55 protein-coding genes and 3 tRNA genes (1 of these 58 cut by a window edge) are annotated in these 54,694 nt (G+C 67.8%); 34 read left to right on the forward strand and 24 right to left on the reverse strand.

Translation table 11 applies throughout. The features are described 5' to 3' along the window. From BMY22_RS08215 to BMY22_RS08235, 5 genes are all read left to right on the forward strand, one after another. Positions 1-418: electron transfer flavoprotein subunit beta/FixA family protein (locus tag BMY22_RS08215; RefSeq protein ID WP_143068472.1), on the forward strand; the 418-nt coding region annotated here is incomplete at its 5' end. Position 419: 1 nt separating this feature from the next. Beyond that, positions 420-1,349: an electron transfer flavoprotein subunit alpha/FixB family protein gene (locus BMY22_RS08220; RefSeq protein ID WP_090621068.1), complete on the forward strand. Its 930-nt coding sequence runs from the start codon at positions 420-422 to the stop codon at positions 1,347-1,349. 93 nt (positions 1,350-1,442) lie between these two features. Continuing rightward, on the forward strand, positions 1,443-2,255 hold the full coding sequence (locus tag BMY22_RS08225; RefSeq protein WP_090621069.1) for a substrate-binding periplasmic protein: 813 nt from the start codon (positions 1,443-1,445) through the stop codon (positions 2,253-2,255). Between the two features lie 10 nt (positions 2,256-2,265). Beyond that, complete coding sequence (locus tag BMY22_RS08230; protein ID WP_090621071.1) at positions 2,266-2,616, forward strand: DUF4398 domain-containing protein; 351 nt, start codon at positions 2,266-2,268, stop codon at positions 2,614-2,616. After that, complete coding sequence (locus tag BMY22_RS08235) at positions 2,616-3,428, forward strand: OmpA family protein (protein ID WP_090621072.1); 813 nt, start codon at positions 2,616-2,618, stop codon at positions 3,426-3,428. The genes BMY22_RS08230 and BMY22_RS08235 overlap by 1 nt, the downstream gene beginning before the upstream one ends. Positions 3,429-3,453: 25 nt before the next feature. Here BMY22_RS08235 and BMY22_RS08240 read toward each other — a convergent pair whose 3' ends face one another. Next, a complete protein-coding gene (locus BMY22_RS08240) occupies positions 3,454-3,624 on the reverse strand; it encodes a DUF2897 family protein (RefSeq protein WP_090621074.1) in 171 nt (56 codons plus the stop codon). Between the two features lie 150 nt (positions 3,625-3,774). On the opposite strand from BMY22_RS08240, the gene BMY22_RS08245 reads away from it, so the two are divergent. The 3 genes from BMY22_RS08245 to pyrF all read left to right on the forward strand — a co-directional run bounded on the left by BMY22_RS08245 (position 3,775) and on the right by pyrF (position 6,848). Continuing rightward, positions 3,775-5,076, forward strand: a complete 1,302-nt coding sequence (locus BMY22_RS08245; protein WP_090621076.1) for an ATP-binding protein — start codon at positions 3,775-3,777, stop codon at positions 5,074-5,076. Between the two features lies 1 nt (position 5,077). After that, positions 5,078-5,992, forward strand: coding sequence for a response regulator (locus BMY22_RS08250; RefSeq protein WP_090621077.1), 915 nt, complete (start codon positions 5,078-5,080; stop codon positions 5,990-5,992). A gap of 160 nt (positions 5,993-6,152) precedes the next feature. After that, positions 6,153-6,848, forward strand: coding sequence for an orotidine-5'-phosphate decarboxylase (gene pyrF, locus BMY22_RS08255; RefSeq protein ID WP_090621079.1), 696 nt, complete (start codon positions 6,153-6,155; stop codon positions 6,846-6,848). Here the strand turns inward: pyrF and BMY22_RS08260 are convergent. Beyond that, on the reverse strand, positions 6,790-8,052 hold the full coding sequence (locus BMY22_RS08260) for a benzoate/H(+) symporter BenE family transporter (protein ID WP_244158825.1): 1,263 nt from the start codon (positions 8,050-8,052) through the stop codon (positions 6,790-6,792). The genes pyrF and BMY22_RS08260 overlap by 59 nt on opposite strands. Before the next feature lie 98 nt (positions 8,053-8,150). On the opposite strand from BMY22_RS08260, the gene BMY22_RS08265 reads away from it, so the two are divergent. The 4 genes from BMY22_RS08265 to efp all read left to right on the forward strand — a co-directional run bounded on the left by BMY22_RS08265 (position 8,151) and on the right by efp (position 11,274). Further along, on the forward strand, positions 8,151-8,789 hold the full coding sequence (locus BMY22_RS08265; protein WP_244158826.1) for a hypothetical protein: 639 nt from the start codon (positions 8,151-8,153) through the stop codon (positions 8,787-8,789). Between the two features lie 124 nt (positions 8,790-8,913). Then, positions 8,914-9,387, forward strand: a complete 474-nt coding sequence (locus BMY22_RS08270; protein ID WP_090621082.1) for a bacteriohemerythrin — start codon at positions 8,914-8,916, stop codon at positions 9,385-9,387. 143 nt (positions 9,388-9,530) lie between these two features. Next, on the forward strand, positions 9,531-10,664 hold the full coding sequence (gene earP / locus BMY22_RS08275) for an elongation factor P maturation arginine rhamnosyltransferase EarP (RefSeq protein WP_090621083.1): 1,134 nt from the start codon (positions 9,531-9,533) through the stop codon (positions 10,662-10,664). A 43-nt stretch (positions 10,665-10,707) separates the two neighbouring features. Further along, positions 10,708-11,274 carry an elongation factor P gene (efp, locus tag BMY22_RS08280; RefSeq protein WP_090621085.1) on the forward strand — a complete coding sequence of 189 codons (567 nt, stop codon included), beginning with the start codon at positions 10,708-10,710 and terminating at the stop codon, positions 11,272-11,274. A gap of 68 nt (positions 11,275-11,342) precedes the next feature. On the opposite strand, the gene BMY22_RS08285 is transcribed toward efp, so the two are convergent. The 3 genes from BMY22_RS08285 to BMY22_RS08295 form a co-directional block, all read right to left on the reverse strand. Continuing rightward, positions 11,343-11,771 (reverse strand): organic hydroperoxide resistance protein, encoded by a 429-nt coding sequence (locus tag BMY22_RS08285; protein ID WP_090621086.1) that lies wholly within the window; start codon positions 11,769-11,771, stop codon positions 11,343-11,345. Positions 11,772-11,920: 149 nt separating this feature from the next. Further along, positions 11,921-12,370: a MarR family winged helix-turn-helix transcriptional regulator gene (locus BMY22_RS08290; protein ID WP_170849427.1), complete on the reverse strand. Its 450-nt coding sequence runs from the start codon at positions 12,368-12,370 to the stop codon at positions 11,921-11,923. An 81-nt stretch (positions 12,371-12,451) separates the two neighbouring features. Continuing rightward, entirely contained in the window at positions 12,452-13,408 is a 957-nt protein-coding gene (locus BMY22_RS08295) for a LysR family transcriptional regulator (RefSeq protein ID WP_090621090.1), read from the reverse strand. Positions 13,409-13,506: 98 nt separating this feature from the next. Between BMY22_RS08295 and BMY22_RS08300 the strand changes: the two genes are divergently transcribed. Then, entirely contained in the window at positions 13,507-14,256 is a 750-nt protein-coding gene (locus tag BMY22_RS08300; protein ID WP_090621091.1) for a sulfite exporter TauE/SafE family protein, read from the forward strand. A gap of 71 nt (positions 14,257-14,327) precedes the next feature. Here BMY22_RS08300 and BMY22_RS08305 read toward each other — a convergent pair whose 3' ends face one another. Further along, complete coding sequence (locus tag BMY22_RS08305) at positions 14,328-14,576, reverse strand: DUF2790 domain-containing protein (protein ID WP_244158827.1); 249 nt, start codon at positions 14,574-14,576, stop codon at positions 14,328-14,330. 225 nt (positions 14,577-14,801) lie between these two features. After that, positions 14,802-16,145 carry a class II 3-deoxy-7-phosphoheptulonate synthase gene (locus BMY22_RS08310; RefSeq protein ID WP_090621239.1) on the reverse strand — a complete coding sequence of 448 codons (1,344 nt, stop codon included), beginning with the start codon at positions 16,143-16,145 and terminating at the stop codon, positions 14,802-14,804. 94 nt (positions 16,146-16,239) lie between these two features. Between BMY22_RS08310 and BMY22_RS08315 the strand changes: the two genes are divergently transcribed. The 12 genes from BMY22_RS08315 to BMY22_RS08370 all read left to right on the forward strand — a co-directional run bounded on the left by BMY22_RS08315 (position 16,240) and on the right by BMY22_RS08370 (position 29,812). Further along, a complete protein-coding gene (locus BMY22_RS08315) occupies positions 16,240-16,995 on the forward strand; it encodes a spermidine synthase (protein ID WP_090621094.1) in 756 nt (251 codons plus the stop codon). Positions 16,996-17,084: 89 nt separating this feature from the next. Then, the gene (locus tag BMY22_RS08320) at positions 17,085-17,996 is read left to right on the forward strand and encodes a LysR family transcriptional regulator (RefSeq protein ID WP_090621095.1); all 912 of its coding nucleotides are present in this window, start codon (positions 17,085-17,087) and stop codon (positions 17,994-17,996) included. A 112-nt stretch (positions 17,997-18,108) separates the two neighbouring features. Next, on the forward strand, positions 18,109-19,035 hold the full coding sequence (locus BMY22_RS08325) for a hydroxymethylglutaryl-CoA lyase (protein ID WP_090621096.1): 927 nt from the start codon (positions 18,109-18,111) through the stop codon (positions 19,033-19,035). Positions 19,036-19,121: 86 nt separating this feature from the next. Then, the gene (locus BMY22_RS08330) at positions 19,122-20,306 is read left to right on the forward strand and encodes a CaiB/BaiF CoA transferase family protein (protein ID WP_090621099.1); all 1,185 of its coding nucleotides are present in this window, start codon (positions 19,122-19,124) and stop codon (positions 20,304-20,306) included. 52 nt (positions 20,307-20,358) lie between these two features. Continuing rightward, positions 20,359-20,883: a gamma carbonic anhydrase family protein gene (locus BMY22_RS08335; protein ID WP_090621101.1), complete on the forward strand. Its 525-nt coding sequence runs from the start codon at positions 20,359-20,361 to the stop codon at positions 20,881-20,883. A 104-nt stretch (positions 20,884-20,987) separates the two neighbouring features. After that, positions 20,988-22,310, forward strand: a complete 1,323-nt coding sequence (locus BMY22_RS08340; RefSeq protein WP_090621105.1) for an MFS transporter — start codon at positions 20,988-20,990, stop codon at positions 22,308-22,310. Between the two features lie 284 nt (positions 22,311-22,594). Then, the gene (locus BMY22_RS08345) at positions 22,595-23,836 is read left to right on the forward strand and encodes an OprD family porin (RefSeq protein WP_090621107.1); all 1,242 of its coding nucleotides are present in this window, start codon (positions 22,595-22,597) and stop codon (positions 23,834-23,836) included. A 123-nt stretch (positions 23,837-23,959) separates the two neighbouring features. Beyond that, positions 23,960-24,949 (forward strand): TRAP transporter substrate-binding protein DctP, encoded by a 990-nt coding sequence (gene dctP, locus BMY22_RS08350; RefSeq protein ID WP_090621109.1) that lies wholly within the window; start codon positions 23,960-23,962, stop codon positions 24,947-24,949. A gap of 277 nt (positions 24,950-25,226) precedes the next feature. Beyond that, the gene (locus tag BMY22_RS08355) at positions 25,227-25,796 is read left to right on the forward strand and encodes a TRAP transporter small permease (protein ID WP_090621110.1); all 570 of its coding nucleotides are present in this window, start codon (positions 25,227-25,229) and stop codon (positions 25,794-25,796) included. Next, a complete protein-coding gene (locus BMY22_RS08360) occupies positions 25,796-27,085 on the forward strand; it encodes a TRAP transporter large permease (RefSeq protein ID WP_208599251.1) in 1,290 nt (429 codons plus the stop codon). The genes BMY22_RS08355 and BMY22_RS08360 overlap by 1 nt, the downstream gene beginning before the upstream one ends. Before the next feature lie 225 nt (positions 27,086-27,310). Further along, positions 27,311-28,528 (forward strand): Bcr/CflA family multidrug efflux MFS transporter, encoded by a 1,218-nt coding sequence (locus tag BMY22_RS08365; RefSeq protein WP_090621113.1) that lies wholly within the window; start codon positions 27,311-27,313, stop codon positions 28,526-28,528. Between the two features lie 186 nt (positions 28,529-28,714). Beyond that, complete coding sequence (locus tag BMY22_RS08370; RefSeq protein ID WP_090621114.1) at positions 28,715-29,812, forward strand: AbrB family transcriptional regulator; 1,098 nt, start codon at positions 28,715-28,717, stop codon at positions 29,810-29,812. A gap of 270 nt (positions 29,813-30,082) precedes the next feature. Here the strand turns inward: BMY22_RS08370 and BMY22_RS08375 are convergent, their stop codons facing one another. The 10 genes from BMY22_RS08375 to hppD form a co-directional block, all read right to left on the reverse strand. Further along, entirely contained in the window at positions 30,083-30,970 is an 888-nt protein-coding gene (locus BMY22_RS08375) for a substrate-binding domain-containing protein (RefSeq protein WP_244158828.1), read from the reverse strand. A 203-nt stretch (positions 30,971-31,173) separates the two neighbouring features. Further along, a complete protein-coding gene (locus tag BMY22_RS08380; protein ID WP_090621115.1) occupies positions 31,174-31,785 on the reverse strand; it encodes a YitT family protein in 612 nt (203 codons plus the stop codon). Between the two features lie 74 nt (positions 31,786-31,859). Next, complete coding sequence (locus tag BMY22_RS08385; protein WP_090621116.1) at positions 31,860-33,038, reverse strand: acetyl-CoA C-acetyltransferase; 1,179 nt, start codon at positions 33,036-33,038, stop codon at positions 31,860-31,862. A gap of 234 nt (positions 33,039-33,272) precedes the next feature. After that, on the reverse strand, positions 33,273-33,902 hold the full coding sequence (locus BMY22_RS08390) for a CoA transferase subunit B (protein ID WP_090621118.1): 630 nt from the start codon (positions 33,900-33,902) through the stop codon (positions 33,273-33,275). A 2-nt stretch (positions 33,903-33,904) separates the two neighbouring features. Then, complete coding sequence (locus BMY22_RS08395) at positions 33,905-34,603, reverse strand: CoA transferase subunit A (RefSeq protein WP_090621119.1); 699 nt, start codon at positions 34,601-34,603, stop codon at positions 33,905-33,907. Positions 34,604-34,678: 75 nt separating this feature from the next. Beyond that, the gene (gene hmgA / locus BMY22_RS08400) at positions 34,679-35,980 is read right to left on the reverse strand and encodes a homogentisate 1,2-dioxygenase (RefSeq protein WP_090621120.1); all 1,302 of its coding nucleotides are present in this window, start codon (positions 35,978-35,980) and stop codon (positions 34,679-34,681) included. Between the two features lie 54 nt (positions 35,981-36,034). Then, on the reverse strand, positions 36,035-36,679 hold the full coding sequence (maiA, locus tag BMY22_RS08405; RefSeq protein WP_090621122.1) for a maleylacetoacetate isomerase: 645 nt from the start codon (positions 36,677-36,679) through the stop codon (positions 36,035-36,037). After that, positions 36,676-38,010 (reverse strand): fumarylacetoacetase, encoded by a 1,335-nt coding sequence (gene fahA, locus BMY22_RS08410; protein WP_090621123.1) that lies wholly within the window; start codon positions 38,008-38,010, stop codon positions 36,676-36,678. The genes maiA and fahA overlap by 4 nt, the downstream gene beginning before the upstream one ends. 226 nt (positions 38,011-38,236) lie before the next feature. Further along, on the reverse strand, positions 38,237-38,782 hold the full coding sequence (locus tag BMY22_RS08415) for a VOC family protein (protein WP_090621125.1): 546 nt from the start codon (positions 38,780-38,782) through the stop codon (positions 38,237-38,239). Between the two features lie 22 nt (positions 38,783-38,804). After that, positions 38,805-39,839, reverse strand: coding sequence for a 4-hydroxyphenylpyruvate dioxygenase (gene hppD, locus BMY22_RS08420; protein ID WP_090621127.1), 1,035 nt, complete (start codon positions 39,837-39,839; stop codon positions 38,805-38,807). A 148-nt stretch (positions 39,840-39,987) separates the two neighbouring features. Here hppD and BMY22_RS08425 point away from each other — a divergent pair, with 148 nt between their 5' ends. The 3 genes from BMY22_RS08425 (at position 39,988) to BMY22_RS08435 (ending at position 43,652) form a co-directional block, all read left to right on the forward strand. Next, positions 39,988-40,890, forward strand: a complete 903-nt coding sequence (locus tag BMY22_RS08425; RefSeq protein WP_090621129.1) for a LysR family transcriptional regulator — start codon at positions 39,988-39,990, stop codon at positions 40,888-40,890. 298 nt (positions 40,891-41,188) lie between these two features. Continuing rightward, the gene (locus tag BMY22_RS08430) at positions 41,189-42,880 is read left to right on the forward strand and encodes a DEAD/DEAH box helicase (RefSeq protein ID WP_090621131.1); all 1,692 of its coding nucleotides are present in this window, start codon (positions 41,189-41,191) and stop codon (positions 42,878-42,880) included. A gap of 115 nt (positions 42,881-42,995) precedes the next feature. After that, positions 42,996-43,652 (forward strand): thiopurine S-methyltransferase, encoded by a 657-nt coding sequence (locus BMY22_RS08435; RefSeq protein WP_090621133.1) that lies wholly within the window; start codon positions 42,996-42,998, stop codon positions 43,650-43,652. Here BMY22_RS08435 and BMY22_RS08440 read toward each other — a convergent pair. From BMY22_RS08440 to BMY22_RS08455, 4 genes are all read right to left on the reverse strand, one after another. After that, the gene (locus tag BMY22_RS08440) at positions 43,649-44,296 is read right to left on the reverse strand and encodes a DUF2959 domain-containing protein (RefSeq protein WP_090621135.1); all 648 of its coding nucleotides are present in this window, start codon (positions 44,294-44,296) and stop codon (positions 43,649-43,651) included. The two genes, BMY22_RS08435 and BMY22_RS08440, sit on opposite strands and share 4 nt — an antisense overlap. A gap of 97 nt (positions 44,297-44,393) precedes the next feature. Further along, positions 44,394-45,266, reverse strand: coding sequence for a protease HtpX (htpX, locus tag BMY22_RS08445; protein WP_090621136.1), 873 nt, complete (start codon positions 45,264-45,266; stop codon positions 44,394-44,396). 91 nt (positions 45,267-45,357) lie between these two features. After that, positions 45,358-45,807: a hypothetical protein gene (locus tag BMY22_RS08450; RefSeq protein ID WP_090621138.1), complete on the reverse strand. Its 450-nt coding sequence runs from the start codon at positions 45,805-45,807 to the stop codon at positions 45,358-45,360. Positions 45,808-45,812: 5 nt separating this feature from the next. Then, entirely contained in the window at positions 45,813-47,024 is a 1,212-nt protein-coding gene (locus BMY22_RS08455; protein ID WP_090621140.1) for a pyridoxal phosphate-dependent aminotransferase, read from the reverse strand. A gap of 255 nt (positions 47,025-47,279) precedes the next feature. Here BMY22_RS08455 and msrB point away from each other — a divergent pair, with 255 nt between their 5' ends. Both msrB and BMY22_RS08465 read left to right on the forward strand, forming a co-directional pair. Further along, the gene (msrB, locus tag BMY22_RS08460; RefSeq protein WP_090621142.1) at positions 47,280-47,711 is read left to right on the forward strand and encodes a peptide-methionine (R)-S-oxide reductase MsrB; all 432 of its coding nucleotides are present in this window, start codon (positions 47,280-47,282) and stop codon (positions 47,709-47,711) included. Positions 47,712-47,787: 76 nt separating this feature from the next. Further along, the gene (locus tag BMY22_RS08465) at positions 47,788-48,273 is read left to right on the forward strand and encodes a glutathione peroxidase (protein WP_090621144.1); all 486 of its coding nucleotides are present in this window, start codon (positions 47,788-47,790) and stop codon (positions 48,271-48,273) included. Between the two features lie 89 nt (positions 48,274-48,362). Here the strand turns inward: BMY22_RS08465 and BMY22_RS08470 are convergent, their stop codons facing one another. Beyond that, positions 48,363-50,681 (reverse strand): hybrid sensor histidine kinase/response regulator, encoded by a 2,319-nt coding sequence (locus BMY22_RS08470; RefSeq protein WP_090621146.1) that lies wholly within the window; start codon positions 50,679-50,681, stop codon positions 48,363-48,365. A gap of 101 nt (positions 50,682-50,782) precedes the next feature. Here BMY22_RS08470 and BMY22_RS08475 point away from each other — a divergent pair, with 101 nt between their 5' ends. The 4 genes from BMY22_RS08475 to BMY22_RS08490 all read left to right on the forward strand — a co-directional run bounded on the left by BMY22_RS08475 (position 50,783) and on the right by BMY22_RS08490 (position 52,162). Further along, positions 50,783-51,664, forward strand: a complete 882-nt coding sequence (locus tag BMY22_RS08475) for an ATP-binding protein (RefSeq protein ID WP_090621147.1) — start codon at positions 50,783-50,785, stop codon at positions 51,662-51,664. A gap of 154 nt (positions 51,665-51,818) precedes the next feature. Further along, positions 51,819-51,894: transfer RNA gene (locus tag BMY22_RS08480), tRNA-Glu, on the forward strand. A gap of 2 nt (positions 51,895-51,896) precedes the next feature. Continuing rightward, a tRNA-Gly gene (locus BMY22_RS08485) sits at positions 51,897-51,972 on the forward strand. Between the two features lie 114 nt (positions 51,973-52,086). Next, positions 52,087-52,162, forward strand: a tRNA-Gly gene (locus BMY22_RS08490). A gap of 91 nt (positions 52,163-52,253) precedes the next feature. Here BMY22_RS08490 and BMY22_RS08495 read toward each other — a convergent pair. Continuing rightward, entirely contained in the window at positions 52,254-52,661 is a 408-nt protein-coding gene (locus tag BMY22_RS08495) for a PA2817 family protein (RefSeq protein ID WP_090621149.1), read from the reverse strand. Positions 52,662-52,722: 61 nt separating this feature from the next. Then, positions 52,723-54,694, reverse strand: partial view of an acyl-CoA dehydrogenase gene (locus BMY22_RS08500; protein WP_090621151.1) — the 3' portion only. Its footprint extends 476 nt past the window's final position; 1,972 of the gene's 2,448 nt are visible here — the last part of the coding sequence; the start codon falls outside the window, past its right edge; the stop codon is at positions 52,723-52,725.

Here is a 54,694-nt window from a genome sequence, read left to right on the forward strand (position 1 = left end):
GCTGGTGATCACCGGCAAGCAGGCCATCGACAGCGACAACAACCAGACCGGGCAGATGCTCGCCGCGCTGACCGGCTACGCCCAGGGCACCTTCGCCTCCAAGGTGGAAGTCGCCGGCGACAAACTCAAGGTCGTCCGCGAGATCGACGGCGGCCTGCAGACCCTGGAGCTGGCCCTGCCGGCCATCGTCACCACCGACCTGCGCCTCAACGAGCCGCGCTACGCCTCGTTGCCGAACATCATGAAGGCCAAGAAGAAGCCGCTGGAGACCGTCAAACCGGCGGATCTGGGCGTATCGGTCGCCTCGACCCTGAAGGTGCTCAAGGTCGAGGCCCCGACCGAGCGCCAGGCGGGGATCAAGGTGGGCTCGGTGGCCGAGCTGGTGGAGAAGCTGAAGAACGAGGCGAAGGTGATCTGAGATGGCAATCCTGGTAATAGCCGAACACGACAACGCGGTCCTGGCGGCCGCGACCCTGAACACCGTCGCCGCGGCCCGGGCCATCGGCGGGGAGATCCATGTGCTGGTGGCCGGCAGCGGCTGCAGTGCCGTCGCCGAGAGCGCCGCGAAGATCGCCGGGGTGGCCAAGGTGCTGGTCGCCGACGACGCGGCCTATGCCCATCGGCTGGCCGAGAACGTCGCGCCGCTGATCGCCAACCTGGCCAAGGGCTACGGCCACGTACTGGCGCCGGCCTCGACCAACGGCAAGAACTACCTGCCGCGCGTGGCGGCGCTGCTCGACGTCGAGCAGCTCTCCGAGATCGTCGCGGTGGAAAGCGCCGACACCTTCAAGCGGCCGATCTACGCCGGCAACGCCATCGCCACCGTGCAGTCCTCGGCGCCGATCAAGGTGATCAGCGTGCGCGCCACCGCCTTCGACGCGGCGGCGGGCGAGGGCGGCAGCGCGTCCATCGAGGCGGTGGCCGGCGCGGGCGAGGCGGGCACCTCGCGCTTCGTCGGCGAGGAACTGGCCAAGTCCGACCGTCCGGAGCTGACCTCGGCGAAGGTGGTGATCTCCGGCGGGCGCGGGATGCAGAGCGGGGAGAACTTCCAGCTGCTGTATGCCCTGGCGGACAAGCTGGGGGCGGCGGTGGGGGCCTCGCGCGCCGCGGTGGATGCGGGCTTCGCGCCCAACGACCTGCAGGTCGGCCAGACCGGCAAGATCGTCGCGCCGGACCTGTACATCGCGGTGGGGATTTCCGGGGCGATCCAGCACCTGGCGGGGATGAAGGACTCGAAGGTGATCGTGGCGATCAACAAGGACGCCGAGGCGCCGATCTTCCAGGTGGCCGACTACGGGCTGGTGGCGGATCTGTTCGAGGCGGTTCCGGAGCTGGAAAAACAGCTCTGAGCCATTCTCCGGCCGGACCCGAAGCCCGCTCACCGAGCGGGCTTCTTGCAACTGGACCCCGCCAGCCCCATCCACGCCTCCCGCGGAAATCCCATGCAGAATCGCCTCCTTCCCGCGCTGCTGGCGCTGGCCGGCTTGCTGTCGCCCCTGGCGGTCGCGGCCGGCACCTGCGAGCGGCTGGTCGCCACCGGCGATCCCGAGCAGCCCCCCTATCTCTGGCGCGATCCGCAGCATCCCGACCAACTGATCGGTGCCAGCGCCGACCTGCTCGAATTGCTGGCCAAGGCGCTGGGCATCCGGATCGACCTGGTCCGCGCCGGTTCCCGGCCGGGCGCCGAGGAAGAGGTGGCGAGCGGGCGCGTCGACCTGCTGCTCGGCAGTTTCCCCGGCGGTGCCCGCCTGGAGTCGATGGACTTCATCGAGCCGGCGCTCTTCGTGCAGTCCGCGGTGGTCTGGATGCACAGGGACCGGGTTTTTTCCTACGGCGGCTGGAGCGACCTGTACGGCCACCCGGGCGCGATCCTGGCCGATGGCCGCTTCGCCCGCGAATTCGACCCGCTGTCCAGCACCTCCCTGCCGCTCGAGGAGGTGCCGACCCTGGCCGAGGCCCTGCACAAGCTGCAGCGCGGCGAGGTCGCCTACCTGATCGAGGAGCCCCATGCCGTCCGGGCGGCCGCCGAGACGCTGGGCATGCTGGCGGAGATCCAGCCGCTGTCGCCGCTGCTCAGCGAGGGCCTGTACCTGGCCATGGGACGCGACTCCGCCTGCAACGAGCCGGAGCTGCGTGCGCGGCTGGCGGCCAAGCTGGCCGAGCTGCGCGCCGCCGGACTGGCGGAAGGCCTGCTGCAACGCAATGCCGAGCGCTGGAAGGCGCAGGGCTTGCCGTCTTCACCCGCTGCTCAGTAGGAGTTCATTCGTGAATAGCGCACGTTTTTCCATTGCCCTGCTTTTCGTCCTCCTGGCCGGCTGTGCCAGCGATCCCGCGCCGCACGAGCAACTGCGCCTGAGCGAGGTGGCGCTGGTGCAAGCCCGCGCCGTCGGCGCCGGCGAGGAGCAGGCCGAGCTGGCCTTGGCGCAGGGCAAGTACGAACAGGCCAGGGCCGCCTTGGCCGCCGGCCGTCACAAGGAGGCGCGCCTGCTGGCCGAGCAGGCCGAGCTGGATGCGCAACTGGCCGAGGCGCAACTGCTGATCCAGAAGAGCAACAAGCAGGTGGCCGCACTCGAGCAGCAGGTCGGCGCACTGCGTCAGCAACTGGAGGCACTCTGATGAGCGGACGGCATGCTTTTCCGTTCGCCCTGCTGGCCCTGGCGCTGCTGGGCGGTTGCGTCACTACTTCGCCGGAGGCCCGGCGAGTCCTGGACGAGGCCCAGGCCGAACTCCTGGCCATCCGCACCGAGCCGGCGGTACGGCTCAGCGCCGCCAAGGACCTGGAGCGGGCCGAAGAGTCCCTGGAGCGGGCCGAGCGTTTCTCCAGCTACCTGGGTAGCGAGGAGGATGTTCTCCACTACGCCTACCTGAGCCGGCGCTACAGCCAGATCGCCCGCGAACATGGCGCGCAGCGCCAGGCCGCCGAGCGCGTCGCCCAGCTGGAAAAGGAGCGCGAGCGCCTGCAGCTGGCGCTGAGCGAGGCCCGCCTGATCACGGCGGAGCAGCAGGGCGAGTGGCTCGAGGAACAGTTGCTCGGCCAGGCCACCACCGAAACCGAGCGCGGCCTGGTGATGACCCTGGGCGACGTGCTGTTCGACACCGGACGGGCGGAGCTGCGGGCGTCGGCGACGCGCACCGTGCTGCAGGTGGCGAAGTTCCTGCGCCTCAACCAGCGCCGGGTGGTACGCATCGAGGGCTACACCGACAGCCAGGGCGATGCCGCGCTGAACCTCGAGCTGTCCCGCGGTCGCGCCCAGTCGGTCCGCGACATGCTCGTGGACCTGGGGGTCGACGGCAAACGCATCCAGGTCGCCGGCTACGGCGAGGCCTACCCGGTCGCCGAGAACGCCTCCAACCAGGGCCGCGCGCGCAACCGCCGGGTGGAAATCGTCTTCTCCGACGAAGAGGGCACGCTGGGCGCGGAGCGCTGATTTCCACGCGTCGCCCCGGCGGGCGCTAGCCCTTCTCTTTCCGCTCCTTGGCATCCAGCTCGGCGTTGCGCTGGCGGATGCGCTCGAGCTGCTCCTTGGTCAGGGGCAGCTTCTTCGCCGCGTCGCGCAGCGCCAGCAGGCTGCCGAGCACCGAGCCAAACACCACTATCAGGAGTAGCCAGAAGTACCAGGGCATGTCGTGTTCTCTCGAGGGAGCCCCTGGGAGTCCGGGGGCGTCAGGTTGGCGTGAGGGCGGGACGGGCGGCGCGGAACGGACGTGATTGCTGTCACATAGTGGCAACTTGGTACTGCTTGAATGGCGCCTCCCGCAAACCGGAGCGTGCCGATGTCCTCCAGTGCCCTTGCCCGTCTGCTCAAGCCCGTCGCGGCGCTGCCCGCTGCCATGAGCATAAGCGATGTGGCGGACCGCCTGCTTACCGCCGAACACAAGGATTTCCTGTCCCTGCCGGTGGTCGATGACGACGGCCGGCCGCTCGGGCTGGTCAGCCGTTCCAAGCTGCAGGACATCTTCATGCAGCGTTTCGGCCGCGATCTCTGGGGGCGTCGCCCGGTCGTCGAGGTGATGAACCCGCAGCCCCTGATCGTCAGCCTGGAAACCGGCCTGGAGGAGGCCGCCCGGCAGATCACCGACCAGTTGCAGTATCCGATCGTCGAGGACTTCGTCCTGGTGGACGGGGAGGGTCGCTACCGGGGCCTGGGCACGGTGCTCGACCTGCTGAAGGCCATGGAGGACCGCATCGCCCAGCGCAACCGCGTGTTGCGCAAGGCCCTGATCGAACTCCGCGAGTCCCAGACCCAACTGGTGCAGGCGGAGAAGATGGCCTCGCTCGGGCAGATGGTCGCCGGCGTCGCCCACGAGCTGAACACTCCGCTGGGCTACGTGAAGAACAACGTGCAACTGCTGCGCGAGCTGATCGGGCCGCTGTTCGAGCTGGCCGAGGCCCAAGCCGCGCTGGGCGACTGCCTGAACGCCGCCGATGCCGACGAGCAGGCCCTCGCCAATGCCCTGGAGAACGCTGCCCTGGCCCGCGAGCGGGCCGCCCCGGAGATGCTCGCCGGCGACCTCGAGCAGCTGTTCGCCGATACCCAGTATGGCCTTGAGCAGATCGGCGAGCTGGTGGTCGGTCTGAAGGACTTCGCCCGCCTGGACCGCGCGATGAGCGAGGAGATCGATCTCAACGAGTGCGTGCGCAGCACCCTGGTCATCGCCCGCAACGGCATCAAGGACAAGGTCGAGGTGCTGACCCAGCTCGGCGAGCTGCCGCGCATCGCCTGCGCGCCCTCGCAGATCAATCAGGTGTTGCTCAATCTGCTCAACAACGCCGCCCAGGCGATGGAGCGCTTCGGGCGCATCCTGGTCAGGACCTGGGCCGAGCCGGACGCGCTGTGCCTTTCGGTGCAGGACAACGGCTGCGGCATGCCGCCGGAAGTCCTGAAGCGCATCTTCGATCCCTTCTACACCACCAAGCCGGTCGGCCAGGGCACCGGTCTCGGCCTGTCGATCAGCTTCAAGATCGTCCAGGACCACGGCGGCAGCATCCGCGTCGCCTCGGAAGTCGGGCGGGGCACGCGCTTCCTGATCCGCCTGCCGCTCGGCCAAGCCGCCACCCTGCAACGGAGCGCCTGACATGACCCAGCCCATCCGCATTCTCTTCATCGACGACGAGGAGCGCATCCTGCGCAGCCTCGCCATGCAGTTCCGCCGGCATTACGAGGTGCTCACCGAGAGCGATCCGCAGCGTGCCCTGCAACGCCTGCAGGACGAGCCGGTGCAGATCGTCGTCTGCGACCAGCGCATGCCGAAGATGAACGGCGCGCAGCTGCTCACCCGGGCGCAGGAAATCGCCCCGCAGACCCTGCGCATCCTGCTCACCGGCTATTCGGACCTGGACGCGGCGGTCGAGGCGCTGAACGGCGGCGGCATCTTCCGCTACCTGACCAAGCCCTGGGACCCCCAGGAAATGGCTCTGACCCTGCGCCAGGCGGCGGAAGTCGCGGTGCGCCAGAGCCAGGTCGCCAGTCTGCCGGCGAGCGCCTGCCCGGCCACCGCGCTCAGCGTGCTGCTGCTCGACGAAGCGGCCGATACCCAGGCGTGCGTCGAGGCCTTCTGCCAGGCCGGCGGCCATCGCCTGTTGCGCGCGGCAAGCCTCGACGAGGCGTTGGCGCAGCTGAACGCCGAGCCCGTCGATGTGCTGGTCAGCGACCTCCGGCTGGCCGGCGAGGACACCGCGCCGCTGCTCAAGAGCCTGGCCCAGGCCCATCCGCGCCTGCTCAGCCTGGTGGTCACGCCGTTCTGCGACACCCAGGCGCTGCTCAGGCTGATCAACGAGGCGCAGATCTTCCGCTACCTGCCCAAGCCGGTCCGTCGCGGGCTGTTCGACAAGGGCCTGCAGGCGGCCGCCGAGCAGGTGGCGCGCTGGCGGGCAGAGCCGGTGGTCCCGCCGGCGCGCCTGGCCGAGGCGCCGAAGGAGGCCCGCGAGCGGGAAAAGGTCGGCAGCCTGCTGGGGCTGCTCGGGCGTCTGCGCCAGCGCCTGACGGTCTGAGTGCAGCGCTGGCGGCAGGGCCGGTCGCGATCGTCGTCCTGCCGGTCGGACCAGCCCTGCTGGCGAGCCTATCGTCATGCTGGCCGGCCTTCGTCCTGGAACATTTGTCTTAGGTGCTCCGCTACAATGCCCGCCTAGCGATTTGCCTGGAGCCCGCACCATGTCTTGCCCGACCCCGATCATCGTCGCCCTCGACTTCCCCAGCCGCGAGGCCGCCCTGGCCCTCGCCGCCAGGCTGGACCCCGCGCAGTGCCGGGTGAAGGTCGGCAAGGAGCTGTTCACCCGCTGCGGTCCGGAGATCGTCGAGACCCTGCAGGGGCAGGGCTTCGAGGTGTTCCTCGACCTGAAATTCCACGACATCCCGAACACCACGGCGATGGCGGTGAAGGCCGCCGCCGAGCTGGGCGTGTGGATGGTCAACGTGCACTGCTCCGGCGGCCTGCGGATGATGAGCGCCTGCCGCGAGACCCTGGAGGGCATCGCTGGCCGCCGGCCGCTGCTGATCGGGGTGACGGTGCTGACCAGCATGGAGCGCGAGGACCTGGCCGGGATCGGCCTGGATATCGAGCCGCAGCAGCAGGTCCTGCGCCTGGCCGCGCTGGCCGAGCAGGCCGGGCTGGACGGACTGGTCTGCTCGGCCCAGGAGGCGCCGGCGCTGAAGGCCGCCCAGCCGCGGCTGAAACTGGTGACCCCGGGTATCCGTCCGGCCGGCAGCGCCCAGGACGACCAACGGCGTATTCTCACACCGCGCCAGGCGCTGGCGGCCGGCTCCGACTACCTGGTGATCGGCCGGCCGATCAGCCAGGCCGCCGATCCGGCCCAGGCACTGGCGGCGCTGCTCGCCGAGCTGGGCTGATCGAGCCTCGGGCGGGCCGGCGCCACTCGAGGATCGCCAGCGTCAGCACCCCGCCGAGCAGGCCCCAGAAGGCCGCGCCGATCGACAGCAGGGTCATTCCCGAGGCGGTGATCATGAAGGTGACCAGCGCCGCCTCGCGTTCGCGGGGTTCGGCCATGGCGCTGTTCAGGCCGCCGCCGATCGAGCCGAACAGCGCCAGGGCGGCGATCGACAGCACCAGCTCGCCCGGCAGGGCGGCGAACAGCGAGGCCAGGGTGGCGGCGAAGGTGCCGGCGACGGCGTAGAACAGTCCGCACCAGAGCGCCGCGGTGTAGCGCCGCTGCGGGTCCTCGTGGGCGGCGCGGCCGGTGCAGATCGCCGCGCTGATGGCGGCCAGGTTGAGGCCGTGGGCGCCGAAGGGCGCCAGCAGCAGCGAGGCGAGGCCGGTCGTGGCGATCAGCGGCGAGACCGGCACCCGGTCGTAACCGTCGGCGCGCAGCACCACGAGGCCGGGAATGTTCTGCGAGGCCATGGCCACCACGAACAGCGGAATGCCGATGCTCACCATGGCCTCCAGGGAGAAGCCCGGCGCGGTCCACAGCGGCTGCGCCGGCTGGAGGGCGAAGTCGCGGAAATCCAGCAGGCCGAGCAGACCGGCGAGCAGGCCGCCGATCAGCAGCGCGGCGAGGACCGCGTAGCGCGGGCTCAGGCGCTTGGCCAGCAGGTAGCCGAAGAACATCGCGCCGACCAGCAGGGGGCGCCGCTCGGCGGCGAGGAAGATCGCGCTGCCGATGCCGAACAGGATGCCGGCGAGCAGGGCGGCGGCCAGCGAGGCGGGCAGGCGGCGCATCAGGCGCTCGCAGCCGCCGCTCAGACCGACCGCGGCGAGCAGGGCGGCACACAGCAGGTAGGCGCCGATCGCCTCGGCGTAGCCGACGCCGGGCAGGCTGCCGACCAGCAGGGCCGCGCCGGGAGTCGACCAGGCGACCACGATGGGCGCACGATAGCGCAGCGACAGACCGATGGTGCAGACCGCCATGCCGATCGACAGCGCCCAGATCCACGAGGCGATCTGCGCGCCGCTCAGGCCGGCGGCCTGGCCGGCCTGGAACATCAGCACCAGGGAACTGGTATAGGCGGTGAGCATGGCGATGAAACCGGCGACGATCGCCGAAGGCGATGAGTCGGCCAGCGGGCGAAACACCGCCCTGAGGGCTGCGGTCACTGTCGAGACTCCTTGCAAGGGTGGGCTGCCGGTGGGGCTCGGGGATCGTGGATACCGCCGGTGCCGGGCACTCGCCCGGTCGGCGAAGGTGTCGGCCCGTGCGCGATGATCCTGCCGGCAGGCGCGACGATAACCCCTATGCACCGCCCCGGGGAGCCCTGCCGGCCGCGCCGCCGATGCCCGGCTGGTCGTCCGCCCAGCTGCGGGTGCTCGGCTATCTCGGCCTGGCCACGGTGCTCGGCAGTCTGGTGAGCGCGCTGCTGTCCCTCGGCGGCCTCATCCGGATGCCCGGGGTTGCCCTGTATGGCGACTGGCTCGGCCTGAGCCTGGTGCTGCTCGGCAATTATCTGCTACTGCGCCTCAAGGGTTTTGCCGAGGCGCGCTTCGCCGCCCGCGGCCTGGCGGGGCCGGTGTGGCTGAGTGTCGCACTGGGCCTTCTGCTGGAGGCCGCCGCACTGTCCTTCGAACCCGCTCCGCTCGCCAGTTGGAAGGCGTGGCTCTATGCCGCAGGGCTGATCGGCTATGGCGGCCTGCTGGTGTGGCTCGGGGTGCGCCTGCTTGCCGTGCCCGGAGGTTTCCAGGCCTTGCGCGGCGCGGGCTGGCTGGTGATCGCCGGAGGACTCATGCTGGTCTCCCTGGTGTTCGCGGCGCAGGCCATGCTGCCCCTGCTGGGCGCCCAGCTGGCGCTGGCACGGGTGTTTTTCCAGGGTGCCGCGGAACTGCGCGGGCGCGATTGACGGCCTTCGTCCCGGTTCGCCAGGGGGCCGGGCGGATTGATCTGGCTCAAGGCCGCGACGGTTGCCTGCCTCTAGTCTGCGCGCCATTGGCATCCATTGCCGCTTGAGCTTGGGGGGTACCGCAATGGCTTATCTGACGTGGCGCAACGATCTGAACACCGGCATCGAGGTGATCGACATGCAGCACCGGCGTATCGTCGAGATGATCAACCAGTTGGACGAAACCCAGGGACAGGACAGGGCGGCCGTCGGGGTGGTGATCGAGGCGCTGGTCGACTACACGGTGTCGCATTTCGCCTTCGAGGAATCCCTGATGGAGGAGGCCGGCTACCCGTTCAGCCGCGCCCACAAGCGCATCCACGACCTCTTCATCAAGCGGGTCTACGACTATCGGGCGCGCTACGCGGTAGGCGAGGATGTCGCCGGGGAACTGCAGGACCTGCTGTCGCGCTGGCTGTTCAGCCACATCAAGGAGGAGGACGCCAGCTACGTCGGCGCGGTCCGGGTGCAGATGCAGTCCCTGGCCGGCGACCGCAGCTCGGGCGGCTGGCTGTCGCGCTCCATGAAGCGCTTCTTCGGCAGGAGCGAGGCCGCCTGACGGCCTGGTTCCGCCACTTTCCGTTCGCCCACTGCCGCTCTCCCTTCGCGCCGGCCGCCCCGGCGCAGCCCTCCGCCGGACCCGCCGCCCCTCTGCCACTGGCATAATTCGTTCTCCCTTGTGCATCGGAGAAAGGAGCGGACATGCAGGCTTCCTGGGAGATCTTCTGCAGCGTCATCGACAACTATGGCGATGCCGGCGTGACTTGGCGCCTGGCCCGCCAGCTGGCGGCCGAGCATGGCCTGCGGGTCAGGCTGTGGATCGACGATCCGGCGGCGCTGGTGCGGCTCTGCCCGGAGGCGGACGCCAGCCTCCCGCAGCAGTGGCGGGAGGGCGTGGAGATCCGCCGCTGGCCGGCGGACTGGCAGCCGGTCGAGCCGGCCGACGTGGTCGTCGAGGCCTTCGCCTGCCAACTGCCCGAGGCCCATGTCGCGGCGATGGCGGCGCGCCGGCCGCGGGTGCTCTGGCTGAACCTGGAATACCTCAGTGCCGAGGATTGGGTCGGCGGCTGCCACGGCCTGCCGTCCCTGCAACCCGAAGGGCTGGAGAAGTTCTTCTTCTTCCCCGGCTTTGCCGAGGGCACCGGCGGGCTGCTCCGCGAGCGCGGCCTGATCGAGCGGCGCCGCGCCTTCCAGGCCGATGCCGCGGCGCGCGCGGCGTTTCTCCAGGCGCTGGGCGTGTCGCTGCGCCCCGGCGAGCGGCTGGTCTCGCTGTTCGCCTACGAGAATGCAGGTCTGGCCGGCTGGCTGGAGGCCCTGGCGGCGGACGCCACGCCCACGCTGCTGCTGGTCCCGGAAGGGCGCATCCTCGGCGACCTGCAGCGCTGGCTGGAGGTGCCGGCGCTGGCCACCGGCGCGGAGGAGCAACGCGGCGCCCTGCGCATCCGGGTACTGCCGTTCGTCCGTCAGGACGCCTACGACCGTCTGCTCTGGTGCTGCGACTTCAACGCGGTACGCGGCGAGGACTCCTTCCTGCGCGCCCAGTGGGCCGGGCGGCCGCTGCTCTGGCAGATCTATCCGCAGGCGGATGGCGCCCACTGGGACAAGCTGGAGGCTTTCCTCGACCGCTATCTCGAGGGCTTGTCGCCGAGCGCCGCGGCTGCCCTGCAGGCGCTCTGGCAGGCCTGGAACGCCGGAGAGGGGATGGGCGCGGCCTGGACGGCGCTGCAGGACGACTGGCCGGAGCTGGGCAAACACGCCGAGCGCTGGTGCGCGCGGCAGGCGGCGCGGCCGGATCTGGCCGCGGCACTGGTGCAATTTTATACAGATTGGCTATGATACGCGGCCTGCTCTTAGTTATTCATCCAAACGGATACACCGCATGAAAACCGCTCAAGAATTCCGTGCTGGCCAGGTCGCCAACATCAACGGCTCGCCCTGGGTCATCCAGAAGGCCGAGTTCAACAAGTCCGGCCGCAACGCCGCCGTGGTCAAGATGAAGCTGAAGAATCTGCTCACCGGCGCCGGCACCGAAACCGTGTACCGCGCGGATGACAAGCTCGAGCCGATCATCCTGGATCGCAAGGAAGTGACTTATTCCTACTTCGCCGATCCGCTGTACGTGTTCATGGACGGCGAGTTCAACCAGTACGAGATCGAGAAGGCCGACCTGGAAGGCGTCATGGTCTTCATCGAAGACGGCATGACCGACGTCTGCGAAGCCGTGTTCTATGGCGAGAAGGTGATCTCCGTCGAATTGCCGACCACCATCGTGCGCCAGATCGCCTACACCGAGCCGGCCGTGCGCGGCGACACCTCGGGCAAGGTGATGAAGACCGCCCGCCTGAACAACGGTGCCGAGCTGCAGGTTTCCGCCTTCTGCGAAATCGGCGACTTCATCGAGATCGACACCCGCACCAGCGAGTACAAGTCCCGCGTCAAGGCCTGATCTCCCCGTCGTCACGAAAAAGCCCGGCCTTGCGCCGGGCTTTTTCGTTTCCGGTATCCGCTGCAGGGTCAGACGATGACGTTCAGGCGCACGTCGATGTTGCCGCGGGTGGCGTTGGAGTAGGGGCAGACCTGGTGGGCGGCGGCGACCAGCTCCTCGGCCGCGGCGCGCTCCAGGCCCGGCAGGTGGATGTCGAGTTCCACTTCCAGGCCGAAGCCGCCGGGAATCTGGCCGATGCCGACCTTGCCGGTGATCGAGGCGTCGGCGGGAATCTGCCGCTTGCTCTGGCTGGCGACGAACTTCAGGGCGCCGATGAAGCAGGCCGAGTAGCCGGCCGCGAAGAGTTGCTCCGGGTTGGTGGCTTCGCCACCCTGGCCGCCCAGTTCCCGCGGCGTGGTCAGCTTCACGTCGAGGACGCCATCCGAGGAGACGGCTCGGCCGTCACGGCCGCCGGTAGCGGTTGCGGTCGCGGTGTAGAGGGCTTCGATGCGTTGCATGGCAGTATCTCCAATCGTTCGTTTTGTTCGGTAAAATTTTGTGCGCAAACTAAGTGCGTGAGATGAAAGCTAGTTCTAATTAATCTTGCGCGCAAGTTAATTATTGGAAGATTTGGGAATAACGCATCCTGGACTCTGGCATAAGCCGGTCAGATCGCCTTTTGCAGGCTGCTACGCAGGCTGACCAGCTCTTCCTTGAGGGCGGCGAGGGCGGCCGGCGTTTGTTCGCTGGCGGCGACGATGCAGGCGGGGATCTTCCGGGCCTGGTCGTGCAGGGCCCGGCCCCGCTCGGTGAGATGGAGTTCCACCACGCGTTCGTCCTTGCTGCTGCGGGTGCGGCTCAGCAGGCCTTCGGCTTCCAGGCGCTTGAGCAGGGGGGTGAGCGAGCCGGGGTCGGTGAGCAGGCGCGCGCTGATCTCGCCGACGGTGATGCCGTCGCCTTCCCAGAGCACCAGCATGGCCAGGTATTGCGGGTAGGTCAGGCCCAGCGCCTGCAGCAGCGGCTTGTAGACCTTGGTCATCAGCAGCGAGGTGGAGTAGAGGGCGAAGCACAGCTGGTTGTCGAGCAGCAGCTCCTGGCAGGTTTCGTCGGCGGACATGGCGATCTCCCGATAATAAGTAACTAATTTAGCGCGCAAGCCTTTCGTGGGCAAAATGCAGCCGGCGTGGCGGCTGGCGAGTCAGGAGCGATTCAGGCTGTTGAGCAGGGCCAGGTCCCAGGGCGGTACCGGGCCGAAGCGGTTCTTCAGGAACTCCAGCAGCAGGCGCATGCGCGAGGCGCCGGTCGGGTGCTGGCGCAGGGCATAGACGCCGCTGGACTCGGGCGGCGGCAGGCCGTTCTCGCAGAACAGCGGCAGCAGTTCGCCGCGCAGCAGGTGTTCGCTGACCAGCCAGGTCGGCAGGTGGGCGATGCCGAGTCCGGCGAGGGCGCCGAGCAACAGGGTTTCTGCGTTGTTGGCGGTCATCCGCCGGCGGCTGGGACGGAGGGTGCGGACCTGGCCGTCGACGACGAAGCGCCAGGCATGCGGCGGAGCCAGGGCGTCCCAGTCGAGGCCGTCGTGCGCCGGCAGCTCGTACGGATCGCCGGGAGTGCCGCGGCGCTGCAGGTAGTCGGGGCTGGCGCAGGCGATGCGCCGCATCGGCGCCAGCGGCGTGGCGACCAGGCGGCTGTCGGTCAGCGGGCCGATGCGCAGGACCAGGTCGACCTGGCCCAGATGCTCGCCCTGCAGATCGGCGAAGCTGTCGATCAGGCGCAACTGCACGTCCAGCCGCGGATAGGCGACGAGGAATTCGGCGATGACCGGGGCCAGCCGGCGACGGCCGAAGGGCGCCGGGGCGTCGACGCGGATCAGCCCCTCCGGGGCGCTGTCCAGGGAGACCACCTCGGCCCGCGCCAGGCGCAGCTCGTCGAGGATGCGCCGGGTGCGTTCGGCGAAGGCCTGGCCGGCGGGGGTGGCGCGCACCTCGTGGGTGCTGCGCTGGAACAGCTGGCTGCCGAGCGCCTGCTCCAGAGCATCGATGCGCCGCGCCACCGCCGAGGGCGTCAGCTGCCGGCGCCGGGCCGCAGCGGAGAAGCTGCCGCATTCCAGCACGTCGAGAAACAGTTCCAGCTGGCCGCTGAGGGCGTCGGAATTCATGGGGCCCTGCTATGCGAATCATGCATAGCCATTGTGCATTGCTTTGCGTTTCCCGGCCAGCCATGACTGTCTAGCATGGGCCTTTTCGCGGAGGTGCGATGAGTCTGCTGCAGTTTTTCCTCGATATCGGCCTGGGGCTCGTGCTGGGCTGCCTGGGCGGGCTGTTCGGCATCGGCGGCGGGCTGATCGGCATTCCGCTCCTCGGCCTGTGGTTCGGCCTCGACCAGCATCTGGCCCAGGGCACGGCGCTGGTCATGGTGATACCCAACGTGCTGCTGGCGCTCTGGCGCTATCACCAGCATCGGCGCATCGACCTGCGCCAGGCGCTGACCATGGCCGGCACCGGCTTCTGCGCCGCCTGGCTCGGTGCCCAGGCGGCCAACCTGCTGGACGCCGAGCACATGCGTCTGGCCTTTTGCGGCTTTCTCCTGGTGCTGGCGCTGTGGAACGGCCTGCGCCTGTTCCTGCGCAGCGCGCCCGGCGGCGAGCTGAGCCGGCCCTGGCCCTGGCTGGTGCCGCTGGGCGTCGGATCGGGTGTGCTGGGCGGGTTGTTCGGGGTGGGCGGGGCCGTGCTGGCCACGCCGCTGCTGACCACCCTGCTCGGTGCCAGCCAGGTCGTCGCCCAGGGCCTTTCGCTGGCGCTGGCCGCGCCCAGCGCGGCGGTCAGCCTGGCCACCTATGCCCTGCACGGGCGGGTCGACTGGGCGCTGGGCATTCCCCTGGCGGTCGGCGGCCTGCTCGGCATCGGCCGAGGCGTGCGGATGGCCCATGCGCTGCCGGAGCGGGCATTGGGTCTGTCGTTCTGCGGCTTTCTGGTGCTCTGCACGCTGCTTCTGCTGCTCGACTAGGGCAGCCGGCGGGCGGGGCGGGATTTCAAGGCCTGCACCCCGCGTCCCTGTGGGGGCAGGACGGCGGCCGATCAGGTCTTCAGGAGGCAGCCGGCGGACAGCTTGCGATAGGCGACGACCTTGGTTTCGCCGGCGGAGTCCAGGTAGGTCATCTTGGCGTCGATGACTTCGCAGACGTAGGGGTCGTAAGGCGCCTCGATGGAGATGACCTTGACGATGTCCAGGGGCAGGCCGTAGTGGTACTGCTGGACGGGCGGCTCGTCAGCCTGGCTGACGGCGGCGACGCAGAAGAAAGGCAACAGCAGATACGAGCGTTTCATGTCGATCACCTCGGGAACGAGATTTTTCCAACCCCCTCAGATATCAGGGCCGATGGTTCGGCATTGTTGTTGTTCGGACTGCTCGGTTTTCTGAAAGGCTAGGCCAGTTTCGCTGGCCGCAGGGGCAATGCAAGATCGTTGCCACCGACGACCGGTCGCGGCCGGCGGGGACCCGCGCTCCGGCGGGCCGCCCGCAAGGGGCATCATTGACGCCCCCGCTGCACCTTAGCGGCGCACCTGCTTCAGGGTTTCGGCGATGAGGAAGGCCAGTTCCAGGGCCTGGTCGGCGTTCATCCGCGGGTCGCAGTGGGTGTGGTAGCGGTCCGAGAGGCTGTCGGCGGTGACCGCGCGGCTGCCGCCGATGCATTCGGTGACGTTCTGCCCGGTCATCTCGATGTGGATGCCGCCGGCATAGCTGCCCTCGGCCTGGTGCACGGCGAAGAACTGCCGCACCTCGCGCAGGATGCTTTCGAATTCGCGGGTCTTGTAGCTGCCGGCCTTGATGGTGTTGCCGTGCATCGGGTCGGAACTCCACAGCACCTGGCGGCCTTCGCGCTGCACCGTGCGGATCAGCGCCGGCAGGTGCCGCTCCACCTGGTCGGCGCCCATCCGTGCGATCAGGTTGAGGCGGCCCGGATCGTTGTCCGGGTTGAGGGTGTCGATCAGCCGCAGCAGCCCCTCGGGGTCGGTGGTCGGCCCGACCTTGACCCCGATCGGGTTGCCGACCCCGCGCAGGAACTCGACGTGGGCGCCGTCCGGCTGGCGGGTGCGGTCGCCGATCCACAGCATGTGCGCGGAGCAGTCGTACCACTCGCCGGTCAGGCTGTCGCGGCGGGTGAGGGCCTGCTCGTAGTTCAGGAGCAGCGCCTCGTGGGCGGTGAAGAAGCTGGTCTCGTGCAGCTGCGGCGCGCTCCCCAGGCCGCAGGCGCGGATGAAGGCGAGGGTTTCGTCGATGCGGTCGGCGAGCTGGCTGTACTTCTCCGACAGCGCCGCGTCGGCGATGAAGTCGAGGTTCCACTGATGGACCTGGTGCAGGTCGGCGAAGCCGCCCTGGGCGAAGGCGCGCAGCAGGTTGAGGGTGGCGGTGGACTGGTGGTAGGCCTGCAGCAGGCGCTGCGGGTCCGGCACCCGGCTTTTCGCGTCGAAGTCGATGCCGTTGACGATGTCGCCGCGGTAGGCGGGCAGGGTGACGCCGTCGACCGTTTCGCTGCCGGACGAGCGCGGCTTGGCGAACTGGCCGGCCATGCGGCCCACCTTGACCACCGGACAGCCGGCGGCGAAGGTCATCGCGACCGCCATCTGCAGCAGCACCTTGAAGGTGTCGCGGATCTTGGTCGCCGAGAATTCGGCGAAGCTCTCCGCGCAATCGCCGCCCTGCAGCAGGAAGGCGCGTCCCTGGCTGACCTCGCCGAACAGCCGGCGCAGCTCGCGCGCCTCGCCGGCGAAGACCAGCGGCGGATAGCCGGCCAGGCTCTGCTCGACCTGGGCGAGGTGGGCGGCATCGGGGTATTCGGGTTGCTGCTGGATGGGCTTGGCCCTCCAGCTGTCGGGACTCCAGTTCGGTTTCATCGGCTGCTCGGATCGGCTGGTTTTGGCATGACCGTGCATGTTAACCGATCGTCGGCCATGGCGGCTGGTAACATAGCCGGCTCATCGCAGGGGGATGGCAATGGAAAAAGAGGAGCGCCTGCTCGCCGAGGTGCGTGACGAATTCGGCCTGATCCGCGTGCTGGAGGTCGGCGACTACCGCTTTCTCGAGTTCGGCGAGGCGGTGGAGCAGAGCTGCGTGTTCACCGCCGACCCGCGCTGGCTGGAGTACGACTACTCCCGCGCCATGCTGCTCGGCGCGCTCTGCCACGACGCGCCGGAGAGCGCGCTGTTCCTCGGCCTGGGGGCCGGCAACCTGACCCAGGCCTGCCTCGCCTACCTGCCGCTGGAGGACGTCGAGGTCGTCGAGCTGCGCCCCGACGTGCCGCGCCTGGCCATGGAGTACCTGGGGCTGGCCGACGACCCGCGGCTGACCATCCGCATCGGCGATGCCCTGGAGCTGCTGCCCAGCGTGGAAAGCGCCGACCTGATCTTCGTCGACCTGTATACCGATACCGGGCCGGACGTCGGCCATCTGGCGTGGAATTTTCTCGGCGACTGCCAGAAGCGCCTCAACCCGGGCGGCTGGCTGGTCATCAACCAGTGGGCCGGGGAGGACGGCAAGCCCCTCGGTGCCGCGCTCTTGCGCGGGCTTTACCACCGCCACTACTGGGAGTGCCCGGTGACTGAGGGCAACGTGATCCTGCTGGTGCCCGCCGACCTCGACCAGTCCCTCGACCGCGCGGGCCTGCTGGCGCGCGCCGAGGTCCTGGCGCCGCGGCTGGGCTATTCGCTGCGGCCGCTGATCGAGGCCTTGCGGCCGGCGAGCTGAGCCGCTGCGCCGCTCCCGGGCGCGGGAGGGGCGGCACCCGTATGGCACAGTAGCGGTTCCGATGGTTGTCGAGCGGAGGGCCCGGGCCCATGTGGAGTGTCGATCCGGTTTCGCTGCGGCTGTTCGTGGCGGTTTGCGAGGAGGGGGCGATCGCCCGCGCCAGCGAGCGCGAGTTCATCGCGCCCTCGGCGGTGAGCAAGCGCATCGCCGACATCGAGGCGACCTTCGGCGTCCAGCTGCTGCTGCGCAGCAAGCACGGGGTGGTCCCGACGCCGGCCGGGCAGGCGCTGCTGCGCCACGCCCGGCAGCTGATGCGCGACATGGAAAGGCTGCAGGGCGAGCTTAGCGAGTACGCGGAAGGCGGGCGGGGACACGTGCGCATCCTCGCCAACGTGTCCTCGATCATGGAGTTCCTGCCCGAGGAACTCTCCGAATTCCTGCTCGCCAACGAACATATCCAGGTGGACATCGAGGAGCGCTTCAGTCCGGACGTGGTGCGCGGGGTGGCCGAGGGCAACGCCGATCTCGGCATCTGCCGCAAGTCGATGGCCAGCGGCGACCTGGAGTTCATCCCCTATCGCCAGGACCACCTGGCCGTGCTGGTCAACGACAAGCATCCGCTGGCCGGACGAACCCGCATCGCCTTTGCCGAGACGCTCGATTTCGAGCATGTCGGCCTGTCCGTCTACGCCACGCTGAATGCCTTCATGCAGCGCACGGCGGCGCAGGGCGGTCGCGAGCTGCGCTTTCGCAGCCACGTCTCCACCTTCGAGGCCGCCTATCGCCTGGTCCAGCTCGGCCTCGGTCTCGGCGTCTTTCCCCAGGAGGCGGTGTCGCGCTATGCCGGCCTGTTCGGGCTGCACGTGATTCCCTTGGTCGACGACTGGGCACTCGGCGAGTTCGTCATCTGTGTCCGCGATGCCGAGGCGCTGTCGCTGTCCGCGCGGCGCCTGTTGAATCATATGCTGGCACGCATGCCGCCTGTCGGGGAAGTACCGTAGGGGTAAGTTATCCATCGTCTGCGGCGATGGATCAGCCCGCAAATGACGTCTTTTCCGGGCGGGAGCTCTCTCCTAGTCTTGGCCGCAAGCAACAGTGCCTTGAGAGCCTTCCATGAAAAAAATAACCATCAACGAAGTCGGCATGCGCGACGGTCTGCAGAGTCTGCAGCGGGTCATGTCCACCGACGACAAGAAGCGATGGATCGATGCCGCCTACGCGGCGGGCATCCGCTACATGGAGGTGGCCTCTTTCGTCCCGGCCAAGCTGCTGCCGCAGATGGCCGATGCCGGCGAAGTGGTCGCCCACGCACTGAGCTACCCGGATCTGATCGTTACCGCCCTCGCGCCCAATCTGCGCGGGGCCGAGAACGCCCTGGCCGCCGGCGTGCACCGGGTCATCGCGCCGATCTCGGTGAGCGCCGCCCACAGCCAGGCCAACGTGCGCCGCACGCCGCTGGAGATGGTCGAGGAGTTCGCCCGGATGTGCGAGCTGCGCACCCGTTCGGGTCGGCACCAGGTACAGATGATGGCCGGCATGTCGGTGGCCTTCGGCTGCACCCGCCAGGGCGAGGTGCCGCTGGCGGACCTCGGCGAGCTGACCCGGCGCGTCCTGGAAACCGGCTGCGACCTGGTCTCCCTGGGCGATACCACCGGCTACGCCACCCCCGGCCAAGTCGGCGAAACCCTCGATGCCGTGCGCGAGATTGCCGGCTACAAGCTGCATGCCGCGCATTTCCACGACACCCGCGGACTGGCCCTGGCCAACAGCCTGGTGGCGGTGCAGCACGGCATCCGCGAACTCGATTCCTCGCTCGCCGGCCTGGGCGGTTGCCCTTTCGCGCCGGGAGCCTCCGGCAATGCCGTCACCGAAGACTTGGTGTTCATGCTGGAGAGCATGGGCTTCGCCACCGGCATCGACCTGCCGCGCCTGATCGAATCGCGCAGCCTGCTGCAGCAGGCGTTGCCCGACGAGCCGCTGTACGGCTACATCGCCCGCGCCGGGCTGCCGAAGCATTTCAGCAGCCCGGCCAACGCCTAACCCTTGCCTGCAAGCCAGCCGCTTTTCCGGCGCGTCGTCAGATCCGCCGCACGGGCTGCGCACGCCTTCAAAACGGAGACACCGCAATGTCGCAACTGCCGCTCGATGGAATCCGTGTCGTCGAAATCACCCACATGGTCATGGGCCCCACCTGCGGAATGATCCTCGGCGACCTCGGCGCCGAGGTGATCAAGGTCGAGCCGATCCGCGGCGACGGCACCCGCCGTCTGCTCGGCGCGGGGGCCGGCTTCTTCCGCACCTTCAACCGCAACAAGAAGAGCATCGCCGTCGACCTCGACGATCCGGCCGGACGCGAAGCCGTCCTCAAGCTGGCCGACAGCGCCGACGTGTTCATCGAGAACTTCAAGCCGGGGCGCATGAAGTCCCAGGGCCTGGACTACGAGTCCCTGCGCCGGCGCAACCCGCGGCTGATCTACGCCTCGCACAAGGGTTTCCTCAGCGGCCCCTACGACAAGCGCCTGGCCCTCGACGAGGTGGTGCAGATGATGGCCGGCCTGGCCTACATGACCGGCCCGGTCGGCCGTCCGCTGCGCGCCGGCAGCTCGGTCAACGACATCATGGGCGGCATGTTCGGCGCCATCGGCGTGCTCGCCGCGCTCAACGAGCGCAACCGCAGCGGTCTTGGCAAGGAAGTGCAGAGCGCCCTCTACGAGAACTGCGTGCTGCTCGCCGCCCAGCACATGCAGCAGTACGTGGTCACCGGCGAGGCGGCGGCGCCCATGCCCAACCGCATCAGCGCCTGGTGCGTCTACGACGTGTTCGAGTTTGCCGGCGGGGAGCAGATGTTCGTCGCCGCCACCGGTGAGGGTCAGTGGAGCACCCTGTGCAAGCTGCTCGGCCAGGAGGCGCTGCTGGCCGATCCGGGCCTGGCCACCAACAACGACCGGGTCTTGCAGCGCCCGCGGCTGCTCGCGCACCTGGCCGAAGTGTTCGCCACTATGGATGCCAAGGCCTTGGCCGTGCAACTGGAGGCGAACGGCATTCCCTTCGCGCCGATCCGCCGCCCGGAGGAGCTGTTCGACGACGCGCACCTGATCCAGAGCGGCGGCCTGGCCCAACTGGAGCTGGAGGACGGCTCGCACACCGACATGCCGCTGCTGCCGTTGTCCCTAGACGGCCAGCGCCTGCAGCCGCGCCGCTCGATCCCGCGGATCGGCGAGGACACCCTGTCGGTCCTGCAGGGCCTGGGCTACAGCGAGGCGCAGATCGTCCAGCTGAGCGCCGCCGGCGTCCTGAAAGTCGACCAGTGAGACCGGGCCGGCTAGGCCGGCCCCCGACAAGCGAGAGCCAAGGAAACGACAGATGGCAATTTATGAGTACGACGGGCAGCGTCCGCAGATCGATCCGAGCGCCTATATCGCGGAGGATGCGACGGTGATCGGCAAGGTGGTGCTGGGCGAGGCCTCCAGCGTATGGCCCCAGGCGGTGCTGCGCGGCGACAACGAGACGATCGCGGTCGGTGCCGGCAGCAACGTGCAGGAGGGCACGGTGCTGCATACCGATCCGGGCTTTCCGCTCGAGATCGGTGCCAACGTCACCATCGGCCACCAGGCCATGCTGCACGGCTGCACCATCGGCGAGGGCGCGCTGATCGGCATCCAGGCGGTGATCCTCAACGGCGCGGTGATCGGCAAGAACTGCCTGGTCGGCGCCGGCGCGGTGGTCACCGAGGGCAAGGAGTTCCCGGACAACTCGCTGATCATCGGCGCGCCGGCCAAGGCCGTCCGCGAACTCGACGAGGCGACCGTCGCCAGGTTCCACCAGAACGCCCGCGACTATGTGGCGCGGGCCCAGCGCTTCAAGGAGAAACTGGTCCGCATCGGCTGATGCCGCTTTTGGATGCCGCCCGCCTCGGCATCCCGCTCCATCAAAAACAGAAGGGCACCTGCGGGTGCCGAAGACTCCAACAACTACAACAACTGGAGAAACACATGGTCGCCATGACTGGTGTGTCCGCTGTCGAGCGTGTCACCGACGAGCTCAAGGAGCTGCTGCTTTACCGCCGCGTCGCCTGGCGGATCGTGCCGCTCGCCATCATCTGCTTCGTGTTTTCCTATTTCGATCGCATCAACATCAGCTTCGCCAAGGCGCAGATGCAGGCCGACCTCGGTCTCGGCGACGCGGCCTACGGGCTGGCTGGCAGCATGTTCTTCGTCGGCTATGTGTTGTTCGAGGTGCCCAGCAGCATCGGCCTGAAGAAATACGGCGCGCCCCGCTGGATCAGCCGGATCATGGTCTCCCTGGGCATCGCCACCGCCGCGCTGGTCTTCGCCTACAACCAGTACACCCTGTACTTCCTGCGCTTTCTGATCGGGGTGATGGAGGCCGGCTTCGGCCCGGCGATCCTGTTCTACCTGGCCTGCTGGTTCCCGCGCAAATACTTGGCGCGGATCAACGGCCTGTGGTTCCTCGCCGTACCCCTGGCGGGTGCCCTCGGTTCTCCGCTGGCGGGTCTGATTCTCGGCAACCTGCAGGGGGTCATGGGGCTGGCCGGCTGGCAATGGCTGTTCCTGCTGACCGGCCTGCCCTGCGTGATCCTCGGCTTCTGCGTGCTGTGGAAGCTGGACCGCGACATCCAGTCGGCGAAGTGGCTGTCCGCCGAGGAGAAATCGATCCTGGAAGGCAACCTGGACAGCGACCGGCGCAATGCCGACGGCACGCACGGCTCCCTGTGGAGGGTGCTGCTGACCAAGGAAGTCGCGGTTTTCGCGCTGATCTATTTCGTCATCAAGCTCGCCAGCTACGGCCTGAACTTCTGGATGCCGCACCTGATCGAGCAGTCGGGCATCACCAATCTCGCCCTGGTCGGCATCGTCAGTGCGCTGCCTTATGCCGTCGCCTGCATCGGCATGCTGGTGGTGACCAACCTGTCCGACCGCTCCGGCGACCGCAAGAGCTACCTGCTGGGCTGCATGCTGGCCGCCGCCGTGGGCTACGGCCTGGCCTGCTTCTTCTCCGACAACTCCCTGGCGCTGATCCTGGCGCTGCTGCTGGCGACGGCCGGCACCTTCATCGCCATCCCGGTCTTCTGGACCATTCCCCAGTCGACCTTCAGCGGCCTCGCCATCGCCAGCGGTACCGCGGCGGTCAACTCGGTCGGCCAGCTGAGCGGCATGGTGGCGCCGGTCATGGTCGGCTACATCAACGACCTGACCGGGGTGAGCTACATGGGCATGCTGTCGATCGCGCCCCTGTTGTTGCTGGCTTGCTTCGTGATCATGCGTTACGTGCGCAACCCCAAGCGAGTGGACTGAAGCGTGTCTCCGGGCCCGTTCGCGGGCCTGGAGTTCCGAACCGGCCGGTGGCGGCGAAAATAACCGGAGGAGTTGCCGAAAACCCGTCCAGAAGCCATTGAGCGTAAGCAAGTAGTAAATAGCCCGGAACTTTCCGGGAGCCTTTCACGCATCGAATAACAATTATTGGGCGGGCTTCCCAAGGGAAGCGTCTTGCCCGGCGTATAGAGTTTTCAATCATGAAGTGCAGCGAAACAATCACAAGAAAAGTTGCATGGCCGGCCGCCGCCAGTTTGTGTGTCTGCATGGCTGGAGTTGCTCCGGAAGTTCACGCCGAGTTCTTCGGGGACGCCAAGGGCAAGGTGATGCTGAGGAACTTCTATTACAACCGCGATTACCGCGAGCAATCCTCCAGTCAGGCCAAACGCGAAGACTGGGCGCAGGGGATCACCCTGCTCTGGGAGTCGGGCTACACGGAGGGTAAGGTCGGCTTCGGCCTGGACCTGATGGGCATGGTGGGCCTCAAGCTCGACGACGGCGCCCGCGGCGAGGGCGGCGGCGGCCTGATGCCGCGCGACAAGAACGGCAGTTCCAGGGACCACTACGGCAAGTCCGCCGCGACGGCCAAGGTCAAGTACGCCAACAGCGAACTCCGCTACGGGGCGCTGAGCCCGCGGCTGCCGCTGCTGCATTCGAACTCCAGCCGGCTGTTTCCGCAGATCTACAACGGCACCCAAGTGGTTTCCAGGGACATCCAGGGGCTGACGGTGACCGCCGGCCGCCTGGACAAGGTCAAGCAGCGCGATTCGACCGACTTCGAGGGGCTGACCATCATGGGCCAGGCCGGGGCCTATGACGCCACCGTCACCAGCGACGAATTCCTCTATGCCGGCCTCGACTACGAGGTCAATCGGAACCTGACGCTGAGTTATCACTGGAGCCAGCTGGAGGACAGCTTCCGCCGCGATTTCTTCGGCCTCAAGTTCAGCGTGCCGGCCGGCCCCGGCAAGGTGTTCGGCGACATCCGCTACTTCATCGCCCGGGAAGCCGGCGAAGAACGGGTCGGCAACGTCGACAACAACACCATCAGCACCAACTTCGGCTACCAGTGGAAGGGCCATACCGTCTACGGCGGCTACCAGGAGGTGTCCGGCGAGACGGCCTTCGCCTTCGTCGGCGGCGCCGATACCTACCTGTTCGGCGAACAGATGGTCAGCCAGTTCTCCTTCGCCGACGAGCGGCTCTGGCACGTCGGCTACGACTTCGACTTCGTCGACGTCGGGGTTCCCGGCTTGAAGTTCACTTTTCGCTACGTCAGCGCCGACCATGTCGACCCGACCCACATGAGCGGTTCCGAGGCGCGCGAATTGCGCGCGCGCGGCGCCCGGGGCAACGAGTGGGAGCGTTACAACGAGATTGCCTATGTCGTGCAGAGCGGACCGCTCAAGAACCTGGGGATGCGCTGGCGCAACTCGACCAACCGTTCGAACTTCGCCAGCGGCGCCGACGAGAACCGGGTGATGGTCGATTACGTATTCAACTTCTGATGAGGGTGATGACTCGGATTCATTCAAGGTCAATAACGGGCTCGTTATCGGCGGGCATTCGAATTCCGTCGTTGAGCGACTGACAACGATAAAAAGGCAATAACTATAAAAAGGCACAACTCCATGAAAATGCTATTCAAGACAGCCCTTGCACTTGCCGTTTCCGCCAGTGCGGTAAGCCTGGCCCAGGCCGCCGACTACAGCATGCGTCTGAGCCATCAACTGCCGGCCTCGCACCATGTCGCCAAGGCGCTGGAAGCGTTCGCCGTCGAGGCCGAGAAAAACAGCGGCGGTCGCCTGGACGTGCAGATCTTTGGCGGCGAGCAGCTCTACAAGGCCGCGCAGAACCACGTCGCGGTGGCCCGCGGGCAGGTCGAGGCGGCCTCGATCCTCAGCCTGCAGTGGGGCGGTACCGTTCCGGAAATGCAGATCTTCAGCATCCCCTACCTGATGACCCGGCCCGAGCAGCTGGAGAAGTTCCCCGGCTCGCCGGCGGCCGCGCTGCTGGAGGACAAGCTGCAGCAGAAGGGCGTGAAGAGCATCGCCTGGCTGCTGGACGCCAACGACAGCACCTTCACCTCGCAGAAGGCCCCGCTGGTGGCGCCGGCGGACTTCAAGGGCGTGAAGATCCGCGGCCTCGGCCGGCTGGTCGACACCGGCTTCATCGCCATGGGCGCGGCGCCTTCGACCATGCCCGGTTCGGAGGTCTACCAGGGCCTGCAGACCGGGGTGATCGACGCTGGCGTCTCCAGCCTCAGCGCGGTCTACGCGCGGCGCTACTACGAGGTGCAGAAGTATGCCGTGGTCACTCCGCTGATCACCGTCTACCAGAACCTGGTGGTCAACCCGCGCTGGTGGGAGGGCCTGCCGGCGGAGGTCCGCAACGGCGTGCTGGCCGCGGCGAAGAGCGCCGAGCTGAGCCTGGCCGCGCAGGGCGCCGAGCAGGACCCGGAGGGCGTGGCCAAGCTCGAGAAGACCGGGATGACCGTCACCGTGCATACCCCGGAGCAACGCAAGGCCCTGGAGCAGGCCATGCAGCCGGTGGTCGTCGGGGAGTTCCTGAAGACCACCGCGGACGGACAGAAGCTGCTCGATCTGGTCAGGCAGCTCTGAGAGGCTGTGAAAAATTCAAGCCGCTGCTGAGCCCCCTTCAAAACCCCCGCTAAAACGTTGCGCTACGTGAAAAGTGAGACTATTTGGTCCGCAAACTCTCCTGCATTTCACGTAGCACGCCGTTCTGAAGGTGGTTGGAGAGGTTCTCGCGGCGCTATTCGATTTTTTCACAACCTCTGAGGCGTCGCGCCCGCCTGCTGGCGGCCCAGGGAGCGGGCGATGCCCGCCGGGTTCCCGCCAGGAGTCGATCCCTTGCAGACCCCGAGGAGGGTTCATCATGAACAGCAAGTCACTCTGTCTGGACGGCAGCCCGGAGGCCCTGGCGCTTCCGGCGGTCTGTCGCATCTTCAGCCGCACCGTGTCCGCCATCTTCGCCGCGGCCATGGCCGTGTCGGCACTCTGCGTGCTGGTCGCCCTGGCGGTGATTGCCTATTCGGTGGTCGTCCGCTACTTCCTCGGCGAGCCCTCGCTGTGGGTGGACGAGGTGGTCGGCTACCTGGTCGTCGCCATCGTCATGTTCGGCGTGGCCTCGGCCCTGCGCGAAGGCCGGCACATCGGTGTCGACCTGCTCACCGAGCGCCTGGGTCCGCGCGGCCGGCGCCTGGCCGAGGCCTGGTCGATGCTCGGCGTGCTGGCGCTGGCGGTGTTTTTGATCGCCAATGGCTGGGAGACGGCGATGTTCTCCAAAAGCATCGAGATGGTCAGCCAAGGCTATCTGGAAGTGCCGCTCTATGCGCTGCAACTGCTGATTCCCTTCGGCGGCTGCCTGCTGGCCCTGGCCGCGGTCGACGCGCTGCTGCGCCTGGCCTTCGGCGGCTCCGCCCACGTCGGACAGGAGAAACACTGATGCTGGCCATTACCCTGATGCTCATCGGCCTGGTGGCGCTGCTGCTCACCGGATTGCCGATCTTCGCCGGGCTGTCGCTGTTCGGCGGCTTTCTGCTGGCCGGCGAGCCGGGCGGGCTGGATGCCGTCTCCGACCTGATCTTCGCCAAGACCGGCATGTACGTGCTGGTGGCGATTCCGCTGTTCGCCTACATGGCGCACATCATGATCCGCGGACGGATCGTCGACGATCTCTACACCACCGCCCACACCCTGACCCGCCACCTGCCCGGCGGGGTCGGCATCGCCACCATCGTCGCCTGCATGATCTTTTCCTCGATCTCCGGCTCGAGCGTCGCCACGGCGCTGACCATCGGCGCGGTGGCCATTCCGCAGATGATCCGCTACGGCTACGCGCCGAAGATGGCTTATGGCCTGGTGGCTGCCGGCGGCACCCTCGGCATCCTGATTCCGCCCTCCGGGCCGATGATCCTCTACGGGGTCGCCACCGACACCTCGATCAGCGGGCTGTTCATGGCCGGGGTGCTGCCGGGGTTCCTGCTCTCGGGGATCTTCATGGCCTACTGCGCTTTCAAGCAGTGGGGCACCCCGCGTGCCGAGCGTGCCTCCTGGGGCGAGATGGGCCGGGCGGTGCGCCAGTCGGCCTGGGCCATCGCCTTGCCCGGCCTGGTACTGGGCGGCATGTACGCCGGGCTGTTCACCGCCACCGAGGCGGCGGCCATCGGCGCGGTGCTGGCCCTGCTGATCGCCGGCCTGGCGTATCGCAGCATCGGCTTGCGCGAGATCTGGCAGTGCGCCATCGAGGCCAGCCGCACCTCGGCCATGCTGTTCATGATCCTCGCCGGCGCGGCGGTGTTCAGCTATGCCCTGACCAAGCTGATGATCCCGCAGCAGGTCGTGGCGCTGGTGCTCGAGCTGCAGATCGGCCCCTACGGCTTCCTGCTGCTGATGATGCTGATGCTGTTCGTCCTCGGCATGTTCCTCGAGTCGATCGCCATCATCCTGATCACCTCGCCGGTGATCATGCCGGTCATGGCCCACCTGGGGATCAACCCGATCTGGTACGGCGTGCTGCTGGTGATCAACCTCGAGGTGGCGATGATCACCCCGCCGGTGGGGATGAACCTGTTCACCATCAAGGGTGTCGTGCCCAGCGCCTCGATGGGCGAGATCATCCGCGGCGCGATGCCCTTCGTGCTGCTGATGACCCTGGGGATGCTGCTGGTGATGCTGTTCCCGCAGATCGCCCTGGTGCTGCCGGAGAGCATGATCAACATCAACGCGCAGTAAAAGCCTCTCGGCCGAGGCGGGCGCCATCGGCGCTCGCCTCGATAGCCTCGAGTCGTATCGCAATAGAAGTCGATCCCGCTTCGGCATCGCGCTTGGCGGAGACTGCGAAGGGGCATCGCTCGAGCCTGTGGCCGAGTGGATTTTCAAGCAGGTGGCCGCTTCCGGGCGAGCACAGCAGATTTGCTTTTCGAGTTGTCCCGGTAATTTGCTTATCTTGGAGTGCCCATGTCCCCCATTGCCAATCCTCAACGCCTGATCGTCTTGCTCGCCGCGTTGGTGGCTTTCGGTCCGCTGTCCATTGACATGTACCTGCCCAGCCTGCCGCTGATCGCGGCCGATCTTGGCGCTTCCGAGTCACAGATCCAGATGACCATCGGGGTGTTCCTCGCTGGTCTGTGCATCGGCATGCTGCTCTACGGCCCGCTGTCCGACCGTTTTGGCCGGCGTCGCCTGCTGCTGGGCGGCATTGTCCTGTATATGCTGGCCAGCCTGGGCTGTGTGTTGGCTGCTGGAGCCGGGCAACTGGTGTTCTGGCGTACCCTCCAGGCCTTTGGCGGCGCAGCCGCTTCAGTACTGGCGCGGACCATTGTGCGTGACCTGTTTCCCCTGGCCGATGCCGCCCGCATGCTGTCGCTGATGCACTTGGTAACCATGATCGCCACTCTGATCGCCCCTCTGGCCGGAGGCTACCTGATTCTGGTTGCCGGCTGGCGGGTAATCTTCATCGTACTGCTGGCCCTTGCCGGTCTGTGTCTGCTGTTCGTCGCGTGGAAGATCCCGGAAACCCATCCAGCCCACGCTCGCGGCGTCTCGATCGGTATCGCTTTCCGTGCCTATGGGCACATCGTCCTGCAACCGCAGGCGCTCGGCTACATCCTGTGCATGGGCCTGTCGTTCGGCGGCATGTTTGCCTTCATCACCGCCTCGCCCTTCGTCTACATCCAGTATTTCGGCGTGTCGCCCCAGCACTACGCTTGGCTGTTCAGTCTGAACATCGCTGGCATCATGATCATCACCTTGCTCAATGCCCGCCTAGTCACGCGCTTCGGTCCGCAGCGCCTATTGTTGCTGGGGGCCGGCATCGCTGCGTTCTCCGGCCTGGGACTGGCCCTCTTCGGGGGTAATGGCATTGGCGGACTGTCTGTCATCGCAGCCTGCCTGGTGTGCTTCATCAGTGTCACCGGACTGCTCGGTGCCAATTGTGTGGCCAGCCTGTTGGCGCGCTTTCCTGGCCAGGCCGGTGCCGCTGCCGGCCTGGCGGTAGCCCTGCAATTCGGTCTCGGCACGGTCTGCAGCGCCTTGGTCAGCGCCTTGCACGATGGCAGCCCGCTGCCAATGAGTCTGGTGATCGGTAGTGCCGGCATCGGCAGCCTTTTGGCGCTTTTGCTTACGCGCCTTCCGGAACGCACTGCTCCGACCGTTCCTCCACGCCTGCAAGCCTGACCGACTCTGAAAATGAGGGGCGGACGGGGCGAGCATCTGCCCGGTAGAAGCCGGGCGAGTGGGTGCGTTCATGGCTCGGTCGAGTACCAATGCAGCTACTCGGCTATCGCCCTGTGTGCACCCAAAGAGAACCTATCCCGCAGCGCACAGATGGCCGTGCACCGCCCCCACTGCTAAGGCATTGACATGAACGACAGACGCCTTCCATTCCTCTTGGACCTGCCTGCCCGCTGTCGTCCCTGGATGCTCACCCCGCTGGCCGGCGCCTTCGGCGGCTGCCTGGCCCAACTGATGGGCTGGCCGCTGCCCTGGCTGCTCGGCGCGTTGCTCGGCGTTGCCGCGATACGTTGCCTGGGTTGTCCGACCGAGCCCATGCCTCTCGGCCTGAAAGCCGGTCAATGGATTCTCGGCATCGGCATCGGCCTGTATTTCAACGCGGCGGTGCTGGAGCAGATTCTCGACCATCTCGGCCTGGTGCTCGTCGGCACCCTGCTGGCCCTGCTCACCAGTCTCGTCAGCATCGCCCTGCATCGGCGCTTCGGGGAAAGCCGGGCTACCGCCTACTTCGCCAGCATGCCGGGTGGCGCCAGCGAGATGGTCAACCTGGGTCGTCTGCATGGCGCCGAACTGCAGCAGGTGGCGGCCAGCCAGAGCCTGCGCATGCTCCTGGTGCTGCTCGGCATTCCAGCCGTGTATGCCTGGCTGTTCGCCGACGGCCAGGTGGCGGTCGGCGCGCGTCCAGAGCCCCATGCAGCATGGCTGCTCCTGCTGTTCGCCCTCGGCGGTCTGGCCGCGCTGCTGTTGCAGTACCGGCGCTTCGCCAACGCCTGGCAAATCGGCCCGCTGCTGGTGAGCAGCGTCTGCAGCGTCGCCTTCGACCTGCACATCGGCCTGCCGGCGGGCGTAGGCGAGTTCGGCCAGTGGCTGGTGGGCTGCACACTGGGCTGCTTTTTCAGCCGTGCTTTCTTCTCCCGCGCCTCGGCGTTCATGTTGCGCACGGCTTTGGCGACCCTTTCGACCATCCTGCTCTGCATACCGATTGCGCTGCTGATGAGTTGGGCCTCGGGCCTGGATGCCCGTACCTTGCTGCTGGGCATGGTTCCTGCCGGCATCGCGGAAATGAGCCTGACCGCCGAGGCCCTGGGCCTGGCGGTGCCGCTGGTCACCGCAATGCAGATGCTGCGCCTGTTGCTGGTGCTGTTCTTGGCCGGGCCGATGTTCCTTTGCTGGAGACGGTGCGTGGGGATTTGGCAGGAGCCTGCTGGTGCAGGAGGTGGAGCATGAGCGGCCGGCTCGATCTCGAGGCCTTGAGCCAGGCGGCGGCTGCCGCCATGCCCTTTGTTCCGCTCTGTACCCAGGTCGATGGAGAACCGCCAGACGGTGCGCCAGAGTCCGATGGCAGCCGTTCCGAGGCGGCTGCCGGAAGACGAGGGGGCGACGGCTTCCGCTGCCTCTGCTGGCGCCTGTCCGCTCGAGTGCGCGCAGGGTGGCCGTACTCCGTTGCCTCATGGAGCTGAGGCCTTGTTCGATGCCTTTGGAGAGCGATGGGCATGGCTATCGACGAGCACCCTCTCGGGAACGGGCAAGCCCTGCGCCAAGCGCTTCATCATCCAGTAGGCAGTAGGCTTGGCGGCCCATTTCACGGCTCTCGAAGCCCAGATAGGCCTGGATCAGGCCCTCGTCGAGCAGCGCCTGCCGTGCCGTATCGAACTCGGGGGTGGTGACGATGATGGCCGGGCGTGTGCCCTTTGTATCGAGCTCGGCGAGCAAGGGGCCGAGTTGCCGGCGGAACTCGCTGGGGTGGTGTACAGGCCAGCTGCCGAGACTAATGACGATGTCGACCTGGTTGGCGTTCAACAGGGTGGTGAGCTGGAACAGCACGCTCTGCTGATCGTTGGCGCTGTACAGCGGACAGCGCTCCAGCTCGTGCCAACCATTCTTTCCGCTCAGCCGCTCGGCCTCAGCATCACCGCCTTCGATGCCACGTAGCTGCAGGCGGACGCCTTTGAGGCGCTCCTGCAGGTTGGGGTCCTGCGGGCTGGCGCTGAGGATGCACAGCCTGCCGCCGTGTGGCCGGAAGTGTTGGGCGAGCCGGCCGAGCTGATGGCCAAAGGCCAGATTGTCGAGCCCGACATAACCCCGGCGCAGATGACGCTCGTCGGGTCCCAGGTCCGAGTCGAAGGTGATCAGCGGTGTCCTGCCCAGGCGTTTCAGGGCGTGCCCGGCCAGCCACTTCGAATGAATTACCGACAGAGCGATGCCATCCAGGTCTTGGCCGAGCGCTTGCTCCAGAGCCTGGTTTTGCAGGCGAAAATGCGCCGGTCCCGACGAGCCGAGCAGCAGGCAACTGTCGCCCTGGGCCCGGGCGGCTTCGGCGCAACCCTTGCCGACCAGACGGAAAAAAGGGTGGTCGATCCGTTTGGCGAGGATCGCGAACTGCAAAGGCTCAGCGAAAGAGGCGAGGGGCGGTCCGCAGAGCAGGCTAGCAGCGCAAAGGAGGCGAGAAAAAACTGATGCTTCACGGCGAATCCTTGCAGAGTCCAGCAAAGCAGCCGAAATCATACGCTCAAGTCTCTATCAGAGCAGCAGCCGGCGGCAAGGCAAGCATCTTGGAGCCGCCTGGTATCGGCGTGGTTTCCATTACCTCAACTGAAGCCGTTGTACCGTGAAGATTTGAAATTGAAGATCATCAGGGAGTTAGCCAGAAAAGCGCTCAGCAGGGAGTAGAGCATGGCACTCCAGGGAATGAGGAAGCAGGCGGCGAGCAGAATGGAAGCGTCGACAGCCAGCTGTACCTTGCCGGCGCCGAGGCCGTGCTTCTTCTGCAGATAGAGGACCAGGATGTTGATGCCGCCCAGGCTGGAGCCGTGCCGGAAGATGATGATGAAGCCGACGCCGATCAGGCTGCCGCCCAGGACGGCGGCGTACAGCGGGTCCAGCCGTTCGAAGCCGACCAGCCGGGGCGTCAGGTCGCTGAGCAGCGACAGGCAGGCGATGGCCGCGATCGTGCGGAGGATGAAGGGCAGTCCCAGCTGGCGGTAGCCCAGGTAGTAGAACGGCAGGTTGATCAGGAAGAAGCAGGTGCCCACCGAAAAACCGCTCAGGTAGTGGCCGATGAGCGCCAGGCCGGCGGCGCCGCCGACCAGCAGCTGGCTGTGGGCGAACAGGTTGAGGGCGAAGGCGATCATCACGGTGCCGAAGAGGATGGCCTGGACGTCTTCCAGCAGGCTGTGGCGTTCTTTCAGGGCTTCGGGCATGGCGGGTTTCTCCTGGAGGGCGATGCCCCCGCGCGGCGCGCAGGGGCGGTCGGCGTCGGGCGAAGGAGGGCGGTTCAGCGCTCGATGGCCAGCGCCACGCCCTGGCCGCCGCCGATGCACAGGGTAGCCAGGCCTTTTTTCGCGTCGCGGCGGAGCATCTCGTGCAGCAGGCTGACGAGGATGCGGCAGCCCGAAGCGCCGATGGGATGGCCGAGGGCGATGGCGCCGCCGTTGACGTTGACCTTGCCGGCATCCCAGCCGAGCTCCTGGCCGACCGCCAGGGCCTGGGCGGCGAAGGCCTCGTTGGCTTCGATCAGATCGAGCTGCTCCAGCGACCAGCCGGCCTTCTCCAGGCAGCGACGGGTGGCCGAGACCGGGCCGATGCCCATGATCGCCGGATCGACGCCGGCATTGGCGTAGGCGGCGATGCGCGCCAGCACCGGCAGGCCGAGGGCCTTGGCCTTCCCGGCGCCCATCAGCAGCACCGCGGCGGCGCCGTCGTTGAGGGTCGAGGCGTTGCCGGCGGTGACGCTGCCGTCCTTCTTGAACGCCGGCTTGAGCGTGCCCAGCGCTTCGGCGCTGGTGCCGGCGCGCGGCTGCTCGTCGCGGGCGAAGCTCAGCGGCTCGCCCTTGCGCTGGGGAATCGAGACGGGGGTGATCTCGTCCCGGAAGCGACCCGCGGCGAGGGCGGCGCAGGCCTTCTGCTGGGAGGCGGCGGCGAAGGCGTCCTGGGCTTCGCGGGTGAGGCCGTACTGCGCCACCAGATTCTCCGCGGTGATGCCCATGTGGTAGTCGTGGAAGGCGTCCCACAGGCCGTCCTCGATCATACTGTCGACCAGTTGCGCGTGGCCCATGCGCAGGCCGGTGCGGGCCTTGGGCAGCACGTAGGGCGCCAGGCTCATGTTCTCCATGCCGCCGGCGATCGCCACCTCGGCGTCGCCGCAGCGGATCGCCTGGGCGGCCAGGTGCAGGGCCTTGAGCCCGGAGCCGCAGACCTTGTTCAGGGTCAGCGCCGGCACGGCATGCGGCAGGCCGGCCCGGAGCGCGGCCTGGCGCGCCGGGTTCTGCCCACTGCCGGCGGTGAGCACCTGGCCGAGGATCACCTCGTCGACCTGGGCCGGGTCGAGGCCGGTCTGCTCCAGCAGGGCGCGGATCACCGTGGCGCCCAGTTCGGTGGCGGGAATATTGGCCAGCGCGCCCTGGAAGGCGCCGATGGCGGTGCGGGTGGCGGCGACGATGACGACTTCTTGCATGACGAACTCCGAATAAAAGGCGCGGGCCGGGCAGGCACCGCGCAAACGGTCATAGGGGGCGGGAACGGTCGCCCCCCATACCGTGGGATCAGTGCGTAGGCCGGAAAACGACCGCAGGTCTTTTCCACCGGGTCGCCGTGCGGGGCAGGGGTGGACAAGGCTGCGCCGTCTTCCACCCCACGGGGCTGTGTGCCGGTGCGCAGGGTGGAAGAGGTTTCCAGCGGAGGCGCGGTGTCAGCGCCGGATCGGGCAGCCGGTGGCTTGCTGCAGCGCCTCGAAGGTCACCCCCTCGGCCAGCTCGACCAGCTTGAGGCCCTGCTCGTTGACGTCGAGCACCGCGAGGTCGGTGATGATCCGGTCGACCACCCCGACGCCGGTCAGCGGCAGCTCGCAGCGTTCGAGGAGCTTGTGTGCGCCGCCCTTGGCGCAGTGCTCCATCAGCACCACCACGCGCTTGACCCCGGCGACCAGGTCCATGGCCCCGCCCATGCCCTTGACCATCTTGCCGGGGATCATCCAGTTGGCCAGGTCGCCATGCTCGGAGACCTGCATGGCGCCGAGAATCGACAGGTTGACGTGGCCGCCGCGGATCATCGCGAAGCTCGTCGCGCTGTCGAAGAAGCTGCTGCCGGGCAGGGTGGTGATGGTCTGCTTGCCGGCGTTGATCAGGTCCGGGTCGACCTCTTCCTCGGTGGGGAAGGGGCCGATGCCGAGCAGGCCGTTCTCGCTCTGCAGCCAGACCTCCATGCCCTCGGGGATGTAGTTGGCAACCAGGGTCGGTAGGCCGATGCCGAGGTTGACGTAGAAGCCGTCCTGCAGCTCCCGGGCGGCGCGTTGCGCCATTTGTTCACGAGTCCAGGCCATGGTCAGGCGCTCCGCAGGGTACGTTGTTCGATGCGTTTTTCCGGGGTGGGGTTGAGCACCAGGCGGTGCACGTAGATCCCCGGCAGGTGGATCTGGTCGGGGTCGAGCGCGCCGGTCGGGACGATCTCCTCGACCTCGGCCACGCAGACCCGCCCGGCCATCGCCGCCAGCGGATTGAAGTTGCGCGCGCTCTTGCGAAACAGCAGGTTGCCGGCCTGGTCGGCCTTCCAGGCCTTGACCAGCGCCACGTCGGCGGTCAGGGACTTCTCCATTACGTACCACTGGCCGTCGAACTGGCGGGTTTCCTTGCCCTCGGCGACCAGGGTGCCGTAGCCGGTCCTGGTGTAGAAAGCCGGGATGCCGGCGCCGCCGGCGCGCAGCTTCTCGGCCAGGGTGCCCTGGGGGGTGAACTCCACCTCCAGTTCGCCGGCCAGGTACTGGCGCTCGAATTCCTTGTTCCCGCCGACGTAGGAGGAAATCATCTTGCGGATCTGCCGGGTGGCGAGCAGCAGGCCGAGGCCGAAGTCGTCGACCCCGGCGGTATTGCTGATCGCGGTGAGGTCCTTCTTGCCGGAGTCGCGCAGGGCGGCGATCAGCGCCTCGGGGATGCCGCACAGGCCGAAGCCGCCGACGGCGAGGGTCATGCCGTCCTTCACCAGCCCGTCGAGGGCCGTGTGGGCATTGGGGTAGGTCTTGTTCATCGTTTCGGTCTCGGGGTACAGGTCGTTCGGAGAACGGGCAGCCGGGCGCGGTGGCGCTCGCCGCCCGCGTCGGGCCTATCGGCGCTGTGGATCGAAGGTCCTGGGCAGGCCCGACCAGCAGCCGTCGTAGTCGCTCTGGAGCTGCGGGCTGTCGAGGGCGAAGCGGCTTGGGCGCAGCACCTGGCCGGTTTCGAACATGAAGGCCAGGGTGTTCTCGATCTTCTGCGGCTGCAGGTCGGCGGCGATGGCCTGGCGGGTGGTCGCCGCGTCTGGGCCGTGGGCGCTCATGCGGTTGTGCAGCGAGGCGCCGCCGGGTAGGAAGCCCCCGGCCTTGGCGTCGTAGACGCCCTGGATCAGCCCCATGAATTCGTTCATCAGGTTGCGGTGGAACCACGGCGGGCGGAAGGTGTGCTCGGCGACCATCCAGCGCGGCGGGAAGATCACGAAGTCGACGTTGGCCTGGCCGGGCACGCTGCCGGGCGAGGTCAGCACGGTGAAGATCGACGGGTCCGGATGATCGAAGCTGACCGTGCCGAGGGTGTTGAAGCGGCGCAGGTCGTAGCGGTAGGGGACGTGGTTGCCGTGCCAGGCGACCACGTCCAGCGGCGAGTGGCCCAGCTCGCAGGCCCACAGTTCGCCGAGGAATTTCTGCACCAGCCGCACCGGCCCGGTGCGATCCTCGTAGCGGGCGAGCGGGGCGAGGAAGTCGCGGGGGTTGGCCAGGCCGTTGCTGCCGATCGGCCCCAGCTCGGGCAGGCGCAGCGGGCAGCCGTGGTTCTCGCACAGGTAGCCGCGCGCCGTGGCGTCGAGCAGCTCGACGCGAAAGCGCATCCCGCGCGGCACCACGGCGATCTGCAGCGGGCCGATCTCCAGCCGACCCAGCTCGGTGTCGATGCCCAGGCGCCCGGACTCGGGGACGATCAAGAGTTCGCCGTCGCAGTCGAAGAACACCGACTCCATCGAGGCATTGGCGCGGTAGAGGAAGACGCTCACCCCGCTGGCCTGCTCCGCCGGGGCGGTGGCCGCCAGGCGGATCAGTCCGTCGAGGAAGTCGGTGCGCTCGGCCGGCACCGCGAAGGGACTCCAGCGCAGCCGGTTGGGGGTGATCGGCCCCGGTTCGAGGCCCGCGAGCTGGCGCTCCAGGCGCTGGAAGGGCGGGTGGCCGGCCGAGGGGCGGATGCGGTACAGCCAGGTCCGCCGCGCCTCGCTGCGCGGCACGGTGAAGGCGGTGCCGGAGAGTTGCTCGGCATACAGGCCGTAGGGGAGCCGCTGCGGCGAGTTCTGCCCGACGGGCAGGGCGCCCGGCAGGGCCTCGCTGCTGAAGGTGTTGCCGAAGCCCGACTGGCAGGCCGGGGTCGAGGGTTCTGGCGTGTGCATGGCGATCTTCCTCGCTCTTGTTATCACGGTGTGGCGTTCAGGGGCCGGGAGCGCTCATCCGACGAAGTCCGGCTGCCGCTCCCACTGGGCGTCGGCGAAGGCGGGCAGGGCCATGCATTCGTCGAAGATGCCCATCAGCAGCGGCACATGGTCGAGCCGGGCGTCGAAGCGCCGGGCGTTGAAGATCTGCGGCACCAGGCAGAGGTCGGCCAGGCCCGGTCGGTCGCCCTCGATGAAGCGGCCGTGGGCGCCGCCGGCGCGCACCTGCGCTTCGAGCTGGGCCAGGCCGTCGACCACCCAGTGGCGGTACCAGGCGTTGCGGGCCGCCTCGCCGGCTTGCAGCTCGCGGCCGAGGTAGCCGAGCACGCGCAGGTTGTTGAGCGGGTGGATGTCGCAGGCGACGGCCAGGGCGGCGGCCCGCACCCGCGCCCGCGCCGCCGGCTCGCGCGGCAGCAGGGGCGGCTCGGGGCGGGTTTCCTCGAGGTACTCGAGGATGGCCAGCGACTGCACCAGGCGCTGCCCGTCGATCTCCAGCACCGGCACCAGGGCGGCCGGGTTGACGGCGCGGAAGGCCTCGCCGAGCTGCTCGCCGCCGCGCAGATCGACCGCCGCGTATTCGTAGTCCAGCCCCTTGAGGTTGAGCGCGATGCGCACGCGGAACGAGGCCGAGGAGCGTGCGGCGCTGTAGAGGCGGATCATGCGCGCACCTCGCGGGCCGGCAGCACGGTGCCGGCGCAGTCGCCGAAGCCGATGCGGCGGGCGCCTTCGCGCTCGCAGTGGCCGCGCAGGATCACCGTGTCGCCGTCCGTCAGGAAGGTGCGGGTCTCGCCGCCCGGCAGGGCGATCGGCTGCTTGCCGCCGAGGGTCAGTTCCAGCAGCGAGCCGCCCTCGCCGGGCGCAGGTCCCGATTGCGTGCCGCTGCCGAGCAGATCGCCGGGCTGCAGGTTGCAGCCACCCACGGTGTGGTGGGCGAGCATCTGCGCCATGGTCCAGTAGGCGTCGCGGAAGTTGCTCTCCATGAGCTTGTGCGGCGCCTCGCCGCGTTCGCGCATGGCGGCGGTCTGCAGCAGCACCTCGAAGCGCAGGTCGAGGGCGCCGGAGTCGCGGTTGAAGGCGCTGTCGAGGTAGGGCAGCGGCTGCGGATCGCCGGCCGGACGCACGAAGGGCGCGCGGAAGGGTGCCAGGGCGTCCAGGGTCACCACCCAGGGGGAAATGGTGCTGGCGAAGTTCTTGGCCAGGAACGGGCCGAGCGGCTGGTATTCCCAGGCCTGGATGTCGCGCGCCGACCAGTCGTTGAGCAGCACGGCGCCGAACAGGTGGTCCTCGGCCGCATCCATCGGCACCGGCTCGCCGAGGGCGTTGGCGCGGCCGACCAGCACGCCCAGCTCCAGCTCGTAGTCGAGGCGGCGGCAGGGCACGAATTCGGGGCGCTCGGCGTCGGGCGCCTTCACCTGGCCGCGCGGGCGGTGGAAGCTCTGGCCGGACACGCCGATCGACGAGCTGCGGCCGTGGTAGCCGATGGGAATCCACTTGTAGTTGGGCAGCAGCGGGTTGTCCGGGCGGAACAGCGTGCCGACCGTGGTGGCGTGGTGGATGCCGGTGTAGAAGTCGGTGTAGTCGTTGATGCGGCAGGGCAGGTCGTATTCCGCCTGGGCCTGGGGCAGCAGGGCGCCGGCGAGATCGGCCTGGCGCGGGCTGCCGGCGCTCAGCGCCGCCGACAGCGCGGCGCGCACCCGGCGGCGGACGTCGGGCCCCCGGGCCATGAAGGCGTTGAGGTCGCCTGCGGCGAGGGGGGCGAGCGCGGCCTGCACCTCGCCGCTCCAGCCGCCGGCTGCGGCCGCGCGGGCGAGGTCGAGAATCCGGTCGCCGATGGCCACGCCGATCCGCCAGGGCTCGTCGCTGCCGGCGCGGCGGAAGCGGCCGTAGGGCAGGTTCTGGATCGGGAAATCGGTCGCGGCGTCATTGGCCGAGGCGACCCAGCTGTGCAGCGCCGGGTCGTGGGTGGCATCGAGCAGCGGAGCGTTGTTCATGGGGTCTTCCTGTTTTTCCTGTGGACCCGGCCGGCGAGCGCCGCAGCTGTCCGCGGGGCTGTCGAAAGGCATGCCGTGGTACTTGAACCTTAGCGTGGCGGGAGCGGCCCCGGTCGCCAAATGCCTGCCGCCCGCCCGGACGAGGGATCGTCTCGGGTCCGGGGACCGGCGGCTTTCGGCCACCGGCAGGCTGCAGGTCAGGCGGTCGCGGTGCGGCTCCTGCCGGTCAATGGTCGGCGGAGAATTCCTTCTCGTGCAGGAAGGCCGCATGGCGAACGGTGCTGCGGGTGCGGCTCCATTCCTCGACCATCGGGCCGGCCAGCTCGTGCAGTTTCTCCAGCACGCCGGGTTCCACGGTATCGGCCGCCAGCTCGATGCGGTGGCCGTTCGGGTCGACGAAGTAGATCGACTGGAACAGCTCGTGGTTGGTCGGCCCGAGCACCTCGATGCCCAGCGACTTCAGCCGCTCCCTGGTGGTCAGCAGGGTGTCCATGTCGGCCACCCGGAAGGCGATGTGCTGGACCCAGGCCGGGGTGTTCTCGTCGCGGCCCATCGGCGGCGAGTTGGGAATTTCGAAGAAGGCCAGCACGTTGCCGGCGCCTGCGTCGAGGAAGATGTGCATGTAGGGATCGGGCTCCTTGGTCGAGGGCACCCGGTCCTCGGAAATCGCCAGCATCAGATCCATGCCGAGCGCTTCGCGATAGAACTCGATGGTCTGCTTTGCGTCGCGGCAGCGATAGGCCGCGTGATGGATACCTTGCAACAGGCTCATGGACTCTCTCCTGGTCTACGGGTCAGATTACGCCGCGGCGTTCCTGGTCTTTCTCGATCGAGCGGAACAGGGCGCCGAAGTTGCCTTCGCCGAAGCTCAGGTTGTTCTCGCGCTGGATGATCTCGACGAAGATCGGGCCGATGATGTTCTTGGTGAAGATCTGCAGCAGGTAGCCGTCCTGGTCGCCGTCGACCAGCACCTGGTGGCCGCGGATGCGGTCCTTGTCCTCGCGCACGTTGGGCAGGCGCTGGAACACGTCGTCGTAGTAGTTCGCGTCGATGTCGAGCATTTCGATCAGGCCGCCCTTCATGGCGTCCAGCGAGGCGAGGATGTCGTTGGTGCTGAAGGCCAGGTGCTGCACGCCCGGACCGTTGTACTCGGTCAGGTACTCGGAGATCTGGTCCTTGTCGTCCTTCGGCTGGTTGATCGGGATGCAGAAGCTGCCGTCCGGCGAGCGCAGCGCGTAGCTGGTCAGGCCGGTCTTCACGCCCTTGATGTCGAAGTAGCGCACTTCGGTGAAGCCGAAGATTTCCTTGTAGAAGGCGCCCCACTTTTCCATCTGGCCCTGCGGCACGTTGTTGGTCAGGTGGTCGATTTCCAGAAAGCCCTTGTCCGCCTGGAGCTTCGGCTGGTCGAGCGGGACGAAATCGGTGTCGTAGATCGAGCCTTTGGCGCCGAAGCGCTCGATGAAATAGATCAGGCTGTCGCCGATGCCGTAGATGGCCGGGTAGGGCAGGTCGCAGTCCTTCGGCTCGGCCGGACGTGCGCCGCGGCGCACGGCTTCCTGCCTGGCGAACGCGGCGTCGTCGACGCGCCAGCCCATGGAGCTGATCGACGGGCCGTGGGCTTTCGCGAAGCGGCCGGAGAAGCCTTCGTGCTCGCCGTTGAGCAGGAAATTGATGCCGTTCTGGTTGTAGCAGGTGATGTCGAGCGTCGGGTGGCGGTGCTTCTTCGAGAAGCCGAAGGCCCAGAACAGGGCGTCGAGCTGTTCGAGCGCCTCGCCGGTGAATTCGGTGAACTCGATGCCGCGCAGGCCGATGGGATTCTTGTCGTTCATGTCGCATCTCCTTGGAAGGTGGAGGACTGCCGGGGTGATGGGGCAGTGCACGATGGCGACTTTAGGAATTGATCTACATCAAAAAAAGCGGAAATATCTGTCTGTGTAAATCTAATATTTAGATCATGTCGTTCGGGAGAACTGCCCTGTGTCCATCGATCTCGAATCCCTGGTCGCGCTCGACGCGGTCGTGCGCCACGGCGGCTTCGGCCGCGCCGCCCAGCACCTGCACAAGGTCCAGTCGGCGGTCAGCTACCAGGTGCGCAAGCTGGAGGAGCAGCTCGGCCTGCCGCTGCTCGACCGCGAGGGCTACCGGGTGCGCCTCACCCCGGCCGGCGAGGCGCTGCTCGCCGAGGGCCGCCGCCTGCTCGGGCATGCCGACCGCTTCGAGGCCCTGGCCCGCCAGTTCATCGACGGCTGGGAGCCGCGCCTGCTGCTGGTGGCCGACGGCATCCTGCCGCTCGATGCGGTGTTCCTGGCGCTCAAGGCCCTCGCCGACGAGCATGTGCCGACCCGCGTGCAGGTGAAGATCGAGTTCATGTTCGGCGTGCAGTACCGCTTCGAGAAGGAGCGCGCCGACCTGATGATCGTCAAGGACTACGAGCCCGACCGCCTGCTGCATGCCGAGCCGCTGCCGGAGATCGAGTGCGTGCTGTGCACCTCGCCCGGGCACCCGCTGGCCGCCGCCGGCGAGGTGGATCTGGCCCTGCTGCAGGAGCATGTGGAACTGACGGTGCAGGACTCCAGCGACCGCGGCGACGACCGCCACATGTTCGGCGGCGACCGGGTGTACTACCTCTCGGGTTTTTCCGCCAAGCAGCAGGCGCTGCACATGGGGCTGGGCTTCGGCTGGATGCCGTTGTACTTGGTGGCCGACCAACTGGCGCGCGGCGAGCTGGTGGAGGTGCGCTACCGGGGCGGCTCGCGCTACCGTTTCACGCCGGTGCTGGTGCAGCGGCTGGACAAGCCGCTGGGACGGGCGGGGCAGCGTCTGGCGGAGCTGCTCAGGCGGGGCGCGCGGCTGGAGGGAGCGCCCGGGAGCCCCGCCTGAGGCAGCTCCCGCTCCGACCGATGGTGGTGTGACCCGTCCGGCAAAGAACGCACATCGGTCAGGTTTTTCCTGTATAGTAGCCACCGGCCCGAGCGGCCGCGTTCAGGTAGCAACTTCCCCGAAGCTCCGCCTTCGGCTGCGGGTCCGCCCTGCGGACTATCCTTGACGATCCATCCCATCCATCACGCGTTCTCGCAAATTCTTGCCGACCGGGCTGCCAGGGTGACCTTCGGGTCTTTGCATGGCATGCGCGCAGCCTTCGGCCTTGGGTTTGCGGATGCACATTGAGGCAGATCCAATGACCCAGGAGACCGGCGGCTTCGCCGCACTCGGTATTCATCCCGCCGTACTCGCCGCCATCACCGCAGTGGGCTATGAGGAACCATCCCCCATCCAGGCCCAGGCGATCCCGGTGATCCTCGCCGGTCACGACATGATTGGCCAGGCCCAGACCGGCACCGGCAAGACCGCGGCCTTCGCCCTGCCGATGCTCTCGCGCATCGACCCGGCGCGTCGCGAGCCGCAGCTGCTGATCCTCGCGCCGACCCGCGAGCTGGCCCTGCAGGTGGCCACCGCCTTCGAAACCTATTCCAGCCAACTGTCCGGCGTCGGCGTGGTGGCGGTCTACGGCGGCGCGCCGATGGGCCCGCAGCTGAAGGCGCTGCGCCAGGGCGCGCAGATCGTGGTGGCCACCCCCGGCCGCCTGTGCGACCACCTGCGTCGCGACGAGCAACTGCTCTCCACCGTCAAGCATCTGGTCCTCGACGAGGCCGACGAGATGCTCAAGCTCGGCTTCATGGACGACCTCGAAGTGATCTTCGCGGCCCTGCCGGAAAGTCGCCAGACGGTGCTGTTCTCCGCCACCCTGCCGCACTCGATCCGCGAGATCGCCGAGAAGCACCTGCGCGAGCCGCAGCACGTCAAGATCGCCGCCAAGACCCAGACCGTGGCGCGCATCGACCAGGCCCACCTGATGGTGCATGCCGACCAGAAGACCTCTGCCGTCCTGCGTCTGCTGGAGGTCGAGGAGTTCGATGCGCTGATCGCCTTCGTGCGTACCAAGCAAGCCACCCTGGATCTGGCCAGCGCCCTGGAAGCCAAGGGCTACAAGGCCGCCGCGCTGAACGGCGACATCGCCCAGAACCAGCGCGAGCGGGTCATCGAGTCGCTCAAGGACGGTCGTCTGGACATCGTCGTCGCCACCGACGTGGCGGCCCGCGGCATCGACGTGCCGCGGATCACCCACGTGTTCAACGTCGACATGCCCTACGACCCGGAGTCCTACGTGCACCGCATCGGCCGCACCGGCCGTGCCGGTCGCGACGGCCGGGCCCTGCTGCTGGTGACGCCGCGCGAGCGGCGCATGCTGCAGGTGATCGAGCGGGTCACCGGGCAGAAGGTCGCCGAAGTGCACCTGCCCAACGCCCAGCAGGTGCTGGATGCGCGCATCCGCAAACTGACCGCCAGCCTGCAACCGCTGCTGGCCGAAGCCGAAGCCAGCCACGGCGAGCTGCTCGACCGTCTGACCGCCGAACTCGACTGCAGCCCGCGCGCCCTGGCGTCGGCCCTGCTGCGCAAGGCCACCAACGGCCAGGGGCTGACCCTGGCCGAGGTCGAGCGCGAGCAGCCGCTGGTGCCGGGCATGGCCGCGCCGCGCGAGCGGCGCGAGCGCAGCGAGCGCGCCCCCGAGCGTGGCGGCGAGCGCAGCAGCGTACACCGCGAGCGGCGTGCGCCGATGCCCCTGCCGGAAGGCCGGGTCCGCTGCCGTGCCGCCCTGGGCGCGCGCGACGGGATCGCCGCGAAGAACCTGCTGGGTGCCATCCTCAACGAGGGCGGCCTGGCCCGCGACTCGATCGGCCGTATCCAGGTCCGCGACAGCTTCAGCCTGATCGAGCTGCCGGAGGACGGCCTCGAGCGCCTGCTCGGCAAGCTGCGCGACACCCGCGTCGCCGGCAAGCAGCTGAAGCTGCGCCGCTATCGCGAGGACTAAGTCCTCGCTGAACTGAAAAAGCCCTGCCCATGGCAGGGCTTTTTCGTTTCTGCAGCGCGGCCGGGCGTTTCGCGTGTAGAGTCTCCTGCGCATCGTCGACTTGCAGGAGAAACACGTGCACGAGGATTTCTGGCAGGCGCGCTGGGCGCGCAACGAGATCGGCTTCCATCAGCCGGAGGTCAATCCCTACCTGAGCCGCCACTGGCCCGGGCTGGAACTGGCGCCGGGCAGCCGGGTGCTGGTGCCGCTGTGCGGCAAGAGTCTCGACCTGGCCTGGCTGGCCGGGCAGGGCTTTGCGGTGCTGGGCATCGAGCTGGCGGAGCGGGCGGTGCAGGATTTCTTCGCCGAGCAGCGGCTGGAGCCGCAGGTCGACCGCGAAGGCGCCTTCACGGTCTACCGGGCCGGTCTCGTGGAGATCCGCTGCGGCGACTTCTTCGCCCTGACCGCCGCCGACGTCGCCGACTGCCGGGGATTCTACGACCGGGCCGCGCTGATCGCCCTGCCGCCGGCGATGCGCGAGCGTTATGTGGCCCATCTGTCGGCGATCTTGCCGTCGGCTTGCCGGGGGCTGCTGGTCACCCTCGACTACGACCAGGCGCAGATGGACGGCCCGCCCTTCGCCGTTCCCGACCACGAGGTGCAGCGCCTCTTGGCGCATGACTGGCGGCTGCAGCTGCTGGAGGCGCCCGACGTGCTCAAGGAGAACTGGAAGTTCCTCCAGCGTGGGCTGGAGCGGCTGGAGGAGCGGGTCTACCGTCTGGCGCGCGATTAGTCGAGCGGTGCCTGCAGGCGACGGACGAAGCTGTCGGCCTCGTCGATCGAGCGCTGCATGTCACGCAGCAACTGGTCGACGTTGCCCTGCAGGCTGCGGTATTCGCCCTGCAGCGCGCCGATGGCGCGAGCGTTGAGGTTGTGCTTGAGGAACAGCACCTGGTCGCGCAGCATGCCGAGTACCGGCTCGATGCGTTTCTCCGCGGCCTGCATGCGCGCCAGCAGGGTCGTGTACTGCTTGCGGGTGCGCTCCAGTTCCTTGGCGCTGGCCCGGCGCAGGGTGGGGTTGCTGTACTGGTCGAGTTCGCCTTCCCATTCCTCGAACAACGCCTCGGCCACGTCCTCGACGGCGGCGATGCGCTGGCGCACGGCTTTGGCGCTGGCCTCGCTGGCCCGATATTCGCGATCGAGGGCGGTGTAGCGCTCTTCAAGGTCGCCGTCCTGAACTTGCACCACGCTGCGGTAGCGTTCGAGGGCGTCCTTGAACTGCTCCTTGGCTTCCAGCTGGCTGTCGCGTGCCGCCCCGACCCGCTCGGCGAGGATGTCGCGCTTGTGGACGCCGGCCTTTTCCATCATCGAGTAGTAGGCGCCCTGGCAGCCGCCGAGGCTGAGCAGGGTGCAGCAGGCGAGAATCAATCGGCGCATGGGGTCTCCCGTTTCCGGCACAAACGAAAGGGGCGACCCGAGGTCGCCCCTTTTCCTGTTCGCCATCTTAGCAGGCCGCCGCCCCGGCGGCGCGTCGTCAGCCGCGCCGGTAGAGCGCCTCGATGCGCTCCTCCAGCGGCGGGTGGCTCATGAACAGCGCGGCGAGGCTGGCCTTCTTCGCGCCGTTGATGCCGAAGGCGGTCAGGCTGTCCGGCATGTGCACCGGAACGTCCTGCTCGGCTTGCAGGCGCTGCAGGGCGCCGATCATCGAGCGGGTGCCGGCCAGCTGGGCGCCGGCCTCGTCGGCGCGGAACTCGCGGCGGCGGGAGAACCACATGACGATCATGCTGGCGAGGATGCCGAGCACCAGCTCGGCGGCGATGGTCGCGACGAAGTAGCCGATGCCTTCGCCTTCCTCGTTCTTCAGTATCACCTTGTCGACGAAGGTGCCGATGATCCGCGCGAAGAACATCACGAAGGTGTTCACCACACCCTGCACCAGCGCCAGGGTGACCATGTCGCCGTTGGCCACGTGGCCGATCTCGTGGGCCAGCACGGCACGCACCTCGTCCGGCGAGAAGCGTTCCAGCAGGCCCTGGCTGACCGCGACCAGCGCGTCGTTGCGGTTCCAGCCGGTGGCGAAGGCGTTGGCCTCGTAGGCGGGGAAGATGCCGACCTCGGGCGTCTTGATGCCGGCCTCGTGGGCCAGTTGCTCGACGGTCTGCAGCAGCCACTGCTCGTGGCGGGTACGCGGCTGGCTGATGATTTCCGTGCCGGTGCTCATCTTCGCCATCCACTTGGAGATGAACAGCGACACCAGCGAGCCGGCGAAGCCGAACACGGCGCAGTAGATCAGCAGGTTACCGTAGCTCTGGCCGGTGGCGCGGTCGACCCCGAGCAGTTTCAGGGTGATGCTGGCGATGATCAGCACCGCCAGGTTGGTGGCCAGGAACAGCAGGATGCGCATCATGGAATCAGGTTCTCCTCAAAGAGGCATAGGTTTCATGCCGGGCTATATAAGGTCGCGCCCCCGGGCTCTTCAACCGGGAGACTATTTCAGACTATGTCTCTGGCCGGGCGGTCGACGAGTTGTCGAAGATCAGGCGGCCGAGGCGCACCAGGCGTTCGCCGTCGCCCTCCGCCAGGGCCTCGCGCAGTTGCCAGGCCAGAGTGGCCCGGACCCGCCGCACGCCGGCCGGCAGCGCAGGGTCCGCCGGCGTTGCGTCGGCGACCGTGCGGGACAGGCGCAGGAAGCCCTTTTCGCTGAGCACGGCCTGGTCCAGGGCCTCGTAGCGGATGGTCGAATCGAAGCGCAGGTAGCCTTCCTCGGCCAGCCAGAGCAGGGCGCTCAGGCAGCTCTGGTGGCGCGTGCTCGGCAGGCCGAACTCGTCCGGCTCCTCGCGGCCGATCAGGTCTTCCACGTACAGCGCGATCTTGCGCGGGAAGGCCCGATGCAGCCGCAGCAGGCCGGCGGCGGCGTCCTTGTGGAAATCGTCGATCTGCAGGTCCATCGCGGTTATTGGCGGTAGCTCTTGAGGAAGTTGCCGATACGCCCGATGGCCTGTTCGAGGTCGTCGACCCGCGGCAGGGTGACCACGCGGAAGTGGTCCGGCCACGGCCAGTTGAAGGCGGTGCCCTGGACGATCAGCAGTTTTTCCTGAAGCAGCAGGTCGAGGACGAACTTCTCGTCGTTGTGGATCGGGCAGACCTTGGGGTCGATCTTCGGGAAGGCGTAGAGCGCGCCCATCGGCTTGACGCAGCTGACGCCGGGGATGTCGTTGAGCAGCTCCCAGGCGCGGTTGCGCTGCTCGAGCAGACGCCCGCCGGGCAGGATCAGGTCGTTGATGCTCTGGTAGCCGCCGAGGGCGGTCTGGATCGCGTGCTGGGCCGGCACGTTGGCGCACAGGCGCATGTTGGCGAGGATGTCGAGGCCCTCGATGTAGCTCTGCGCCTTGTGCTTGGGTCCGGAGATGGCCACCCAGCCGGAGCGGAAGCCGGCCACCCGGTAGGCCTTGGACAGGCCGTTGAAGGTCAGGCAGAGCACGTCCGGCGCCAGCGAGGCGGTGGAGATGTGCTGGGCATCGTCGTAGAGGATCTTGTCGTAGATCTCGTCGGAGAAGATCACCAGGTTGTTCTGGCGGGCGACCTCGACGATCTCCTCCAGCACTTCCTTCGGATAGACCGCGCCGGTGGGGTTGTTCGGGTTGATCAGCAGCAGCGCCTTGGTGTTGCGGGTGATCTTGGCCTTCATGTCGGCGATGTCGGGGTACCAGTTCGACTGCTCGTCGCACAGGTAGTGCACCGCCTTGCCGCCGGCCAGGCTGGTGGCCGCGGTCCACAGCGGGTAGTCGGGCGCCGGGATCAGCACCTCGTCGCCGTTGTTGAGCAGGGCCTGCAGGACCATCACGATCAGCTCGGAGACGCCGTTGCCGAGGTAGATGTCCTCGATGCCGACGCCTTCCACCTTTTTCTGCTGGTAGTGCTGCATCACCGCCTTGCGGGCGCTGAACAGCCCCTTGGAGTCGCTGTAGCCCTGGGCGGTGGGCAGGTTGCGGATCACGTCCTGGAGGATTTCCTCGGGGGCCTCGAAACCGAACGGCGCCGGGTTGCCGATGTTCAGCTTGAGGATGCGATGGCCTTCCTCCTCCAGGCGCTTGGCGTGCTTGAGCACCGGCCCGCGAATGTCGTAGCAGACGTTGGCGAGCTTGTTCGATTTACTAACCTGCATGTGTGTGATCCCGAAGAAGAAGCGCGCAGGGGCCGGAGTCGGGCAGGGGAGGAGAGCGGCGGTGCCGGCCGGGGCCGGGCTCGGGCGCGGACGCCGGGTCAGCGAACGCGGCCATCTCGCCGCCGGACCGATTCGGGTCTTGCGGCCTTGGCTATGGATGACGCGGATGACAAACTGGAGGCGAATCATACGTCGCGGCCCGATTCGGTGGAAAGGTACCGGTCGGGCTTTTTTCCAATCGAAGGAGGTACACGCATGGACAAGCTCGAAAAATCCCTGGATGCCTGGCGGGAACTCCTGTCCGAGGAGCGCTTCCGCATCTGCCGTCTGGGCGGCACGGAGCGGGCTTTCAGCGGCAAGTACTACGCCACCAGCGTGCCCGGGGTCTACCACTGCGCCTGCTGCGATGCGCCGCTGTTTGATTCCGACGCCAAGTACGACGCCGGCTGCGGTTGGCCCAGCTACTTCCAGCCGGTCGCCGCCAGCGCCCTGTCCAACCGCGACGACTACAGCCACGGCATGCACCGCATCGAGGTGCTCTGCGCCCGCTGCGATGCCCATTTGGGCCACGTGTTCCCCGACGGCCCGCCGCCGACCGGGCTGCGCTACTGCATCAATTCCGCCTCGCTGCGCCTGGTGCCGCGCGGCGAGGTCGACGAGCCCGCCGAGCTCGACCAGAGCTGGTGAGGGGCAGGCAAGGTCATTCTGCCGACGACCGGAGCACTGCCCGGGACTGCCCCGTCCCTTCCTGGAGGACATCGCCATGGGCGATTCGCTGTTCGAGATTCCCTGCACCACCCTCGACGGTCAGCGCAAGACGCTGGCCGATTTTCCCGGGCGCGCCTGGCTGGTGGTGAACACGGCCAGCCGCTGCGGTTTCACGCCCCAGTACGAGGGCCTGCAGATGCTCTGGCAGCGCTATCGGGAACGGGGGCTGGTGGTGCTGGGCTTCCCCTGCAATCAGTTCGGTCAGCAGGAGCCAGGCGATGAACTCGAAATCGCCGAGTTCTGCCAATCTAACTATGGCGTCGGTTTTCCGCTGTTTCAGAAAGTCGAGGTCAATGGGCCCCGGGCGCACCCCCTGTTCGCGGAGCTGAAGCAACGCGCGCCAGGCCTGCTGGGCAGCCAGCGCGTGAAGTGGAACTTCACCAAGTTCCTGGTCGGCCAGGAGGGACGGGTGGTCAGGCGTTTCGCTCCCACGACCGACCCGGGTAAGCTCTGCAGCGAAATCGAAGCCCTGCTTGAATAGGGACTGGCCGACGGCCAGCACCAGACTGGCTTCGCGCAGTGCCCTTTCCTCGTCTGCCGCAGGGTCGTCGAGCCCGTCGCCGGCTCCACTCATGTAGCGCTCGTCCCGCTCGGCAGCCAGGTGTGCAGCATGTTGGCCAGGTCCTCTCGGCGCAGGGGCTTGGCCAGGTAGTCGCTCATCCCGGCGCTGCGGCAGCGTTCGCGTTCTTCCGGCAGGACGTTGGCGGTCAGGGCGATGATCGGCAGCTCCGGCCAGCGGCCGTCCTGGCGAATCCGCCGGCTGGTCTCGTAGCCGTCCATGACCGGCATGTTGCAGTCCATCAGGATCAGATCCACCGGACCGTGTTCCAGGTAGGAGAGCGCCTCGGCGCCATGGGGCGCGATGGCGACCTCGTAGCCCAGCTTGACCAGCATGCCCTTGGCGACCATCTGGTTGACCGGGTTGTCCTCGACGAGCAGGACTTGCTGCTGCCGGGGGGCTGCCCGCGAGTCCGGCACCTCGCTGGGCGGGGGCTCCTCGACGGCCTGCAGGGCGCGCGTTACGGCTAGGTACAGGGCCGACCGGGAAAGCGGCCGGGCCAGTTGCTGGAGGGGCGCCAGGGCCAGGGTTTCCTCCCGTGGCAGGAAGCTGCCGTAGGCGGTGACCACCAGGAACGGGAAACCGATGGCCGGGCGCAGGCCCAGTAGGCATTGCGGGCAGTCGGTGATCAGCAGGTCGGCCTCGATGCCGGCCAGCCCGCAGCCGATATCCGCTCGCCGGTACTCCAGTCCCCAGTGCGGCAGCTGCATTTCGAGCAGATCCGCCAGGCCGCTGCTGCCGGGGGTGAGGGCGACGACGCGGCCCTGCAGCGCGGCGCGGGGCGTGGCCGGCGTGTGGCTGGGCAGGGGCAGCTCGACGGTGAAGGTGCTGCCCAGCCCTTCCTTGGAGCTGAAGGCGAGCCGGCCCTGCATGGCCTCGCAGAGCTTGCGGGTCAGGGCCAGGCCGAGGCCGGTTCCGCCGTACTGGCGGGTGATGTCGGCGGTGGCCTGGGCGAAGGGCTGGAAGATGCGCGCCTGGGCCTCCCGGGAGATGCCGATGCCGGTGTCGCGAACGGCCAGCCGCATGCAACCGTCGCGAGCCTGGAGGCGAACGTCGACTCGGCCGAAACGGGTGAACTTGAGCGCGTTGGAGATCAGGTTGCTGGCGATCTGTCTGACCCGTGTCGGGTCGCCGATCACCTGGGCCGGCAGTTCGGGGTCGATCAGGCAGGTCAGCTCGACGCCGGGCGCCGCGCTCTGCGAGAGCAGGGTGGTGGCATCCTCGATCAGCGCGCCGAGATCGAAGGGGATCTGCTCCAGCTCCATCTGGCCGGACTCGAACTTGGACAGGTCGAGCACGTCGTTGAGCAGTCGGACCAGCACCTTGCCCGAGGCATGGGCGACGGAAAGCTGCTGGCGCTGCTCGCTGCTGAGCGGGCCGTCGAGGGACAGGGAGAGCATGCCGAGCAGGCCGTTCAGCGGCGTGCGGATTTCGTGGCTCATGTTGGCGAGAAAGGCCGAGCGCGCCTGGGCCATCTCCAGGGCCATGCTCCGCGCCGTTTCCAGGTCGCGGTTGCTCTGCGTCAGCCGGGCGTTGGCCGCTTCCAGTTCGGCGGTGCGCGACGAGACCATGTTTTCCAACTCGCCGAGATATTCGGTCAGGCGGTTCTCGGCTTCGCGGCGCTGGTCGATTTCCTGGCCGGTCTTGCGTAGCAGCTGGTTGATGGTCTGGGCCAGGATACCGATTTCATCGTTCTCGTGGCCCGTCGGGCAGAGCAACTGCCGGCTCTCGTTGGGATTGTGCTCGCTCAACTGGTGGATGATCCCGACCAGCGGGCGGGTCAGCATCCGGTTGAACACCACCAGCAGGACCATGGCGAGCAGCAGGCTGCTGGCGAAGCCGGTCAGCAGGGTGAGTCCGGAGCGTTCGAGGAAGGCGCTGCCGAAGGCGTAGGTGTCGATTTCCAGGCGCAGGAAGCCGAGGGGCTCGTCGGGCGCGTGGGCGATGCTCAGCGGCGCCTCGAAGTAACGCCGGGGCTTGAAGAGCATGTCGCTGAAGACCCGGTATTCGCTGCTCATCGCCGGGCGGCTGACCGAGGCCAGGGGGCGGTGGTCGCTGCCGATGATTTCCGCGCCGATCACCGCCGGCGAGCGCAGCAGGCCGAGAAGCAGCTCCTGGGCCAGTTCGGCGTCGATGTTGTAGGCGATGCGCGCCGCCGGGTTGAGGCTGATTTGCTGCAGGCTGTTGATTTCGCGTTCGATGGACGCGCTTTGGCTGGCATAATCGACGCCGATCTTCGCCAGGCTGAGCAGGGTGCCGAGCAGGAACGCCGCCAGTACCGCCAGAGAGGCCTGTTTGTAGGAGAGGCGGTTGGTTGGCGCTATGTTCATGCGGTGGCTGGAACCCAAATGTAGCCGCGTAGGATAACCCAACCGGGTCCCGGGCTGGCAGAACCCTTTGTGCATTCTGAGCATCGTTTTGAGGAAGGATTGTGAACGTCCGATTCAACGAGTTTCTTGACCAGGCGCAGGTCTTGCTGGAGCGTCTCGAGCCCCTGTTGCCGACGGCACAACCCCCGCTGGACTGGACGCGCACCCTGGCGGCGCGCTGGCATCGCGAGGGGCGCGGCGGGGCGCTGCTGCCGCTGCAGGTGAGCCTGGATATTCAGCTGGCCGACCTGATCGGCGTGGACAGCCAGCGCGAGCAGCTGTCGCGTAACACCCGCCAGTTCGTCGCCGGCCTGCCGGCCAACCATGCCCTGCTGTGGGGCGCCCGCGGCACCGGCAAGTCCTCCCTGGTTCGCGCGCTACTGGCCGAACATGCCGCGGCCGGCCTGCGCCTGATCGAGATCGAGCGCGACCATCTGGCCGACCTACCGCGGGTGGTCGAGCGGCTGGCCGCTCTGCCGCAGCGCTTCGTGCTGTTCTGCGACGACCTGTCCTTCGAGGCCGGCGAGGGCGATTATCGGGTACTGAAGAGCGTGCTGGACGGCTCCCTGGAGCGCGCCCCGGACAACGTGCTGCTCTATGCCACCTCGAATCGCCGCCATCTGGTACCGGAGAGGCAGAGCGACAACGACAACTGGCAACTGGTCGACGGCGAGGTGCATCCGAACGAGGCGGTGGAGGACAAGATCGCCCTGTCCGACCGTTTCGGCCTGTGGCTGTCCTTCTATCCCTTCACCCAGGATCACTACCTGGCCGTGGTGCGTCATTGGATCGAGGTGGTGGCTGGGCAGTGCAGTCTGGTCTGGGCGTGGGACGAAGCGCTGGAGAGAGCGGCGATCCGCTGGGCTCAGGGGCGCGGTAACCGCAATGGCCGCTGCGCCTATCAGTTCGCCCGCCACTGGGTCGGCCTGCAGCTCCTCGGCTAACCGTGCGGTTTCGGGAAGTCGTTGATTTAAAAAATCTTTATTCGGGTGTTGACGGCCTCGAAAAGGCTCCCTAGAATGCGCCCCACTTCTGGCGTCTAAGCGAAAGTCGAGCGTCGGAAGCCGGAAGAAAAAGCTGTTGTAAGTTCCGGGCCGCGTCCCCTTCGTCTAGTGGCCTAGGACACCGCCCTTTCACGGCGGTAACAGGGGTTCGAGTCCCCTAGGGGACGCCAATGCGGGAATAGCTCAGTTGGTAGAGCACGACCTTGCCAAGGTCGGGGTCGCGAGTTCGAGTCTCGTTTCCCGCTCCAGTTTCTCGAAGGCGTCGGTTGGCGAATCGTCATCTTCGGTGCAACGCCCCGGACGGGGCGGCACAGTGGAATCGCAAAAGCGATCCGGGTAAAACGTCCCACGGGACAAGCAATGCGGGAATAGCTCAGTTGGTAGAGCACGACCTTGCCAAGGTCGGGGTCGCGAGTTCGAGTCTCGTTTCCCGCTCCAGATTCACGAAAACGCCGCTCATCGAGCGGCGTTTTTGTTTTTCCGTTTCCGAAAGAGCTTCTGGGCCCGCCGAATGGCGGGCCTTTTGCGTTCAGTGCCGGCTGCTACCTTCCGGCAGGGCGAGCAGCTGCTTTTCCCGGTTCCAGTCGAAGGGCGCGTCGTTGGCTTCGGCTTCGAAGCGGCGCTCGTCGAGTTCCTGGTAGAGGGCGATTTCCTCGTCCGGCATGAAGTGCAGGCAATCCCCGCCGAAGAACCAGAGCAGGTCGCGCGGCACCAGGTGGGCGATCTGCGGATAGCGCTGGAACACCTGGCAGATCAGCTCCTGGCCCAGGTGGCTGTTCTCCGGGCGGTCCGCCAGGGCTGCCAGCAGCTCGTCGAAGCGCTCCATGAACAGCGCGTGGCTTTCGTCCGCGACTTGTTCGGCCTCGCCGAGGGCGACGAGGATGCCGCGCAGGTGAGCGAGCAGGGCGAGATGGTGGTCGAGGTAGGAAATGGCCATGGGATACCTGTCGTGAAGGGCGCGCAGAGTATAACAGGCGGCGGCTGAGCGCTTCGCCCGCTCAGCGGACCTGGCCTTCGTGCAGGCGCAGCGCTTCCGGGGCGAAGTCGTCGACGTCGATGACCCGTCGCCGGGCCTCTTCCGCGGCCTGCAGGGCGGCGGCCTCGGCGCTGTCCAGCACCCCGGCGGCCAGCGCCGCAGCGATCGGGTCGGTACCGGGCGCCGGGTGCAACTGGCCGCCGCGGAGCGCCGTGCGCAGTTTCCGGGCGCTGGCCTGGCTGGCGGTGAGCCGCTTGAAGGCCTGGCGGAGGGCGCCGAGCGGCTGGTCGGGGGATTGCGGGCGGTAACAGCCGTCGAGCAGGGACGCCAGGGCTGGGTCGTCCTCGGGACGGCCGAGGATCTCGGCGATCTGCGCATCCAGCCGGTCGGAGGGGCCCCGGTGGCGGCGGCCGAGGGGAAATACCAGGGCGTGTAGCAGCAGACCGAGCGGGCGGCCGGGGAAGTTGGCGAGAAGACCGGCCAGGGCTTCCTCGGCCCGGGCCAGGGACTCCTCCAGGGCCCAGGCGAGCAGCGCATGCTGTTCCCGGGGGCAGCCCTGGTCGTGGTAGCGCTTGAGCGCGGCCGAGCCCAGATAGAGGTGGCTCAGCGCGTCGGCCAGGCGCGCCGAGAGACGCTCGCGGCGCTTCAGGTCGCCGCCGAGCCGCAGCAGGCAGAGGTCGGCGAGCAGGGCGAAGGCCGCGGCCAGGCGGTTCAGGGCGCGGAAATAGCGGCGACTCGCCGCATCGCCCGGGGTCCGGTCGAGCCGGCCGCCACCGAGGCCGAGCAGCAGGGTGCTGGCGGCATTGCCGACGGCGTGGCCGAGGTGTTCGAGCAGCACGGTATCGAACTCCTCCAGTGCTCCGGGCTGCTCCGCACGGCCGGCGAGGGTCATTTCCCGCAGCAGGTAGGGATGGCAGCGGACCGCCCCCTGGCCGAAGATCATCAGGTTGCGGGTGAGGATGTTGGCGCCTTCCACGGTGATGAAGATCGGCGTGCTCTGCCAGAGGCGCGCCAGGTAGTTGTTCGGGCCCATGGCGATGGCCTTGCCGCCGTGGATGTCCATGGCATGGGCGATACATTCGCGGGCGCGCTCGGTCAACTGGTACTTGAGGATGGCCGAGAGCACCGCGGGCCGCTCGCCGAGGTCCACCGCCTGGGCGGTGAGCAGGCGCGCGCTGTCCATCAGCCAGGCGTTGCCGCCGATCCGCGCCAGGGCCTCCTGGATACCCTCGAAGCTGGCCAGCGGCATGCCGAATTGCTCGCGGACCCGCGCATAGCGCCCGCTGACGTAGCTGCAGCCCTTGGCCACACTGGCGCCGACCGCCGGCAGGGAGATCGAGCGGCCCACCGACAGGCACTCCATGAGCATCGGCCAGCCCTTGCCGATCATTTCCCGGCCTCCGATGAGGTTGTCCAGCGGCACGAACACGTCCCGGCCGGCGTTCGGCCCGTTCATGAAGGCGGCGTCGAGCGGCAGGTGGCGGCGGCCGATCTCGACACCGGGCGTATCGGTAGGGATCAGCGCCAGGCTGATGCCCAGTTCCTCCCGGTCGCCGAGCAGGTGCTCGGGGTCGTAGGTCTTGAAGGCCAGGCCGAGCAGGGTGGCCACCGGGCCGAGGGTGATGTAGCGCTTCTCCCAGTTCAGGCGCAGGCCGAGCACCTCCTCGCCCTGCCACGGGCCGCGGCAGATCACGCCGCTGTCGGGCATGGCGCCGGCATCGGAGCCGGCATAGGGGCCGGTCAGGGCGAAGCAGGGGATCTCCCGGCCCTCGGCCAGGCGCGGCAGGTAGTGCTGGCGCTGCGCCTCGCTGCCGTAGCGCAGCAGCAGTTCCGCCGGGCCGAGGGAGTTGGGCACCATCACCGTCGAGGCCAGATCGCCGCTGCGGGTGGCCAGCTTCGTCACGATCTGCGAATGGGCGTGGGCGGAGAAACCCTTGCCGCCGTACTCCTTGGGAATGATCAGGGCGAAGAAGCCCTGCGCCTTGATGAACGCC

The sequence above is a fragment of the Azotobacter beijerinckii genome, from assembly GCF_900110885.1.
Taxonomy (GTDB): domain Bacteria; phylum Pseudomonadota; class Gammaproteobacteria; order Pseudomonadales; family Pseudomonadaceae; genus Azotobacter; species Azotobacter beijerinckii.

Coding starts and splice junctions, on each gene's coding strand:
- BMY22_RS08220 (WP_090621068.1), top strand. CDS start 420: ATGGCAATCCTGGTAATAGCCGAACACGACAACGCGGTCCTGGCGGCC.
- BMY22_RS08225 (WP_090621069.1), top strand. CDS start 1,443: ATGCAGAATCGCCTCCTTCCCGCGCTGCTGGCGCTGGCCGGCTTGCTG.
- BMY22_RS08235 (WP_090621072.1), top strand. CDS start 2,616: ATGAGCGGACGGCATGCTTTTCCGTTCGCCCTGCTGGCCCTGGCGCTG.
- BMY22_RS08240 (WP_090621074.1), bottom strand. CDS start 3,624: ATGCCCTGGTACTTCTGGCTACTCCTGATAGTGGTGTTTGGCTCGGTG.
- BMY22_RS08245 (WP_090621076.1), top strand. CDS start 3,775: ATGTCCTCCAGTGCCCTTGCCCGTCTGCTCAAGCCCGTCGCGGCGCTG.
- BMY22_RS08250 (WP_090621077.1), top strand. CDS start 5,078: ATGACCCAGCCCATCCGCATTCTCTTCATCGACGACGAGGAGCGCATC.
- pyrF (WP_090621079.1), top strand. CDS start 6,153: ATGTCTTGCCCGACCCCGATCATCGTCGCCCTCGACTTCCCCAGCCGC.
- BMY22_RS08270 (WP_090621082.1), top strand. CDS start 8,914: ATGGCTTATCTGACGTGGCGCAACGATCTGAACACCGGCATCGAGGTG.
- earP (WP_090621083.1), top strand. CDS start 9,531: ATGCAGGCTTCCTGGGAGATCTTCTGCAGCGTCATCGACAACTATGGC.
- efp (WP_090621085.1), top strand. CDS start 10,708: ATGAAAACCGCTCAAGAATTCCGTGCTGGCCAGGTCGCCAACATCAAC.
- BMY22_RS08285 (WP_090621086.1), bottom strand. CDS start 11,771: ATGCAACGCATCGAAGCCCTCTACACCGCGACCGCAACCGCTACCGGC.
- BMY22_RS08290 (WP_170849427.1), bottom strand. CDS start 12,370: ATGTCCGCCGACGAAACCTGCCAGGAGCTGCTGCTCGACAACCAGCTG.
- BMY22_RS08295 (WP_090621090.1), bottom strand. CDS start 13,408: ATGAATTCCGACGCCCTCAGCGGCCAGCTGGAACTGTTTCTCGACGTG.
- BMY22_RS08300 (WP_090621091.1), top strand. CDS start 13,507: ATGAGTCTGCTGCAGTTTTTCCTCGATATCGGCCTGGGGCTCGTGCTG.
- BMY22_RS08305 (WP_244158827.1), bottom strand. CDS start 14,576: ATGAAACGCTCGTATCTGCTGTTGCCTTTCTTCTGCGTCGCCGCCGTC.
- BMY22_RS08310 (WP_090621239.1), bottom strand. CDS start 16,145: ATGAAACCGAACTGGAGTCCCGACAGCTGGAGGGCCAAGCCCATCCAG.
- BMY22_RS08315 (WP_090621094.1), top strand. CDS start 16,240: ATGGCAATGGAAAAAGAGGAGCGCCTGCTCGCCGAGGTGCGTGACGAA.
- BMY22_RS08320 (WP_090621095.1), top strand. CDS start 17,085: ATGTGGAGTGTCGATCCGGTTTCGCTGCGGCTGTTCGTGGCGGTTTGC.
- BMY22_RS08325 (WP_090621096.1), top strand. CDS start 18,109: ATGAAAAAAATAACCATCAACGAAGTCGGCATGCGCGACGGTCTGCAG.
- BMY22_RS08330 (WP_090621099.1), top strand. CDS start 19,122: ATGTCGCAACTGCCGCTCGATGGAATCCGTGTCGTCGAAATCACCCAC.
- BMY22_RS08335 (WP_090621101.1), top strand. CDS start 20,359: ATGGCAATTTATGAGTACGACGGGCAGCGTCCGCAGATCGATCCGAGC.
- BMY22_RS08340 (WP_090621105.1), top strand. CDS start 20,988: ATGGTCGCCATGACTGGTGTGTCCGCTGTCGAGCGTGTCACCGACGAG.
- BMY22_RS08345 (WP_090621107.1), top strand. CDS start 22,595: ATGGCTGGAGTTGCTCCGGAAGTTCACGCCGAGTTCTTCGGGGACGCC.
- dctP (WP_090621109.1), top strand. CDS start 23,960: ATGAAAATGCTATTCAAGACAGCCCTTGCACTTGCCGTTTCCGCCAGT.
- BMY22_RS08355 (WP_090621110.1), top strand. CDS start 25,227: ATGAACAGCAAGTCACTCTGTCTGGACGGCAGCCCGGAGGCCCTGGCG.
- BMY22_RS08360 (WP_208599251.1), top strand. CDS start 25,796: ATGCTGGCCATTACCCTGATGCTCATCGGCCTGGTGGCGCTGCTGCTC.
- BMY22_RS08365 (WP_090621113.1), top strand. CDS start 27,311: ATGTCCCCCATTGCCAATCCTCAACGCCTGATCGTCTTGCTCGCCGCG.
- BMY22_RS08370 (WP_090621114.1), top strand. CDS start 28,715: ATGAACGACAGACGCCTTCCATTCCTCTTGGACCTGCCTGCCCGCTGT.
- BMY22_RS08380 (WP_090621115.1), bottom strand. CDS start 31,785: ATGCCCGAAGCCCTGAAAGAACGCCACAGCCTGCTGGAAGACGTCCAG.
- BMY22_RS08385 (WP_090621116.1), bottom strand. CDS start 33,038: ATGCAAGAAGTCGTCATCGTCGCCGCCACCCGCACCGCCATCGGCGCC.
- BMY22_RS08390 (WP_090621118.1), bottom strand. CDS start 33,902: ATGGCCTGGACTCGTGAACAAATGGCGCAACGCGCCGCCCGGGAGCTG.
- BMY22_RS08395 (WP_090621119.1), bottom strand. CDS start 34,603: ATGAACAAGACCTACCCCAATGCCCACACGGCCCTCGACGGGCTGGTG.
- hmgA (WP_090621120.1), bottom strand. CDS start 35,980: ATGCACACGCCAGAACCCTCGACCCCGGCCTGCCAGTCGGGCTTCGGC.
- maiA (WP_090621122.1), bottom strand. CDS start 36,679: ATGATCCGCCTCTACAGCGCCGCACGCTCCTCGGCCTCGTTCCGCGTG.
- fahA (WP_090621123.1), bottom strand. CDS start 38,010: ATGAACAACGCTCCGCTGCTCGATGCCACCCACGACCCGGCGCTGCAC.
- BMY22_RS08415 (WP_090621125.1), bottom strand. CDS start 38,782: ATGAGCCTGTTGCAAGGTATCCATCACGCGGCCTATCGCTGCCGCGAC.
- hppD (WP_090621127.1), bottom strand. CDS start 39,839: ATGAACGACAAGAATCCCATCGGCCTGCGCGGCATCGAGTTCACCGAA.
- BMY22_RS08430 (WP_090621131.1), top strand. CDS start 41,189: ATGACCCAGGAGACCGGCGGCTTCGCCGCACTCGGTATTCATCCCGCC.
- BMY22_RS08440 (WP_090621135.1), bottom strand. CDS start 44,296: ATGCGCCGATTGATTCTCGCCTGCTGCACCCTGCTCAGCCTCGGCGGC.
- htpX (WP_090621136.1), bottom strand. CDS start 45,266: ATGATGCGCATCCTGCTGTTCCTGGCCACCAACCTGGCGGTGCTGATC.
- BMY22_RS08450 (WP_090621138.1), bottom strand. CDS start 45,807: ATGGACCTGCAGATCGACGATTTCCACAAGGACGCCGCCGCCGGCCTG.
- BMY22_RS08455 (WP_090621140.1), bottom strand. CDS start 47,024: ATGCAGGTTAGTAAATCGAACAAGCTCGCCAACGTCTGCTACGACATT.
- msrB (WP_090621142.1), top strand. CDS start 47,280: ATGGACAAGCTCGAAAAATCCCTGGATGCCTGGCGGGAACTCCTGTCC.
- BMY22_RS08465 (WP_090621144.1), top strand. CDS start 47,788: ATGGGCGATTCGCTGTTCGAGATTCCCTGCACCACCCTCGACGGTCAG.
- BMY22_RS08470 (WP_090621146.1), bottom strand. CDS start 50,681: ATGAACATAGCGCCAACCAACCGCCTCTCCTACAAACAGGCCTCTCTG.
- BMY22_RS08495 (WP_090621149.1), bottom strand. CDS start 52,661: ATGGCCATTTCCTACCTCGACCACCATCTCGCCCTGCTCGCTCACCTG.